Below are 51,267 nucleotides of genomic sequence, written 5' to 3'. Positions count from 1 at the left end.
AAGGTGTTGCGGTGAACGGCGGGGACCCCGATCTCTCCGACAACCCCCCCGCCGTCGCCCTCCGAGGGGGGTCCGACCACCGCCGCACCGCCGGCCGGGAAGAACCCCCCTCCACCGATGCCGCCAAACCCCAGTGGCCCCCGGGCGCCCCCCCCCCCGCCGCCCCCGGCCCCCCCGCCCCCGCGGGCCCCCGCCCCCCCCCCCCCCCCCCCGGGGGGCCCCCCCCCCCCCCCGGGGGGGGCGGGGGCCCCCCGCCTCCGTTCACCATCCGCCCGTCAGGGCGCAGAAGTTCCCCTCTTGAAAGGAGACGCGTATGTCCGGACAGGACTGGCTCGACAAGGACTTCTACGCGGTCCTCGGCGTCTCCAAGGACGCGAGCGCGCAGGAGATCAAGAAGGCCTATCGCAAGAAGGCCAAGCAGCACCACCCCGATAAGCATCCCGACGACCCGCAGGCCGAGGACCGGTTCAAGGAGATCGGCGAGGCCTACGCGGTTCTCAACGACCCCGAGCAGCGTCAGCAGTACGACGCGATCCGCGCCATGGGCGCCGGCGGCGCTCGCTTCTCCGCCGGTCAGGGCGGCCCGGGCGCCAGCGGCTTCGAGGACATCTTCTCCTCGATGTTCGGCGGCGCTGGGCGGCAGCAGCACTACACCCGAGCCCCCGGTGGGGGCGGGGCCCAGCCGGACCTCGATGACCTGCTGAAGATGTTCGGCGGCGCTGGCGGGGGAGGCTTCAGCTCCTCCGGCGGTGGTTTCGGCGGCGCGGGCGGATTCGGTGGCCCGACTGCCGGGCAGGACATCACGGCCCGCACCACGCTGAGCTTCCGCGACGCAGCGCTCGGCACCGAGGTGCGCCTGAGCGTGGACGGCAAGTCCATCACCACCCGCATCCCGGCCGGGGTGCACGATGGGCAGAAGATCCGCCTGCGTGGCAAGGGTCGCCCGGGTCACAGCGGCGGCCCCGCCGGGGACCTGCTGCTGACCCTGGACGTGACCGAGCATCCGGTGTGGAGCGCCGACGGGGCGAACCTGCGCATCACCGTGCCGGTGTCCTTCGACGAAGCGGTGCTCGGCACCACCCTGTCCGTGCCCCTGCTCGAGGGCGGCACGGTGACCCTCAAGGTTCCCGCCGGCACTCCGTCGGGGCGCACCCTGCGCGTGCGCGGCAAGGGCCTGAAGACCACTAAACGCACCGGCGACCTGCTGGTCACCATCGAGGTGGCTGTGCCCAGCCATGTGGAGGGCAAGGCCAAGCAGGCCGTCGAGGATCTGCGCGAGGCACTCGCCGGGGAGGACCCGCGGGCCGGTCTCGCTCAGGCCGCCGCACGCTGAGGAAGTGAGCTGTGAGTCCCCATCGGATCGATGAGCGCGCCCCGGTGTTCGTCATCTCCGTGGCCGCGGAGCTGTCCGGCATGCACCCCCAGACCCTGCGGCAGTATGACCGCCTGGGCCTGGTGGTGCCGGACCGCACCCGCGGTCGGGGCCGCCGCTACAGCGCCCGGGATATCGCTCGGCTGCGCGAGATCCAGGCCCTCTCGCAGGAGGACGGTGTCAACCTCGCCGGCATCAAGCGGATCCTCGAGCTGCAGGATGAGGTGGGGGCGCTGCGCGAGCAGCTGACCGCCGTCCAGCACGCCCTGGATCGCATGACCCCCGCGCAGCGCCGGGTGTTCGCCGCCGATGCTGACGGCGAGATCAGCGCCCTGCGCCGCGGTGAGCGGCCGCGGCGCCGCGAGAGCTCCAACGCCCTGGTCGTGTGGCGGCCGCGCAATCGCTCCTGGTGAACGCCCCTCCTGGTGAACCCCTCAGCGGCGCCCGATGCCCCCGGGCCGACGACGTCCGCGACGCCGCAGATGCGGCCGCACCCCGGCCGCGGCATAGATCTGCTGCAGCTGCTGGGCGACCGCCCCCAGATCCACCCCCTCCGCGGCGCTCCGCCCGGCGGCTGTGAGGTCCGGCAGCTGCCCGTCCAGCAGGGCACGCAGATGCTCTGCGGCGCGGCGCGGGAAGTCCGGATCGTCCCCGGCGACCTGGTGGGTGAGCACCCCGTCGGGCACCATCTGCTGATAGATCGGGATAGCGCGCACCAGGGTCGGGGCGCCGCACGCGAGCGCCTCCCACAGCACGATGCCCTCAGTCTCCTCCTTGGTGAGGAAGCAGAACGCATCCGCGCCGCAGTACGCCTCCCGCAGCTGCTGCGCCCCCACGTACCCGGGGAAGCGGCAATTGCTGGGCGCGGCAGCCAGAGCGCGGCGCACCTCGGCGGTCAGCAGACGCTCATCGGTGCGGCCGAACCACACGAAGGTCACCTCCGGCATCCGCCGGGCCACCTCCACCCAGTCCACGATGCCCTTGCGCACCAGCTGCATGCCGACGCTCACCACCACCGGTGCCTCCTGCGGCAGGCCGAGCGTCTCGCGCAGGCGGGCCCGCGCGCTCGGGTCGGGGCGGAAGAACGTGGTGTCCACGCCGTTGGACAGCACGGAGATCGGGGCGCGGATGCCGTAGACGGGCCGGGAGATCAGGGACTTCGCATAGGCCGACGGGGTCAGCACGTGATCGCCCAGGCGGTACAGGTGCGCGATCCAGCGACGGAACCACGGGGCTATCGCATTCGCCCCGGGGAAGGAGTCGCGGAAGTCCTCTTCCGTGGAGTGCGCCCACATGAGTACGGGACGACGGCGCAGCCGCGCCCAGTGGGCCAGCAGTGCCGTATCCGGGAACGGGGTGTTCAGGTGCACCACATCGAAGGGTGCGAAGGGGCTGGTCACGACCTCGTGGCCGAGGGACTGAACCGCCTGGCGCTGATGGCGGATCGCCGCGCCGATCCCGGATTCGCGGGCCAGGCTCGCAAGTCCCGTCGGCATCAGCACCCGCAGACGCTGCCCCCTGGGCGCCTCGTGCGGATCCGGCGCGTCGGGAGCCTCGCCCGGCTCGCGCTGCGAGGGGTTCTCCTGCGTGCGGTGATCCTGCGGCATGGAGAGCAGACCCCCGCGGCGGCGGGGGCGGCGCGCCTGTCGGCTGCGCTGGAACATCAGCGTGTCTCCTTCCCGGGGGTCACCATGGCACCAGCTGCAGCAGCACCGTGGAGATCCCTAGCCCGTAGGCGACCAGCGCCCACGGTTTGCCCAGCAGGATGATCGCCACATAGGTGCCCCAACGCATGCGGGTGGTGCCGGCGAGGTAGCACAGCAGATCATCGGGAGCCACGGGCAGCACGATCGCGATCGCGAAGGCCCGCGTGAAATGGGGGCTGCGAGTCCAGCCCAGGTACTTGTCCACCAGGCGGGCGGGGAAGATCCGTTCGATCAGCGCGAGCCCCACGTGGCGGGCGATGAGGAAGTTCAGCAGCGAGCCCGCACAGACCGCAATGTAGTTGTACACGGTGCCCTCGATCGCCCCGAACAGCACCGGGCCGGCGATCACCAGCAGCCCGCCGGGCACGATCGGGAACACCACCGCCGCGGCGGAGACGATGAGGAACACGATCGGCCCCCAGGCCCCCAGGGAATCGATGAAGGCCTGCAGGTTCGCGAGCGAGCGCAGCACCCCGCTGTCCAGCCCCCACCACACCAGGCCGATGCTCACCGCGAGCCCCAGCAGCGGGGACAGCCGGGCGGCGATCGCCAGCGGGTCGCGGCGTCGCGCGGTATGCGACTCGTCGGCGCGAGCAGCGGTTGCGGGAGTCTCGGCCCGTACATCGTCCGCATCGCGGGCCGACGGGCGTCCTGCCCGGGTGCCGTCGGATCCGAGGCGGCTGACTCGCACGCTCCCGGCACGTTCGCGGCGGGGAAGCCCCGCCGCCGGGCGCACCGGATCGCTCACGGCGCTCACGCGACCATCGCCGTTCGCGCGATGACGCGGCGGGAGCGGCGCCGCCGCACCTGCCCGTACACCTCCATCACCGAGCGCGCGAACTGCTGCGCGCCGCAGGTGGCACGGGCATGCTCGATCGCGGCGGCGCTCATCGCGGCGTGACGGTGGGGATCATCCAGGAGGTTGCCCAGCAGGGCCGCGAACTCCTCGGGGTCTTCGTACTGCCAGCCGGTGCGACCATCGAGCACCACCTGGTCGATCGACGGGTCGCGGTGGCACAGCAGCGGGGTGCCGCAGGCGAGGGCCTCGATGAACGTCAGCCCTTGGGTCTCGGAGCGGGATGCGGAGACGAACACGTCACCGGCGCGGTACCAGCGCTGCACCTGGCTGGGATCCACCACGCCCATGAACCGCACCCTCTCGGCGATGCCGAGCGCTCGGGCATGCGCCTCAAGCTCAGCGCGGTGCGGCCCATCGCCCACCAGCACGAGCACCACGTCCTCGCGTCCGCAGGCTGCAACCATCTCGAGCACCTCGTCGAGGTTCTTCTCTTTGGCCAGGCGGCACACCGACACCAGCATCCGCTGATCCGGCCTCACGCCGGCGCGTTCACGCAGCAGCTGCACATCGGCCTGTTCGAGACGGCTCTGAGCGGGGCGGAAACGCGTGAGATCCAGCCCGGTGGGCACCACGTGGATCGGCCGACGCACCCCGTAGCCGGTCAGCAGGCGCGAGACCTTCGCGGTGGGCACCACCACGGCATCGCAGCCGGCCAGGATGCGACGGGAGAAGGAGGCGACGACCTTGCGGCCGACGGTGCGGCTGGGGGAGTAGTAGTGCGTGTAGTCCTCGTAGATCGTGTGGTACGTGTGCACGAGCGGCACCGCGAGCATCCGCGAGATCTTCCGGGCCCACATGTAGGTGGAGAATTCGCACTGCGAATGCACCACGTCCGGCCCCCAGGCCAGGATGTCCTGCAGCACCCGACGATTGGCCGGCATACCGATCCGGGCGCGGTCGTACACCATGCCCGCGCTCACCGAGCCGATGCGGTACACCCCGGGCTCATGGTGGGTGCGGAATCCTTCAGCCAGAGTCAGCACGCGCACATCGCAGCCCAGTGCCAGCAGCTCCCGGCGCAGCGTCAGGACGGAGGCCACCACGCCGTTGACCACCGGCTCCCACCAGTCGGTGGTGATGAGCACCCGCAGGGGGCGCTCGGTCTCGGCGGCGGTACGGGCCGGGGTCCGCAGACGGATCATGTTCACACCCCGAGCCTCGCACCCCCCGGCGCCTCGCGCGTCCGCCGAACGGATGACCTCGGTGCTACCCAGGTCTGATCCGCGAGCGGACGCGCGGCGGCGGAAAGTCCACAGAGCCATGCTCCGAGACTACGAGCCCTGTTGAGCGGGGCCGATGGGGCGCGCCCGAGGGGTCGTGGAGTTTTTCCCTCTGGTGCGTCAGCTCTTCACCTGATAGTGGGCGGTGAAGGAGGCAGACGCGAGCGCTTGAGTGAAGATCGCGAACCGGGTCTGCACATGCGGGGCCGACGGGTCCGCCTCGAGGGACTCCACCGGCAGGGCATGCACGGTGAAGACGTACCGGTGCGAGGGCCCGGGCGGGGGCTCGGGACCGTCGTATCCGGGGTTGCCGAAGTCATTAACCGCCTGCTGGAGGGATGCCTCGTCACGGGCCACGCCGACCGGCAGGGAGGTGGTGGAGGCCGGGATATCCCAGGCGATCCAGTGCCAGAAGCCGGAGCCCGTCGGCGCATCGGGGTCATAGCAGGTGACCGCGAAGGACTTCGTGCCCTCTGGGGCGCCCTCCCACGTCAGGTCCGGGGAGAGATTCTCGCCGCCCTGGGAGGCGACCAGCTGCTGCGGGGCCACCACGGAGCCGTCAGGGGTCGCGGCGGAGGTCAGGGTGAAGGTGCTCTGCGTCATACCGGTCACCCTAGGCAGGCGCCGCGGTGATGTCGAGCGCTCGCCTGCAGCGCCATAACTCGTGCCGGGCCGTGACTCCTTGCAGCGCCGTGACCCCGTGCAGCGCCATGACGTGGCACCTGGCGGCGGTAGAGTCCTGTGCATGACACAGGCGTCACCGTCTCACTGGGCCGATGCGATCGAGGGCCCCTTTCCGCTGCATGATGCAGACGTCGGGGAGGTGTGGCGCTTGCTGCACGCCGCCGACGGTGAGTTCATCCCCCCGCTGTCCGCGCGAGAATCAAGCACCGTGCAGGAGCTCTCGGAGCCGGATCCGACCCGCCTGCGGACTGCCCCCGAGGGGCCGCGTGAATACTTCGCGAGCATGCGCGAGCAGCAGTTCCTGCTCGTCCGGGATGAGCAGGGCGCAGTCATCGCCTTCATGAGTTTTCGACCGGACTATGAGCTGCCGGTCCAGGGGTTCGATGCTCCCTGCTGGTACATCACCACCCTCGTGGTGGATCCTCCGCATCGTCGGCGCGGAATATCGCGGGCGCTGTATGCCGTGATGCTCCACGCGGCGCAGCTGGCCGATCGCCTGGTGGCCACGCGCACCTGGTCCACGAACGATGGACACCTCGCTCTGCTGGACCAGCTGGGATTCCGGGTCCTCGAGCGCCTGGTCGATGATCGGGGACCCGGCCTGGACACCCTGTACCTCGTGCGCGAGGAGGACGCGTAATGGTGCGCCGCCGACGCCGACTGGGGCGCGAACGTCTCCCTCTGCTGGAGCGCATCAGCGCCTACCACCTGCAGTCCAACGTCTACGCCCTGTTGGCGCTAAGCGTGCTCACTGCCGTGTCGGTCATCGCGTACCTGAACTCCCAGGATGATGAGGGGTTCGGGGCGAATCTGTGGCTGGCGATCGCGACATCGCTCATGGCCTCGGTCCTCGTGCTCGCCGCAGAGACCTTCGTGAAATTCCGGCAGCATGAGAATGACCTGTTCCTGGAGGGGATCGAGAAGCTCGGCATCTCCAATCTGCATTTCGACAAGTCCGCCCTGCTGCAGGATCTGCTCGCCACGTGCTCCCAGACCTTCTGGGCGGTGGGCTACCGTCACCTGCTGACCGCAGAGCTGCGACCGCACATTGAGCAGGCGGTGGAGCGTGGCGCATCAGTCCGGCTGCTCGTCGTGCCGCCCTGGGCCGAGTCCTTCCGCCTCGTCTACGGCGATCACGAGCGCGTGGTGAGCAACTACTTGAATGTGCTGCGCGCCATCGTCGATGGCAGCTCTGGCCGCGCGCGGCCGGATGCGCAGGTGCGTTTTCTAGACCGGCCCCTGTTCAACGACACGTACAAGGTCGACGACGTCATCGTCACCGGTCCGTACATGCACAACGACGACCGTCACCACGGCAAGATCACCGCGAACGACTTCTTCACCTACGAGCTGCACCGCTCTAGCCACCTGCATGAGCTGCTGCTGGACGAGTTCGATGTGCTGTGGCGCGAGGCCGAGCTGGAGCTCGACTGGGAGAGGTTCGCGCAGACGGATCAGATTCTGCGCGTCGAGGACCTCAACGAGGCCGGCCGTCTCCAGCTGCTGAAGGACTCCTGCCGCTCTCTGGAGGATCCAGCGGGCGAGACCGGTGAGGATGCCACGTCGCAGACCAGATGACTGCGCGGCTCGGCGGACCGGCTGATCTCGCCGATCCGCCGCCTCAGAACCCGTCGGTCGTCGGCCGCGGGTAGTGCTGCAGGAACTTCTTGATCTGGTTCGCCATCGCCGCTGCCACATAGAGTCGACGCTTCATGCCCTCCACCGAATAGGCCAGGGGGTGGACGGTGCGCTGCTTGCCGATCGCGCGCACCCGGGCACGCAGATCGGCATCGACGATATAGCGCCGCAGCAGGGACCACGGCACGATCGAATACAGCACCTCCTGATGCGGCATGGACCGGGGATGCTCCGTGCGCTCGATGAGGTCCGCCACCACGGGCTCGGCGACGTTCGCGCCCGCCGCGGTCATGTAGTAGTTGTTGCGGCCGATGCGCGGGTTGACCTCGAAGAACTTCGCCACCCCATCGCGCGGATCCACCTTCACGTCGAAGTTCGCGAAGCCCCGGTACCCGGTGTGCTCGAGGAACCGCACCGACTGGTCGAACACGTCCGGCAGCTCGGTGGTGAACATCGCCGCGGGGTTCCCGAGGGCCCCCGGGGTGTGCTCCTCGAGCAGCACCTGCGCACCGCCCAGCATCGTCACCTCTCCGCGGGAGTCCACGTAGGCGGTGACCGAGAGCATGCAGGTGTCGTCCCCGGGGATCATCTCCTGCAGCACGAAACGGTCGCGGTAACCGGCCGCCGTCAAGGTCTGTACCAGCTCCTCCAGCTCGGCGCGGTCATGGATCTCGAAGACCTTGCGCTTGCCGGGGAAGGAGACCGCGTTGTACGCCGAGGAGCGGGACGCCTTCGCCACCAGCGGCCAGCCCAGATCCAGCTCGGCCGGAACCTCCGGGGCGGTGCCGGGGGAGAAGTCCAGCACTTCGGTGCGCGGGGTCGGCACATCGATCTCGGTGCACAGCCGCGTGAACTCCGCCTTGTCCGCCACCGCGGCGAGCACCTCATCGCCCAGCAGCGGGAGGTGGTAGAACTCGGCGAGCTCTCGGCGGTGCCGCGCCAGCAGTGTGACCAGGAAGTCGGCGTTGGCCAGCAGGATGGGACGCGCCGCATCCGGGCGGGAGGCCTTGTTGCGGCCCTCCTCCAGCAGCGCGGCGAGCATCTGCGCCTCGCTGGCCTCCATGCCCAGCTCCACAGTGCGCAGGATCGAGGAGTCCGCGACGGGACCGGCCACCTTGCGGGTGATCACCGTGGAGGTGATGCCGTAGCGCTCATGGAAGGCGCGGGCCAGGGCGTAGATGCCGATGTCCCCGCCCAGCAGCACCAGATCCACCCCGGTCGTGGGGCGGGCGCTATGGGGGGACGTGGTGGTCGGGGTCATCGGCGGTCCTCTCGGGCGGTGGGCGCTTCGGCCGGTGTCGGCTGCGGCGGCTTCGCTCCGATGGTAGTGCCGCAGCGCGGCATGTCCGGTCCTGTCATCGGCGCCGCAGCCACAGCGTGGTGTCGGCCGGCAGCGTCCCGGGTGCCGACGGGGCGGAGGCCACCAGCAGCTCGGCCTCGCGCAGGTGCGTGGGCAGCTCCAGGTCCTCCTCGCCGGTGTTGACCAGCACTACCACGTCACCGCGGGTGAGGCCCAGCACCGGCGCAGGCAGGTCCTCGAGGAAGGCCAGCGGCGCGGTGGGGCGGCCCAGCCCCAGCTCGGAGCGCAGACGGATCGCGGTGCGGTACAGCTCGAGCGTGGAGCCCTCCACGCCCTCCTGCGCATCGGCGGCGAGCTGCCCGAACACCTCCGGCTGCGGCAGCCACGACTCTCCGGTGGGGGAGAAACCGAAGGCCGGGGCGTCCTGCTGCCATGGCAGCGGCACCCGGCAGCCGTCGCGGCCGGGCACGCCCGCGCGGTGGTGGGCGGGGTCCTCTCGCAGCTCGTCAGGGATGTCGGCCACCTCCGGCAGCCCCAGCTCCTCGCCCTGGTACAGGTAGGCGCTGCCGGGCAGAGCCAGCATGAGCAGGCTCGCGGCGCGAGCGCGCAGCAGCCCGAGCTCCGCATCCGGCACCTCCTCGCGCGAGAGGCCCTCCCCGAAGCGGTGGTCGGGGGCGAATCCGTAGCGGGTGGCGTGGCGGATCACGTCGTGGTTGGACAGCACCCAGGTGGTGGGGGAGTCCACCGCATCGGCCAGCGCGAGCGGCTTCTCGATCGCGCGGCGCATGGTCTCCACGCCCCAGCGGGCCTGGAGGAACCCGAAGTTGAAGGACTGGTGCGCGCGGTCTTGGCCGATGTACTGCGGCAGGCGGTGCTCGGGGATCCATGCCTCGAGCACCATCATCCGGTCGCCCTCATAGGAGTCCAGGATTGGGCGCCACTGGCGGTAGATGTCCACCACGCCGTCGTTGTCGAAGTAGATCGGCACCTCGCCCTCGGGGATGTCGATCAGGCCTTCGGAGTTGACCTGCGCATCGGGCAGACCCTCGGGCTTGACCATCCCGTGGGCGACGTCCACGCGGAACCCGTCGGCCCCGCGATCCAGCCAGAACCGCAGGACCCTCTCGAACAGCTCGTGGACCGCCGGGTTCTCCCAGTTCCAGTCCGGCTGGGTGGTGTCGAACAGGTGCAGGTACCACTGGCCGGGCGTGCCATCCGGCTCGGTGATACGGGTCCACGCCTCGCCGTGGAAGATCGACGTCCAGTTGTTCGGCGGCAGCTCGCCGTGCTCGCCCTTCCCCTCGGCGAAGACGTACATATCCCGTTCGGGGGAGCCAGGACCGGCAGCCAGGGCGGCCTGGAACAGCTCATGCTCGCTCGAGGAGTGGTTCGGGACGATGTCCACGATGACCTTCAGCCCCAGCTCATGGGCACGGGCGATGAGTGCATCGGCGTCGGCGAGGGACCCGAAGCGCGGGTCCACGTCCGTGTAGTCGGAGACGTCATAGCCGCCGTCGTGCTGCGGGGAGGGGTAGAAGGGGGACAGCCAGATCGCGTCCACGCCAAGGCTCGCGATGTAGGGCAGGCGCGCGGTGATGCCCGGCAGATCCCCCATGCCATCGCCGTTGCTGTCTGCGAAGGAGCGCGGATACACCTGGTAGACCACGGCATCGCGCCACCAGGCGGGGGTGGCGGAAGCCTCGTGGGCGGCGGATGCGGTGGGCTGCGGGGAGATCATGGTGTCCGGTACTTCCTCTCGTCGGTCCAAGGGGTTCATAGGGTCAGGGGTTGGTGTCGGCGGGGGAGGGGCCGACGGGGGCTGTCAGCTCAGCAGATGCACGGTGGCACCGGCTGCCTCGGCCCCCAGGGTGAGGGTGGCGCCGCGGGCGGTGGCGTGCGCGCCGCCGCGCTGATCCAGCATGCGGCTGCCGGTGATGCCGGGCAGGGCCGCGAGGTCCAGCTCGATCGCCGGGTGGGCGGAGCGCGCCAGGTGCACGAGCACGCTGCCGAGGTCATGGGTGCGCAGGTACACGATCGCCTCGGCGCTTGCATGCAGCCACTGCACGCCGCCGCGGCGCAGCGCCGGATGGGCTGCGCGCAGGGCTAGCAGCTCCCGTAGGGCGCGGAGGATCTGCGGATCCACCTGCGCTCCCACTGAGCCGGCCGGGGCGTCCACCGGCTGGCCCTGCTCGAGCTGCTCGATGGTACGCCAGGGCATCGGCTGGCGGGCATGCTCGCCGTTCAGACCGGGCAGCCCCAGCTCATCGCCCGCGAACACGGTGGGCACCCCCGGCAACGTGGCCTGCGCGACGAGCGCCACCAGGTGCTTGCCGCGCTCACCCACCACCGAGCGGGTGCGCGGGGTGTCGTGGCTGGACAGCTGGTTCTGCGAATGCTTGCGGGCGGGGAAGGAGAGCTGCGCGGTGTAGTCGCGCAGCGTGTGGGCCGCCGCCCAGCCGGGCACGTGCGGGATCGTTATCGGCAGACCCAGCCAGTTCAGCTCCTGCGCGGGGTCACTCAGCCACGCCCACAGCGGCCGTGTGAAGCCGGTGTAGTTCATGGTTCCGTGCCAGCCGTCCCCGGCCAGGTCCCCGCTCGCGTCATGGTTGTGCTCGGCCAGCAGCCAGGTGGAGCGGCCGGTTGCGGCGTCCATCTGCGCCATGGTGGCGCGGATCCGACGGGCAACGTCGTGGGCGAGGTCCTGGGTGCCGTTGCGGCCGGTCATATGGGCCACGTCGATCCGCCAGCCATCGGCTGCGAAGGGCTCGGCGAGGTACTTCCCGACCACGGAGTCCGGGCCCTCGAGCAGGCGCCGACTGAGCTCCGCGCTCGAGTGATCGAGCGAAGGCAGGGACGGCACGCCGAGCCAGCAGCGGAAGCGATCGGGGTGCTCGTGGAAGGTGTAGAACCCGGCCTCGGGGCTAGTGGCATCGGCCTGCGCGGCGATGAACCACTCATGGGTGACGCCGGTGTGGTTCGTGGTGAGGTCCAGCATGAGCCGCATGCCGCGCTCATGCAGCGCCTGGGACAGTCGCACGAGCGCCGCATCCCCGCCGAGCACCGAGTCCACCCGGTCGAAGGTTGTGGCGTCGTAGCGGTGCGCCGAGCCGGCCGGGAACACCGGGGTCAGGTACACGACGGTCGCGCCGAGGGACTGGATGTGGTCCAGGTGCTCGATCACGCCGTCGAGGTCACCGCCGTACAGCTGCTCGCCGTTGCGCAGCCCGTCCTCCTCCGCGGGGGTGTCCCATGGCATCGGGAGCGCCCAGGCGGGCAGCTCCCCGGCCGGACGCCCCTGCTCATCCACCGGCGCGGCGGCGGAGCGGGCGAAGCGGTCCGGGAAGATCTGATACACCACGGCGTCATCCACCCACTCCGGGGCAGGCGCATGGGAGACCAGGCGGAAGTCCGTCGTGTCCCCGACGTCCCAGGGGTAGATCCCCGCGGCGGTCAGCCACGCGTAGGTGGGGATGCCGCGCTCGGCATCACCGGGGCCGATGAGCGCGAAACGGTAGGGCTGCACCGGGTTCACCGTGGTCACCGTCGTGGACCACCAGCGGCCTCCGGCCACCGGCTCCTCGGCCCTCAGCTGTGCGGTGGTGATCTCCGCATCGACCAGGGTGCGCAGGGCCACGTGGGTGAGCGGCCAGGCATCCGGGACCCACACCCGCAGTTGCACCGCATCGCCGATCCCGTGCGGTGGACGGGGGACGAACAGCGGCCCCTCATCATGCAGCGGCCGCTCCAGGGCAGGGACGGCAAGGGGATCGTGCTCGATGCGGGTCATGGAGGCTCCCAACGGGTCGGAGGACGAAAGCACAGGAAACGACGGGGAGAGCGTCGGCGGCGGGACAGACGATCGCGCCGATGCCGGGCGGAACCCGGCATCGGCGCGATGCGCGGTCGATCAGCCCTTCACCGCACCGGCGGTGGAGCCGCCCACGATGTAGCGCTGCAGGAACTGGTACAGGATGATCACCGGGATCATGATCATCACGGAGCCGGCGGCGAAGACGCCCAGGTTGTTCGAGCGGTCTCCCTGCAGCAGGCCGTACAGGCCCACGGCGAGGGTCTTCTTCTCATCGGCGGTGAGGAAGATCGAGCCCAGCAGGAACTCGCTGAGCACGCCGACCAGCGCCAGCAGCACCGTGGTGGCGAGGATCGGGGTCAGCGTGGGCAGCAGGATCTTGGTGAACACCTGCCAATGGGTGCAGCCGTCGATGATCGCGGCCTCGTCCAGCTCCTTGGGCACGGTGTCGAAGAAGCCCTTGATCAGCCACACCTGGCCCAGCGAGCCGCCCAGCAGCACCACGATGTAGCCCGGCAGGGAGTTCAATCCCAGGAAGGGGAAGATCTGCCCCAGGCCGGAGATCATCGTGTACACGGCGATCATCGACAGGATCGCGGGGAACATCATGATCAGCAGCAGCGACAGCAGGCCAATGCGGCGCCCGGTGAAGCGGAAGCGGCTGAAGGCGTAGGCGGCCAGGGTGGACAGGAACACCTGCACCACGGCCACGATGCCGCAGACGACCATCGTGTTGATGTACCACCGCACGAAGGGCCCGCGCTCGCCGGCCAGCAACGACTGGTAGTGGGTGAGGCTGAAGGCGCGGGGCAGCAGACCCGAGGAGGACACGGTGCCCAGCGGATTCAGCGATGCGGAGATGACGAACAGGATCGGGAAGACGGCGAAGACCACGGCGGCGATGCCGACGAGGTGACGCCAGCCCACCTCGGCCATCCAGCGGCCGAAGGGCATCTTGCGCTGTGTAGTCACAGAGGGTGCGACGGGGGTGCTCATGGGATGCTCTCCTGACCTCTCAGTTGACGTCTTCGAGGACGTTGGTGAAGCGGAACTGGATCGCGGCGATGATGCCCGTGAGGACGAACAGCGCCACGGAGACCGCGGAGGCGAAGCCGAAGTCGGCACCGGATCCGCCGAAGGCGATGCGGTAGATCATCGAGATCAGGATGTCCGTGCCGCCGCGCGTGTACTCGCCCGGCAGGAACGGCCCGCCCTCGGTGAGCAGCTGGATCGCGTTGAAGTTGTTGAAGTTGAAGGCGAACGAGGCCACCAGCAGCGGGGCCACCGCCACCAGCAGCAGTGGGGTCACCACCTTCACGGTGGTCTGCAGGCGGCTCGCGCCGTCCATGCGCGCGGCCTCCATGACATCGCTGGGGATCGACTGCAGCGCACCGGTGGAGACGATGAACATGTACGGGAAGCCCATCCATAGATTCGTCAGCAGCACCGCGACCTTGGCGAGCGTGGGATCGCCCATCCAGTTCAGGCTCAGCCCCAGCGTCTCGTTGATCAGGCCGAAGTCGCGGTTGTAGAAGTTCGACCACACCAACAGGGAGATGAAGCCCGGGACCGCGTAGGGCATCAACAGGATCGAGCGGTACAGACGTCGCCCCTTCATCCGCTCGTCGTTGAGCACGAGCGCGAGGCCGAAGCCGACGATGAAGGTCAGCCCCACCGAGCCGATCGCGAACACGAGAGTCCACAGGAACGCGGCGCCGAACTGCTTGGCGATGTTCGCGTTGGTGAACAGCCGCTCGTAGTTGGACAGCCCCACGTTCTGCAGCCAGGACTGACTGAAGGCCCGCTTGCCGTCTGCGTCCACGAAATACTCGCTGTTGCCGACCTTCCCGACGGTGTAGGTGTCACCCGTGGAGGAGTTCGTGATGGTGTCCGTGGCCTCGTCGTAGCTGAGCACCGTGGTGCCCTCGAAGGCCTGATTGGTGCCCTGCACGCGCACCGCACTGCTGTCGTCGATCGGCACGGCGACCTGCTGGATCGCATCGTAGGCGTCGTTGATCTGGCGGGCGTCGAGGATTTCGTACCCCTCGGCCTCGGTGACGCGGTCACCGGCGACCGTGACCTCCCCGGCGGGAACCTCCTCGAGTGCGGTCTCCTCATCGCCCTTGAAGATGGTGCCGTCCTCAGGATCGACCAGGAACAGGGTGAACGGCCCCTCGACCGGATCACCCTGGGTGGCGACCGACAGGTTGTACCAGGTGGAGTCATCCGTCTGCTGCACGGAGTTGGCGATGATCGAGTTGATCGCCTGCTCCTTGGATCCGCGGGTGCCGTCACCGAAGTTCGTGAAGGAGTAGCCGATGGTCAGGATGATCGGCGTGATAAGGAAGACCACCAGGAAGAACGTGCCGGGGAACAGGTACTTCCCGGGCACGAACCGCTTGGTGGAGTAGAGCACGAAGATCGTCACCGCGGCGAGCACGGTGACGATCAGCCACATCCACTGCTGCAGCTGGAGCATCACGGGGATCGCGAACGCGGTGATGGCCAGCACGGCGCCGAGGAACAGCACACGCACCAGCAGCGACGCAGTGGTGGAACGGCGATCGCGGTGCGCAGGCGCAGAGGTCGAGGTCATGGCGACGCTGCCTTTCAGGACAAGGGCACGGAGGAGGGAGGGGTTTGCAGATGGCAGCGGGGGCGGGGCACGACGGTCACCGTCGGGCCCCGCCCCCGGCGGGATCAGCCGCCGATGGCGCCTGTGATCTCATCACCTGCGGAGGTGATGGTCTTCTCCGGGTCGGCGCCGCTCACGATGTTGGCGTAGGCGAGCCCGAGCGGGCCCCAGATCGCGGCCATCTCGGGAATGGCCGGCATCGGGTCCGCGCCCTCGGCGAACTGGGCGATCTTGATGATCTCCGGGTACTCACCGGACATCGAGTCCTGCAGCTCCAGGTTCACCGGGGGCAGCTCGTTCTTGGCGAACATCGCCTCGACGATCGAGGGGTCGGTGGCCACGGCGCTCGCGAAGCTCTGCGCGTTGCCGGGGTTCTTGCCGCCGGCGGCGACGTAGAACGCGTTGACGCCGGCGAAGGGGACTGCCTTGTCCATGCCCTCGAAGCCCGGGACCGCGGTCATGCCGAAGTCGATCTCGGCGGTGCGGATGTCCGCCAGCGCCCAGGGGCCGGAGATGAGGTAGGCGGCCTTGCCGTCGGTGAACAGCGAGATCGAGTTGTCGCCCGAGATGGAGGTCTTCAGCACGCCCTGCTCGCCCAGCTCGCCGATCTTCTCGGCCGCGGCGATGGAGCCTTCCTGGCCCACGCCCACGTCGCTGGGGTCCGAGTTGCCCTCGTCGTCCTTGCCGAACAGGTAGCCGCCGGCGGAGGTGTAGAAGGGCTCCATGTGGTAGGCGTCGCCCTGCTCGCCGACGGGGAGGGCCAGCACATGCTCGGCGCCGCCGGCCTTCGCGGCCTCGACCATTTCCTCGACGGTCTTCGGCTCCGCGACGTCGGTCAGCTCCTTGTTGGAGTAGAGCACGAGGGTCTCCACGGCGTAGGGGACGCCGTAGGTCTGGCCGTCGTAGGTCACCGCGGTCATGCCGATGGGGGCGATGCCCTCGGTGGCGTTGCCGGGCAGCTGCACGGGGGAGATCGAGCCGTTCTGGACCAGGTTGCCGATCCAGTCGTGGGCGGCCACGATCATGTCCGGGCCGTTGCCGGCCTGGTTGGCGGTGATGAAGTTGTTTTGGAGGTCCTTAGCGACGATCTGCACGGCCACGGAGAGGCCGTTCTCCTCGCCCCACTTCATGGCGGGCTCCTCGAGAGCCCCGGCCTTGACCTCATCGGTCCAGATCACGAGGTCGGCGTCCGCGCGGGCCGGGGCGCCGCCCTCACCCTCGCCGCCGCCATCGCTCGCGCCGCCGGCCTCGCCCGTGCCGTCGGTCCCGGTGGTGCTGTCATCCCCGCCGCATGCGGCCAGGAGGGCTGCCCCCGCGGCGGCACCGCTGAGGGCGAGGAAACTCTTCCGTCGAATCTGCACGTCTTCTCCTATGAATCGTGGAGCGTCCGGCCTCGGTGGCGGTGCTCGGTGTGAGGCTAAGAGTAGACCTTTCGAGCGCAACTGTGCAAGAATCAGCAAGATCTTGCAGGTATCGATTGGGCCACAGTGAGGATGCTGTGGGCTTGAGAGGCTGGACGCATGGCTCGTCTGATCGACATCGCCGCCGAGGCCGGTGTCAGCGAAGCGACCGTTTCCCGTGTGCTGAACGGGAAACCGGGTGTCAACGAGGGAACCCGCCGCACCGTGATCGATGCCGCCCGGAAGCTGGGGCGCAGTGTCGAGGCGCTCGAGGCGCCCTCGGCGCCGGTGGTCGGAGTGCTGGTGCCGGACCTCGACAACCAGGTGTTCGCCTCGTGGGTGGAGCGTCTGGAGGTCGAGCTGTTCGAGCGCGGGGCCGCGATCCTGGTCGCCTTCCGTGCAAGGACCGTGGAAAGAGAGCAAGAGATCTTGCAGCGGTTCCTGCGGGCTGGGGTGAGCGCCATCATTGTTGTCTCCGGCCACCACGCCCAGGAGCGCGCGCCGCTGGATCACTACCGCGAGGTGACCGAGGCCGGGCTGCCGCTCGTGCTCGTCAACGGCGTGCGCGAAGAGCTCGAGGCCGCATTCCTCTCCAGTGACGATGGGCACGCGATCGGCGTGGTGCTCACTCATCTGCAGGAACTCGGGCATCGTCGGGTGGGCCTTGCAGTGGGTGATGAGCACACGTTCCCCGTGCGCCAGAAGCTGCGTGCCTTCGAACAGGCCACCGCCGACTGGGGGAGCGAGCCCCAGCCGGTCGCCTTCACCGACTTCTCCTATGCCGGCGGCTACGAGGCGGCCCGTGACCTCGTGGACCGCGGGGTGAGTGCGATCATCTGCGGCTCCGATGTCATGGCCGCCGGCGCCCTCGAGGGAGTGCGCTCCCTGGGGCTCGCGGTACCGCGAGATGTCTCCGTGGTGGGGTACGACGATGTCTTCTGGGCGGCTCTGACCGACCCGCCTCTGACGACGGTGCGGCAGGCCGTGGGCACGATCGCCCGGGCCGCCGTGCGCACTGCGCTCAAGGGAGGGGAGGCATCCCGTCGGCCCTCCCGTACCGAGGTGGTGTTCCGTCCCCAGCTCGTGGTGCGCGGTTCCACCGCAGCCGCCCCCGGGGGCGCGTCCTGAGCGTCTTCGGGCCGGACGGCCACCACAGGGCGGGAAATGCTGGGGCGCCCGGTGAGAGGGGTGAGCGGCGGGCCGGTTAGCATGGCCCGGTGACCTCCTCGAACGATGCCCCCGCCGTGCCCGCTGACGACCAGACCATCGCCGGTGCCCAGACCCGCACCAGCTATGACACCGCTGCGGAGCGCAGCGATGCCCTGTGGCGGAAGATCGGCGAGGACCCCTCCGGGCTGCGCATGCTCACCGGGGACCGGCCCACCGGTGCCCTGCACATCGGCCACTACTTCGGATCCCTGCGCAACCGCGTGCGCGTCCAGGACATGGGCGTGGAGACCTGGCTGATCGTCGCGGACTACCAGGTGATCACCGACCGCGATGTCATCGGAGACATCAAGGGCTCGGTGCGCGAGCTGCTGACCGACTACCTCGCCGCCGGGATCGACCCCGAGCGCTCCACGATCTTCACCCACTCCGCCGTCCCGGCCCTGAACCAGCTCATGCTGCCGTTCCTGTCCCTGGTCACCCAGCCGGAGCTGGAGCGCAACCCCACCGTGAAGGCGGAGCTCGCCGCAGCAGGGAAGTCCGCCATGGGCGGACTGCTGCTGACCTACCCCGTCCACCAGGCCGCCGACATCCTGTTCTGCCACGGCAACCTCGTGCCCGTGGGGCGCGACCAGCTGCCCCATATCGAGCAGACCCGAGTGATCGCCCGGCGCTTCAATGAGCGCTATGCGGGCGGCGAGCAGTACTTCGCGCCGCCCTCGGCACTGCTCTCCGAGGCGCCGACGATCCTGGGCCTGGATGGGGAGCACAAGATGAGCAAGTCCCGCGGCAACACCGTCATGCTGAGGATGACGGCCGATGAGACGCTCAAGAAGATCAAGAAGGCAAAGACCGATTCCGATCGGCTCATCACCTTCGACCCCGAGGGCCGCCCGGAGGTCGCGAACCTGCTGACGATTGCGGCGGAATGCTCCGGCCGCGCCCCGCAGGAGATCGCCGAGGAGATCGGCGACAAGGGCGCGGGCACGTTGAAGATGTACACCGCCGAAGTCCTCAATGAGCACCTGCGTCCGCTGCGCGAGCGCCGGGCAGAGCTCGAGCAGGACCCGGGGTACCTGTTCGAGGTGCTCCGTCGCGGCAACGAGCGGGCCAACGCGGAGGCCGATGCGACCCTGCAGCGGGTCCGCGAGCTCATGGGGATGGTGTATTGACCTCACGGGACCCCTTGGGCCCGGACACGGCAGTGCCTTCACGAGCTCGCTGCTGTTCGGACCAGAGGGAGAGCTCTCGCTCGCGCTCACGCGAATAGGGCAGCAGCGCCAGAGGCAGCAGCCCCAGCAGCGCGAAGAGGATCGGCACCCCGGCGGTCGCCCAGCGGATCGCCTCCTGGGCAGAGGCCGTCTGCTCCGCGGCCCCGGAGATGTACCCGCCGTGGTTGAGGATCGCCATGTAGATCACCATCTGGGTGCCTGCCACCGGCGCTGTCAGCAGGGCCCTCACCGAGGCGATCGTGCCGGCCTTGCGGATCCCGGTGCGGCGTTCGTCGTCGTCGATGAGCGCAGCATCCAGGGTGGAGGTGGAGATCGTCACCATGTAGCGCCCGGCCATGATGAGCACATAGCAGGCCAGTACATGGAACCAGCGTTCGGCCAGCAGCAGTAGCGCTGTGAAGCCCGCCAGGTATGGCAGGGTCGCCAGCCACAGCGCGGTGCGCGATCCCACCCGTTTGATCATCCGCGCCACGAGGGGCAGCAGCGCAAGAACGATGAGCATCGATCCCACGTCGGCGATCGTGGCCTGCGTGCCGGTGGAGCCGATGACGTCATCCATGAAGAACAGGAAGGCGGTGAAGTAGATCCCCATGGGCGCCAGGAAGGTGAGCCCGTGTCCGAACAGCGCCCAGAACGCCCGTAGACGCAGGATCTCTAGCAGGTCCTGCCGCAGCCGGGAGCCGGTGATATGAGCGGTGCCGCCGTCGCCGTGTTCATACAGTTCCGGGGGATCCTTCAGCGCGAAGGCCGCGATGAGGTAGAAGATGCCGTTGACCAGTACGACACCCATGACCAGCACGTTCAGGATGAGGCGTTCGGTGATCGCATCGCCCACCAGCAGCTGGGTCGCCACGATCGTCGCCACCGAGGAGATCGCGTTGCCGATCCAGGAGCGCATCACCTCCACGTCGATACGGTCCTCGCGGGTGGGTGCGGCGAGGTACACGTAGCTCGTGGCCGAGATCAGGTAGAGCGTCGCGGCCACATCGAAGATGAACAGCTCCAGCAGGAACACGGCGAGGATCGCGCCCTGTGACCAGGTGGAGGGCGTCCACGCCATCGCCATCAGCCCGAACAGGAGGAAGGGGATCGTCACCCGCATCACCAGCAGGAACTTTCCCTTACCGGGGCGATAGCGCATCTTGTCCAGCAGCACCCCGAACACCGGGTCGTTCAGGACGTTCCAGATGTTGAAGGCCAGGTACACCCAGCCGACGTAGCGGGTGTCCAGTCCCACCACGTCGGTGTAGAACTTCACGTACAGGTTGTGGATGATCACCGAGGACATCCACGCGGCGGGCAGTGGGGTGGCCAGCAGCGCCCGCCGTTTCCACGGCATTGACATCTCAGCTCGTCCGCAGGTGGTGGGCGCCCTCCCGGGGGTCGATGAGCACCCGGTCGCCCCGGCGGTGCACGGAGACCTGGTCTCCGTCGACCTGGAGCGTCACGGTGAGCTCAGGCCGCACCCGGAACTCGCTCGGAGCGGTGCCGTCGGTGCCCTGCCAGCGCGCCTCCCAGGAGCCGTCCGGTGTGCCGGCGGCGATGAGGTCCGTGCCGGCCACGGCGATGGCGCGCGGCCGGTCCAGCATCTGTGCGGCCTCGCTGCCCGCGAAGCCCTCCGACCAGCACCAGTAGAACCAGGACCAGGAGCGGCGGTCGAAGAGATCCAGCTGATGGCGGGCATGCCGGGCGATGCCGGTGTGCTGCTCGAAGGCGCCCCATTCCCCGACGATCACCGGCACGGCCAGGCGCTCGGCGGTCTCGGCGGCGCGGTCGAAGATCGTGGAGATCCGCGCATCGCTCGCCAGTGGCATCGCCGGGGTGTCCACCACGAGGTCATAGCCGTGCGGGGAGTACGCCCAGGTGGCGTCCTCGAGCAGCGGAATGGCCGCGGGCACGCCGATGTTCGAGAAGTACGAGTGCTCGCGCAGGATCAGCAGCTGCTCATCGCGGGCCCGGATCTGCTTCGCCACCTGCGTGTACAGCGCGTGTACGGGGCCAGTCTCGAAGGGTGCCAGCAGCGGGGCCACGCGATCCCCGATCGCCCGGTGCACTGCGGGATCCTCGATGTCCTGCAATCGCGCGAACTTCCGCTCGGGGTCCTCGAGGTCCGCGGCGATCGTGGCGGGATCCTCGCCGAGCACGTCGGCGATCGCGAGCACGAGGGCGCCGAGGATCTGCGGTGCCGCGTTGCCGGGCGTGGGTTCGTTGAGGACATCGCAGCCGATCAGCGCGGGGTGCCCGGCGCAGCGGTCCAGCACCGCGCCCCACATCGCGGCGAAGCGGCTGCGGATCCCGACGCCCTCCGGGCCCGGGGCATCTGCCCAGAACGCGGCATAGGCCTCGTGGACGGCGGGGGAGGTGAGGTAGGCGTCGCTCCACAGCTCGGTGGCCTCGAAGGGGTGGGAGGTGAGGGTGGCCCAGGCTGGGGCGCCGTTGCCGAACTGCTGGGAGTAGAGGTCCTGGTGCGCATCGAGCACGACCGTGAGGCCCGCGCGCTCACAGGCGTCCAGCTGCGCGCAGATCCAGTCCAGATGCGCGGTGGAGTATTCGCCGGGGGAGGGTTCGGTTGCGGCCCAGTTCAGACCCAGGCGCACGCTGTCCAGCCCGAGTGCGGCGAGATGCTCGAGATCCTCCTGCTGCCACGTGCCATGGAAGGCGGCGGGGTCAGTGGCGCCGGGACGGCCCTTGGCCACCAGGTTGATGCCGTGGAGGATGCGGTGCCGGTCGTGCTCATCACGCAGCGCGGCTCCATGGGTGCTCAGTCTCAAGGCGGCCTTCCCCGACGCTCCCTCGCGTCGTCCTGACCTGACTGTAGCAAGCCTATGACGGCCCTCACCGGTGCTGATTGATGCCTGGCCACCCCCGGCGGTTCTCGTTATGATGACCCTAAGCAATTCTTGGAGCCTGCCGGAAGGCTTCCGGGACGGAGGATCACCATGACCATCTATGACGACGTCTCCCAGCTGGTGGGCCGCACGCCGCTGGTGAAGCTCAATCACCTGGGCGAGGACGTGCAGGCCACCGTGGCGGCGAAGCTCGAATTCTTCAACCCCGCCGCCTCCGTCAAGGACCGCATCGCCCTGGCCATGATCGACGCGGCCGAGCAGTCCGGACAGCTGCAGCCCGGCGGCACCATCGTCGAGGCCACCAGCGGCAACACTGGCATCGCCCTGGCCATGATCGGTAGCTCCCGTGGCTACCGGGTCATCCTGACGATGCCGGAGTCGATGTCGATGGAGCGCCGCATGCTGCTGCGCGCCTTCGGTGCCGAGCTCCAGCTCACCGAGGCCGCCGCGGGCATGAAGGGCGCTGTCGCGAAGGCCGAGCAGATCGCCGAGGAAACCGGCGCTGTCCAGGTGCGCCAGTTCGACAACCCCGCCAACGCCGAGATCCACCGCCGCACCACCGCGGAGGAGATCTGGGCGGACACCGACGGGCAGGTCGATGCGCTCGTGGCCGGCATCGGCACCGGCGGCACCATCACCGGGGTTGGCCAGGTGCTCAAGGAGCGCAAGCCCGCGCTGCGCGTGATCGCCGTCGAGCCCGCCGAATCGCCGATCCTCAGCGGCGGCGCCCCCGGCCCTCACAAGATCCAGGGGCTCGGCGCGAACTTCGTGCCCACCGTCCTGGACCAGGAGATCTACGACGAGATCCAGGACATCGACGCCGAGACCGCGATGGAGCGCGCCCGCGCCGTGGCCCGCACCGAGGGCCTGCTGGTGGGCATCTCCTCGGGCGCCGCGATCGAGGCGGCCGTGCGCGTGGGCTCCCGCCCCGAGATGGCCGGGAAGTTGATCGTCGTGGTCGTTCCCTCCTTCGGTGAGCGCTACCTGTCCACCCCGCTGTATGCCGAGTATCGGGACTGATCGGCATGGGGCTGATGGAGGCGGCGCGTGGCGCGGTGGCGAGAGTCCGGGAGGATCTTGCCGCGGCCCATCGCCGCGATCCGGCAGCGACTGATGACCTCACGATCCTGCTGACTTCCCCGGGGCTGCACGCGATCTGGACGCATCGCCTGGCGCATCGGCTCTGGCAGCGGGGAGCGCGGCGCAGCGCCATGGTGCTCGCGCAGGGAGCCCGTTCGGTGACGGGGGTGGAGATCCATCCCGCGGCGCAGATCGGCCGACGCTTCTTCATCGATCACGGCATGGGCGTGGTGATCGGGGAGACCGCCGAAGTGGGGGATGACGTGATGCTCTACCACGGCGTGACCCTGGGCGGGCGCTCCATGGAGCGCGTCAAGCGCCACCCCACCGTCGGCGATGGGGTCGTGATCGGCGCCGGCGCCCGCGTGCTCGGACCCATCGAACTGGGGGACGGCTCGCAGGTGGGCGCCAACGCGGTCGTCGTCAAGGACGTCCCCGCTCGCGCCACCGCCGTCGGCGTCCCCGCCCAGGTGCGGCGCGGTGCCGCGCAGCCCGATGACCACATGGACCCCGCGATCTGGATCTGAGGCCAGGGGGCCGTGCGCGTGGGCGCCTTCAGGAGCTGTTCTAGAACGGGTCCAGGAAACTCGTGCCGCCCACCTTGTGCAGCCGCCGCTCCCAATCCGGGAGCACGTCGTGCGCGTCCTCGGCGATGACGTGGTCGAAGATCGTCCGCGAGGCCTCGGGAGGGGCGATGTCCACGAGCACTGTGGTGGCCCCGTGCGCCCGCGCCAGCGGTGCGAGCTGCGCGGCGGGGAATACGGTCCCCGACGTTCCCACCGCGACGAACAGATCCGCTCGTTGTGCGAGGCGCAGAGCGAGGTCGAGCGCTGCTTCCGGCAGCTGCTCATCGAACAGGACCACATCGGGCCGTGTCGGCTTCCCGCACCACGGGCACGCCGAGGGCACCCCGTGATCCTCCGCGGAGAATCCAGCGCCGGGCGTCACCGGTGCGCTCCAGCGGCAGTCCGCCCCCAGGCATACCGCGCGCAGCGCGCTGCCGTGCAGTTCGGCGACGATCTCGGACCCGGCTGCCTGATGCAGCCCGTCGATGTTCTGCGTGATCACCGGTGCCTCGAGCCGTGCGATCGCCCGATGGCCCGGGGTGGGGCCGTGGTCCATGCCGATTCTGGCCATGCGTCCCCACACCTCCCACAGCCGCGGTAGGGAGCCCGGCAGCCGGTCGGCATGCATCGCCTCCTCGGTCTCCGGCTCGAGTGCCCACAGCCCGTCGGGCCCCCGAAACGTGCCCATCCCCGTGCGCGCACTGATGCCCGAGCCCGTGAGGAAGACGATCTCCCGATGCGACGGGCCCGGCGTGAAACGGGCGGGGCTCACCACTCCTCGTGCTCGCGAGAGTCCCAGGCGGCGTCCTCACCCAGATCCAGGGACGCCAGCAGCTCACGGTCCGCATCATCGAGCTGCACGCCCTCGAGGGTGGCGTTGCTGATCTGCCGATCGGGATCGGAGGACTTCGGAATCACCACGATGTTCTGGTCGATCGCCCAGCGCAGGGAGACCTGTGCGGTGCTCACGCCGTGCTTTGCCGCGACCTTGCGCAGCGCGAACTGCTCAGCCAGGCCCTCGCGTCCTCCCAGCGGCCCCCACGCCTCGGTGACGATCCCGCGCTCACGATGGAACGCCACCGCCTCACGCCGCGGCAGGGCGGGGGAGAGCTGGATCTGGTTCACCTCCGGCGCTACACCGGTCGCGTCGATCAGCTCCATAACCTGCTCGGGCCGGAAGTTCGAGACGCCGATATGCGCGGTGAGCCCCTCCTCCTTGAGGTCGATCAGGGTGCGCCACGTCTCCAGCGCCAGCCCGCGGGAGGGGTTCGGCCAATGGATCAGCACAAGCGCCGTCCGCTCCAGGCCCAGGCGCCGCAGCGACGCCAGGTACCCCTCGCGCGCAGCCTCCCGGCCCTGATCGCCGCCGGCGATCTTCGTGGTCACGAGCACCTCATCAGGATCCACCCCGGAGTCCCGGACCGCCTGCCCCACGGCGGCTTCATTGCCGTACTGCGCTGCCGTATCCAGCAGGCGGTAGCCCGAGCGCAGCGCCTGGGCGATCGCGCGGCAGCCGTCCGCGCCCTTCACGCTCGAGGTGCCGAAGCCGATCAGCGGGAAGGGCGTGCCATCGGCGAGAGCGGTGGTGGGAATGGACAGTGCGGTCACGTCGGCCTCCAATGTCGGTCGCGATACCAGCGGTGGATCGGGGTGCCTCCAGGGTAGTCATCCCGCGCCGGGACCGGGCCGACCTCTGCTAACGTGCTCACGGCGGCGACACGGACGTCGGCGCCCTCCTGGCCCGACGGACGATGAGGACCCGATGACCACCAGCACCGCCCCGCGCGCCGGGGTGCACGATGAGATCTCCCCCCTGCGCCGCGTGATCCTGCACCGGCCCGGGCCCGAGCTCGAGCGTCTCACCCCGGACAGCCGCGAGGAGCTGCTGTTCGACGAGATCCTGTGGCGCGATCGCGCCGACGCCCAGCACCGCGCCTTCTCCACCCTGCTCGAGGAGCAGGGCGTGCAGGTGCTGCACCTGACCGAGCTGCTGGTGGACCTTCTGGCCGATGCCGAGGTGCGCGAGACGCTGCTCGAGCGCAGCCTGGACCCCGCCGTGCTCGGGGACCTCGCCGTGCAGGATCTGCGCGCCGCGCTCACGGGCCTGGATGCGCAGCACCTGGTCGATGTGCTCATCGGCGGACTGACCATCGAGGAGCTCGAAAAGCTGGGCGTGAGCCCGCGGTCGATCGCCCTCCAGCACAAGGGCCCCGAGCACCTCGTGCTGGACCCGCTGCCCAACCACATGTTCACCCGCGACTCCTCCGCCTGGATCGGGGACGTCGTCTCCGTCAGCCCCATGCACCGCCCCGCGCGCCGACGCGAGAGCCTCCACCTCGAGCTCATCTACCGCCACCACCCACAGTTCGCGGGCTCGGCGGGGCCGCGCCGTGTTCTGGGCCGCGACGGCGCGGGGGCCGCGACCGTCGAAGGCGGCGACGTCATGATGCTCTCGCCGGGCGTGGTCGCCGTGGGCATGAGCGAGCGCACGAGCGCGGTGGGGGTCGAGCGTCTGGCCGCCGGGGTGCTGGGCGATGGGCAGATCGAGCGGGTGATCGCGATCGCCCTGCCGCATAAGCGCTCCATGATGCACCTGGACACCGTCACCACCGTGGTGGATGAGGAGTCGATGCTGCGCTTCGGTCCGCTCGGGATGCTCGAGACCTTCGAGATCACGCGCAGCGGGGACCGCCTGAATTCGCGCGCCCGCGCCGCCGATGAGATGGACGAGGTGCTGGCCCGGGGCCTGGGAGTGGAGCGCCTGCGGGTGCTCACCCCGCCGCTGGATCCCTATGCCGCAGCGCGTGAGCAGTGGGATGACGGCTGCAACGTGCTCGCCCTCGCGCCCGGCAAGGTCGTCGCCTACGAGCGGGCCGCCGCCACCAACGAGTACCTGCGCGACCAGGGCGTCGAGGTGCTCGAGTTCGCCGGGGATGAGCTGGGCCGCGGTCGCGGCGGGCCGCGCTGCATGAGCTGCCCGGTCGAGCGCGGCTGAGCGCCTAGCCCGTCAGTCCCGAGAGGGCGGCGGGGGATCGGAGTCGCTCTGCATCCCCGCCGTGCTCGCGGGCAGCGGCTCGGTCAGCGACCGCTCCATGAGCAGCTGCTGGGTGCCGAACTCCTCCAGGCCCTTGCGGACCGTGAAGCCCAGGCGTCGCAGCAGCGCCACCGAGCGCTTGTTGCGGGTCTGACTGACAGCGATCACGTGGTCGTCCTCGAGGTTCTCCCGCGCCCAGCCCAGCACCGCCAGGCATGATTCGGCGGCGTAGCCCTGCCCGCTCCACTCGGGCAGCAGGGCGTAGGACAGCTCGAGCTCCCCGCGGTCATAGTCCAGGGTGATCGAGCCGATCATCTGATCGGGCGCATCGTCGGCCGTCGGATCGCCGGTGCCCGCATCGTCGGTCGTCGGATCGGCGGCCCCTTCGCCGTCGGTCCCTCTGCCGATGGGCACGGCCAGCACCCAGCGTCCCCACGTGAGTCCCAGCGGGGACAGCTCGAGCGCCTGGCGAGAGGAGTAATCCACCGCGCCACCGAGGTATTCGCGGGTGACGGGATCTGTCATCAGCCGGATCATCGCCGCGCGATCAGGGTCGCCCGGCTCGCGGATCACCAGCCGTTCGCTGCGGATCCGCACCGGCCAGTCGCTCGTGCCTTCCTTCGCCACGTCCCCCACCGTACACAGGGGGCCGACGGGCCACGCGGGGCTTCGGGCCCGACACCGGTGTCGGCTCCCCCGGATAGCAGGTGCTCTGACGGTGGCCCCATCCCCTCGACACGGCGTCGCGAGCGGACCGGGGCCGGTATGGTGAGCCTGCGACACAGCGGGGTGGCGTGCCACCGGCCTCTCGGCCTGCGCCGAGACGTCGGCACCGCTGCCCGGACGTCGGAGATGACACGAAGGAGCACCATGGTCGAGCAGGACCTGCGCAGCACGCCGCTTGAGGCCGTCCACGAGTCGCTGGGAGCGACGTTCACCGACTTCGCCGGGTGGCGGATGCCCGTGCGATACGACTCCGATCTCGCCGAGCACCGGGCGGTGCGCGAGAGCGCGGGACTGTTCGATCTCAGCCACATGGGCGAGATCCACCTGATCGGCCCGGAGGCCCCGGCCGCCCTGGACCACGCCCTGGCCGGGAAGATGTCCGCCATGAGCGTAGGCCGCGCGAAATACTCGCTGCTGCTGACAGAGGACGGCGGCATCATCGACGACGTCATCACCTACCGCCTGGCCGAGGACCACTTCCTCGTGGTCGCCAACGCCTCCAACGCTGAGGCCGATGCCGCCGCGCTGCGCGAGCGAGCCGAGGGCTTCGATGTCGAGGTCGATGACCGCTCCCTGGCCACCGCCCTGGTGGCCGTGCAGGGCCCCGCAAGCGAGCAGATCCTCCTGGATACGCTGTTCGCCGCGGACTCCGGCGTGGAGGCGCTCACCCGTGAGGACATCACGGAGATGAAGTACTACCGCTTCACCACCGGCACCTACCGCGGCGGCGAGCTGCTGATCGCCCGCACCGGCTACACCGGTGAGGACGGCTTCGAGCTGTATGTGCCCACCGAGCACGCCGCAGCGCTGTGGGAGCAGCTGACCGCCGCCGGTGGCGAGCGCCTCACCCCCTGCGGCCTGGCCTGCCGCGACACCCTGCGCCTGGAAGCCGGGATGCCGCTGTACGGCAATGAGCTCTCGCGCGATCTCTACCCCGCCCAGGCGGGCATGGGCCGCGTCGTGGCCCTGAAGTCCAAGGAGGACTTCGTCGGCCGCTCCGGCGTCGAGAACGCCGACGTCAGCTCGCGCCCCGTCCTGGTCGGCATGGTCGCCGAAGGTCGACGGGCCGCCCGCGCTGGCTCGACCGTGCGCGACGCCGAAGGCCGCGAGGTCGGTGAGATCACCTCCGGCGCCCTCTCACCCACCCTCGGCTATCCCATCGCCCTGGCCTACGTGGACCCCGCCGCGGCTGAGGTCGGCACCGAGCTGATCATCGACGTGCGCGGCAAGGACCTGCCCGCGCGCGTGGTCGAGCTGCCCTTCTACTCCCGATCCTGATCCACTCCATCTCCCGCAAGGACACCTGAAGGAAGGACCCTCATGTCTGACAAGCTTCTCTACTCCAAGGACCACGAGTGGGTGCGCGTCGAGTCCGACGGCCTGGCCGTCATCGGCGTCACCGACTTCGCCGCCGAGCAGCTCGGTGACGTCGTCTACGTCGACCTGCCCGAGGTGGACGATGAGATCTCCGCCCACACCGAGATGGGTGAGATCGAGTCCACCAAGTCCGTCTCCGACCTGTTCTCTCCGCTCAGCGGCACCGTCACCGAGGTCAACCAGGCCGTCGTGGACAGCCCCGAGCTGGTCAACTCCTCGCCCTTCGAGGATGGCTGGCTGATCAAGGCTCGCTTCGAGTCTCTGCCGGAGGATCTCCTGGACGAGGCCGGCTACAAGGCCATCACCCAGTCCTGATCCCACCGGGCGGGCGGTCGCATTGCGGCCGCCCGCCCGTCATGTCGGCCCGCCCGACCCCACCGTCATCACCCATGTACGTCCGCTTCTGAGCAGGGGAACTTCGACTCTATGACCGCATCGCCCGTGTCCGACCACGACTCCTTCGTCCGCCGCCATGTCGGCACCGATTCCGCCGCCCAGCGGCACATGCTCGAGGTGCTCGGCTTCGAGTCGCTGGACGAGATGCTGCGGGCCGCGGTGCCCGGCACCATCCTGCTCGAGGAGGGGCCCGCCGGAGCTGCCTCCGCCGTGCCCGCCGGGATCACCGAGCCGGCGGCGCTCGCCGAGCTGAAGGCGCTCGCCTCCCGCAACACCGTGCGCCGCTCCCTGATGGGCATGGGGTACTTCGGCACCCACACCCCCGCGGTGATCCAGCGCAACGTGCTGGAGAACCCCGCCTGGTATACCGCCTACACCCCGTACCAGCCGGAGATCAGCCAGGGCCGTCTGGAGGCGCTGCTGACCTTCCAGACCATGGTCTGCGACCTCACCGGTATGGACATCTCCAACGCCTCAACGCTGGATGAGTCCACCTCCGCGGCGGAGGCGCTGATGCTGGCCCGCCGCACCGCCAAGCGCAACGGCAACGTGTTCCTCGTCGACGCCGACGCGCTGCCGGCCACCAAGGAGGTCCTCGCCGGTCGTGCGGAGGGCCTGGGCATCGAGCTGCGCGAGGTCGACTTCGCGACCGAGGGCGCGCCCGAGGGCGAGTACTTCGGTGCGCTCATCCAGTATCCCGGCGCCTCCGGCCGCATCTGGGATCCCCGCACGGTGATCGAGCAGGTCAAGTCCACCAAGGCCATCGCGATCGTGGCCGCGGACCTGCTGGCTCTGACCATGCTCGCCTCCCCGGGCTCACTCGGGGCCGATGTCACCGTCGGCACCACCCAGCGCTTCGGCATCCCGCTCGGCTTCGGCGGCCCCCACGCCGGCTTCGTCGCCGTGCGCAAGGGCCTCGAGCGGCAGCTGCCCGGCCGCCTGGTCGGCGTCTCCAAGGACGCCGACGGCAACCCCGGCTACCGCCTGTCCCTGCAGACCCGCGAGCAGCACATCCGCCGCGACAAGGCCACCAGCTCCATCACCACCGCACAGGTGCTGCTGGCGGTGATGGCAGCGATGTACGCCGTCTACCACGGCCCGGAGGGGCTGACCCGGATCGGCCGCACCGTCGCTGATCACACCGCCCGGCTCGCCGATGTGCTGCGCCGCAGCGGCTTCCAGCTGGCGAACGAAGCCTTCTTCGACACCCTCGAGGTGCAGGTCACAGGGCAGGCGCATGACGTCGCCGCGAGCCTCAAGGACGCCGGGTTCCTGGTGCACACCATCGGCGATGACCGCGTGCACCTATCTCTGGACGAGACCGTCACCGCGGAGGATGTGCGCTCGATCGCCGCAGCCTTCGACGCCTACGCCAGCGAGCCCGGCCAGGAGCTGGCCGAGGTCACCTCCGGCGCGGGCTGGGACTCCCTGGTGCGCGAGGATCCGTTCCTGCAGCACCCGGTGTTCTCCTCCTACCGCTCCGAGACCGCGATGATGCGCTACCTGCGCCGCCTCGCGGACCGCGACTTCGCGCTGGACCGCGGCATGATCCCGCTGGGCTCGTGCACCATGAAGCTGAACGCCGCCACCGAGATGGCCGGCATCTCCTGGCCCGAGTTCAACGCCATCCACCCCTTCGCCCCGCGCGAGGACGTGGCCGGCTACCTGGACCTCATCACCCAGCTGGAGACCTGGCTGACGGACCTCACCGGCTACGACACCGTCACGCTGCAGCCCAACGCCGGCTCGCAGGGCGAGTACGCGGGCCTGCTGGCGATCCGCGCCTACCACGCCTCCCGCGGCGAGGGATCGCGCGACGTGTGCCTGGTGCCCTCCTCCGCACATGGCACCAATGCCGCCAGCGCCGTCAACGCCGGCCTGCGCGTGGTGGTCGTGGACTCCGATGCCGGCGGCAACATCGACCTCGATGACCTCAAGCAGAAGATCAAGGACCACGGCGATCAGCTCGCCGCGATCATGATCACCTACCCGTCCACGCACGGCGTGTACGAATCCGAGGTGCGCACCGTGTGCGAGCTGGTGCACGATGCGGGCGGCCAGGTGTACGTGGACGGCGCGAACCTCAACGCGCTGCTGCAGGTCGCCAAGCCCGGTGAGTTCGGCGGAGACGTCTCCCACCTGAACCTCCACAAGACCTTCTGCATCCCACACGGCGGCGGTGGCCCGGGCGTCGGCCCGGTGGGCGCGAAGGCGCATCTGGCGCCGTTCCTGCCCGGCCACTTCGCGATGCAAAAGCCCGAACATCCGGTCGCGGGCCAGGGCGATCAGGTCCACGGCGGCAAGCCCGTCTCCCAGGCGCCCTACGGCTCCCCGTCGATCCTGCCGATCAGCTGGACGTACATCCGCCTGATGGGCCCGGAGGGTCTGCGGCATGCCACCGCCTCCGCGGTGCTCGCGGCGAACTACACCGCCAAGCGCCTCTCGGAGTCCTTCGAGATCCTCTACACCGGGGAGAACGGCCTGGTGGCCCACGAGTGCATCGTGGACCTGCGGCCCTTCACCGACCGCACCGGCATCACCGTCGATGACGTCGCCAAGCGTCTGATCGACTACGGGTTCCACGCCCCGACGATGTCCTTCCCCGTGGCGGGCACCCTCATGGTCGAGCCGACGGAGTCCGAGGACCTCGCAGAGATCGACCGCTTCGTCGACGCGATGCTCATGATCGCGAAGGAGGCCGAGCAGGTTGTGGCGGGGGAGTGGCCCAAGGACGACAACCCGCTGGTGAACGCCCCGCACACCGCAGCGTCGGTCGCAGTCGAAGAGTGGACCCACCCCTACTCCCGCGAGGTCGCCGTCTACCCGGGCATCCATGCCACCGCGGAGGACCCGGCCGTGCACGACACCCGGGCCATGCGGGTCCAGGCGAAGTACTGGCCGCCGGTGCGCCGCATCGAGCAGGCCTTCGGCGACCGCAACCTGGTGCCCACCTGGCCGCTCGAGGGCTGAGGTTCCCTCGCGCGCTCAGCCCACGCCCTGTGTGAACGACGATGACGCCCCGGCCGCCTGGCCGGGGCGTCATCGCATACGGTTCCGGCATGACCGAGATTCTCACCACCCACGCAGGCTCCCTGCCGCGCACCCCCGAGCTCATCGCCGCCAATGCGAACCGCCCCACCGATGACGACGGGCTCACCCCGCTGCCCTCGGAGGAGTTCTCCCACACCCTCCGCGAAGCCACCCGTGACGTGGTGGCGCGCCAGCAGCAGATCGGGATCTCGATCCCGAATGACGGGGAATACGGGCACGTGATGGGCACAGCCGTGAACTACGGCTCCTGGTGGTCGTACATCTTCGACCGCGTGGACGGCCTGGAGCTGACGGGCGAGGACCACCTCACCTCCCAGCCCGTGCGCTCGGAGCCCGGGAAGGTGCGGCTGACCTCGTTCCCGGACCGCCGCGACTGGGTGCGCTTCCGCGATGCCTACCAGGATCCCGAGTCCGGGATCGCCCTGGGCACGCAGCGCACCTTCCCGTCGGCCACCGGTCCGGTGTCCTACAGCGAGCGCGGCCGGGAGCTGGTGGACCAGGACATCACCAACCTCCGCGCGGCCCTGGACGCCAGCGGTTACGACAACGGCTACCTGGCGAGCCTCTCGCCCGGCTCCGGCAGCCGGATCGTGGACGCCCACTACCGGGACGAGGACGCGTTCTTGGATGCTTGGACCGAGGTCATGCGCGTGGAGTACGAGGCGATCGCGGCCGCGGGCCTGGTGGTTCAGATCGATGACCCCTCGATCGCGGAGAACTGGGACCAGATCAACCCCGAGCCCACCGTGGAGGACTACGTGGCCTTCACGCAGAAGCGCGTGGACGCGATCAACCGCGCCCTGGTGAACGTGCCCACCGAACAGACCCGTTTCCACCTGTGCTGGGGCTCGTGGCACGGCCCCCACACCACGGACATCGAGCTGAAGCACCTGGTGCCGCTGCTGCTGCAGATCGACGCGAAGTACTACTCCTTCGAGGCCGCCAACGCCCGCCACGCCCACGAGTGGACGGTGTGGCAGGACGTGGATCTTCCGGCCGACAAGGTGCTCGTGCCCGGCATCGTCTCCCACTCCACGAACGTCGTGGAGCACCCGGAGCTGGTGGCGCAGCGCATCGAGCAGTTCGCGCGGGTGGTGGGTCCGGAGCGGGTCATCGCCTCGACCGACTGCGGTCTGGGCGGACGCATCCACCCCGACATCGCCTGGACGAAGCTCGAATCCCTCGTGGAGGGTGCCGCGATCGCGTCCGCACGGCTCTGAGGAAGGTCGCGGAGGTGCGGCTCTGAGGCGGCTCCTGCCGCCTCGCCGACGGCCCGGGCGAAGAGTTCACCGGGCCGTCGGCGACATGTCACGTGGCCGTGACACGGGGGCAGGACGCGCGGCGCATCATCGGCGGCGTGAGGATCCTTGTCGTCGCCGAGTCCTTCCTTCCGCACATGAACGGGGTCACCAATTCGGTGCTCCGCGTCGTCGACCATTTCGCCGCCACCGGGGATGATCTGGGGATCATCGCCCCCAAGTGGCCGGGTGCCGATAAGCACCTGCGCACCTCCTGCGGCCGCCGCATCCGCGTGCGCCGCGTCGCCTCCGCCCCCATGCCGGGGTATGCCGAGGTGCGGATCGCCACCACCAGCGCCGGTTCCCTGCGCCGCCGCATCGAGGACTTCGAGCCCGATGTCATCCATCTGGCCTCCCCGATGATCCTCGGCGGCCGCGCGGTGGTCGCCGCCCAGAAGCTCGGGGTGCCGACGGTCGCCGTGTACCAGACGGATATTCCCGGGTATACCGCCCGCTACGGCATGCCGTTTCTGGAGAGCGCCACCTGGCAGCTGCTGCGCGATGTTCACAACCGCGCCACCGTGAACCTCGCCCCGTCGACCGCGACCCGCGATCAGCTGATCGACCACGGGATCGAGCGGGTGGACCTGTGGCGCCGCGGCGTGGACACCTCCCTGTTCTCCCCGAGTCTGCGCAGCCAGAAACTGCGCGCGAAGTACACCGAGCGCGGCGAGAAGCTCGTGGTGTACGTGGGGCGCCTCGCCCCGGAGAAGCAGGTTGCGGACCTCAAGGTCATCCACGATATGCCCGGGGTGCGGCTGCTCATCGTGGGGGAGGGGCCCGAGCGGGACGCCCTGCGCCGCGAGATGCCGCGCGCCCGCTTCGCCGGGTTCCGTTCCGGCACCGATCTGGCCACCCATATGGCCAGCGCCGACCTGTTCATCCACCCCGGGGAGCTGGAGACCTTCGGGCAGACCATCCAGGAGGCCATGGCCTCGGGTCTGCCGGTCATCGCCCCGCGCAGCGGAGGCCCCGTGGATCTGGTGACCCCGTCGTCCACCGGCTGGCTGTACACCCCCGGGATGCTCGATGAGCTGCGCGAGCACGCGGGCGACCTGCTGTTCGACGACGCCAAGCGTCTTGCCTTCGGCCGCGCCGCGCAGGACGCTGTGCGCAAACGCACCTGGCCGGTGCTTGCCGAGCAGCTCAAGGGCTACTACCACCAGGCCATCGCCGAGCACCACCAGGTGGGAGCGGGCTTGCGCTGAGCTGCCCATCGGCCGAACCGGGGCACGCGCAGCTGCCGCCAGGCGCATCGGGCAGCGCGCCCACATCGATGGTTCTGCGGGGTGCCGGGTCGGCTCCGGCGGCTTCCCCGCCCGGGCGCGCCGCCGTCACATTCCGCCACAAACCTCGCCCACCCTGACGCGCAGGGTGTCTCCTGGGTGCTGTCGCGGTCCCGCGGCACTGGATCCCACGGAGAGAGGACAGCATCATGGCGCAGCGCACCCGTCGCCCACTCATCGGCGTGACCGCGGGGACCGCCACCATGATGTCCGGGGCGTGGGTCGGCCATGACGCCGTCACCCTGAACACCGCGTACGTGCGCGCGCTGCGGGCCATCGGCGCCCGGCCCGTCGTCATCTCCCCGCAGGATGAGTGGACCGATGAGGAGATCGCCGAGCTCGACGGCCTCGTCCTCACCGGCGGCACCGATCTGGACCCCGCCACCTGGGGCGCAGATGCTCTGCCCACCGATCTCACCCCGGACCCCGCGCGCGATGCCTTCGAGACCGCGCTGTACCGGGCGGCTCGCCGTGCGGGCGTGCCGGTGCTCGGGATCTGCCGCGGACTGCAGCTGATCGTCCTGGCCGAGGGCGGTGACCTGCACCGCCACCTCCCCCTGGATGTCCCCGCGCACCCGGCGACGGGGGAGCGGCCGACGACGGTCGAGGCGCGCATCGTGCCCGACAGCGACCTGGGGCTCGTGCTCGGCACCCGTGCCCGCGTCACCGCCTTCCACCATCAGGGCGTGCGCAGCCTCCCGCCGAGCCTGCGCCCGGTCGCCTCTCACGAGAGCGGCCTGGTGCTCGCCGTCGAAGCCACCGGCAGCCCCGCGGTGCTGGGCATCCAGTGGCATCCCGAGCTCGACGGCGATGCAGGCCGGGCCGTGTTCGAGGTCCTGCTCACGGCGATCCGTCACCGTGCCGAGACCACGGAGGCGCCTGCGCTGGTCTAGGATGAGCACGGCTGTCCGCGCCCGTCCGCGGATCCGCTCAGCCAGAGCATCGACGTCAGAGCATCGACAGAGGACAAGGCAGATGAGCATCGAGCACACCACCGCCCCTGAGGAGCGCGAGGCCCGCGAGGACAACGTCACCTCGCGCGGCAACAGCACCGTGCTGTCCGTGATCCTGTTCGTGGTGCTGTTCGGTCTGTTCGCCGGCGGGCTGTACGTCATGAGCCTGATCTCCATGGACGAGCCCTCCGTCGGCCTGTTCCTGGGCGGCCTGACCATGAGCCTCGTCGCGCTCTACGCCACCTTCGACCTGGTGCCCCGCGTCCTCAACCGCTGAGCGCGTCCCGCGCGGGGTCGCGCGCCCGCGCGCGAGGCCTGCGCCCGCGCCGCACCGCGCCCCACTCACTGCACGTTTTCGGCTCCTGCGTTCCAGATCTGGAACGCAGGAGCCGAAAACGTGAAGAGGAAGGGTGTGGGCCCCGCGCTCGGCGCAGCTCCCACACTCAGCGCGTGCTGTGGTCGCGCTCCAGCCGCACGATGGTCTCGAGCGCCATGACGATCATGTCCTCGAAGGTCTCCTGGCGCTCCTGCGCGCTGGTCTCTTCCCCGGTGATCAGGTGATCGGAGACGGTGCACAGCGCGAGCGCGCGGCGCGAGAACTGCGCGGCCAGCGTGTACAGCGCCGCTGCCTCCATCTCCACGCCCAGCACGCCGTACTGCGCCAGGTTCTTGGTCACCTCGGGGGAGGGGTTGTAGAACTGGTCGGCGGAGAACAGCCCACCTGCGGTCCACGGCAGCAGTCGCTCATCGGCGACCTCGGCGGCGATCCGCGCGAGTGTGAAGTCCGCGGCCGGTGCGAAGTTCACGTGTCCGAAGCGCGGTACGTTCATCGCCGAGTCGGTCGAGGCCGCGACGCCGAGCACCACGTCCCGCACCTTCACCGCCTCGGAGAGACCGCCGCAGGAGCCCACGCGGATGATGGTCTGCACGTCGTACTCCGCGAGCAGCTCATGGGCGTAGATCGCCATCGAGGGCTGGCCCATGCCGGAGCCCTGCGCGGAGATCCGCACTCCCTGGTACGTGCCCGTGAAGCCGAGCATGCCGCGCACGTCGTTGTACTGGACGGGGTCCTCGAGGAAAGTCTCGGCGATCCACCGCGCACGGTAGGGGTCACCGGGCATCAGCACGTGAGGGGCGATCTGATCAGGGGTAGCACCGATATGTGTCGACATGGCATCACGGTACGGCCCGCAGTCCCCGACTGCGGGCAGGCGCACCTGGTGTCGCCAGCACTGGTGCGCCCAGGGCGGCCTCCGGTGTGCGCTGATCGCGCGCCCGATGCACCCGGGTCGGCCCCCGATACACCCCGATCGTCCCCCGACGTGCCTCGGTCGGCGCCCGATGTGCCCTGATCGACCCTGGTGAGGGGCCGACGGGGCTCGCATCGGCCCTCCGAAACGGGGACAATGGTGACCCGTGAACGATCACGCCACCTCGCCCGTCTCTCCTCGGCCCACTCGCCGCCGGCCCGCCCCGCCAGCGGATGCTCGCCGTGCCCGCTGGGCGGTCTCTCTGATCTTCCTGCTCAACGGCGCATCGTTCTCCGCGATCCTCCCGCGCTACCCGGAGCTCGTCGAGCGGATCGGCCTGACGAACACCGCCTTCGGTCTCGCGGTGGGCATCGGGCCCGTGGGCGGGCTGCTGGCGGGCCTGTTCGCCGCCACGCTCATGCGGCGCCTGGGCTCAGCGCGCACCGCCGTGCTGTTCCAGACCATCGCTTCCACCTCCCACCTGCTGGTGTACACCTCGGCCTCCTGGACGTGGCTGGCCGCGGCGCTGCTGCTGGCCGCCGGGGCCGATGCGATCACCGACATTGCGATGAACGCCCACGGCATGCGCGTCGAGCGCCGCTACCGCCGCTCGATCATGAACAGCTACCACGGCTGGTGGTCCCTTGGCGCGGTCGCCGGCGGCCTGCTCGGCGCCGCAGCCGCACAGCTCGGCGTGCCGCTGTGGGCCCAGGGTCTTGCCGGACTACTCCTGTTCGGAACGCTCGCCGTGGGGTCGCTGCGCTTCATGCTGACCGGGCACGACACCCTCGAGCGGGAGGAACTGCTCGCCGCCGGACCCTCCCCAGCCTCTGCAGGCGAGGTTCCCGCCGATCCCGCGCCGGGCGGCCTCCGGATCGCCGGAATGAGCCTGCGGGCCCTTGGGCTGATTCTCGCCCTCGGTGGGATTCTCGTCTTCGCCGGGGCCACCGAGGACGCCGGCAACACGTGGGGCGCCCTGTTCATGAAGGACACCTTCACCGTCACGCCCTTCATGGCCGGGATGGCCTTCGTGGCGCTGCAGGGCGCCCAGACCGGTGGGCGCTTCCTGGGGGATGTGATCGTGGACCGCTTCGGGGACCGCACCACCGCCCGCGCGGGGGCGCTGCTGTCCGCCGCCGGGATGACCCTGGCCCTCTCCGTGCCGACCCCCGCGACCGTGCTGCTGGGCTTCGCCTGCGCCGGCTGGGGCGTGGCGACCCTGTTCCCTGCCGGCTTCCGCGTGGCCGATGAGCTGCCGGGCGTCCCCCCGGGCGTGGGTATCACCGTGGTGGGCTGGCTGGCTCGCGTCGGCTTCGTGGCCACCCCGCCGCTCGTGGGCGCGCTCGCCGATGCCGTCACCCTGCGCTACGCCTTGTGGGTGATGCCGGTCTACGCGCTCGGCATCATCGCTTTCTCGGGTGTGCTCAGCCCCCGCCTGCCCGCCGCGGATCCACCGCAGGATCCGGCGGCAGGTTCACCGTCGGCCTCAGAAACGTGAGACGTCCCCGGCGCCCTCGCGCGCGATGACCAGCCCATCCCCGGACAGATCCACCACGGTGGTGGGCTCGATGCCCACCTGCCCGGAGTCGATGATCGCCTCCACCTGCTCGCCCAGCAGATCCTGCACCACCCAGCCTTCCGCGGGCGGATCCTCCTGCCCCGGCAGCAGCAGCGTCGAAGAGACGATCGGCTCCCCGAGCGCCTCGAGCAGCGCATGCGTCACCCGATGCTCCGGGATCCGCACCCCGACGGTGTGCTTCTTGGGATGCGCCATCTTGCGCGGCACCTCCCGCGTGGCCGGCAGGATGAAGGTGTACGGCCCCGGCGTCGCATTCTTCACCAGGCGGAACACCGGGTTGGAGACGATGACGAACTGCCCCAGCTGCGCGAAGTCCGCGCACACCAGCGTGAAGTGATGGTCCTTGCCCACCTGCCGGATGCGTCGGATCCGCTCGAGAGCGTCCGTATTGCCCAGCCGACACCCCAGGGCGTAGCAGGAATCGGTGGGGTAGGCGATCAGACCGCCGTCCTGCAGCACCGCCACCGCTTTGTCGATCAGGCGGGGCTGCGGATCCACTGGATGGATATCGAGATACTGCGCAGAGCGCTGTGAGCGGGCCATACTCCAGGGTACGCCCGGAACGGCCGACGGGGGTGGGCCGGGGCGCCGGTCCTCAGGCCACCACGACGAACTCGCGGCCGATCCACTTCGTGCGTCGCAGCCGCAGCACCGCACTGACCGGCAGCGGCCCCATGATGTGCGGGTAGCCGCGCCCCTTGCCATCACGGTCCGCCTCGATGTCCACCGCGACGCCCGATGCCTCCACGCGCGCCACATCGATCTCCAGGATCACCAGGTTCTCTGGCCGGTCCGGGTACACCCGCTTGGCCACCTGCGAGACCTGCTCCGGCCACGAGGCGTGCACGAAACCTTCCTCGGTGAGGGAGCGGCCCCGCGTGGACTGGGTGTACCGGCCCGACGGCACCGCGGCCTCCCAGGCGGACAGCTCGGTGATGTGCCAGATCAGGGGCGCAGGCATGGGCCGCAGTGTACCGTGACCGGCATGGATGAGACCTCTGCGACGCCGGGCGCGGTGCGCCTGGTCCATGACGCGGACCGCGACCGCTACGAAGCTCTCGACGGCGAGACGGTCATCGCCGTGCTCGCCTACGGCGATGAGGAACTGCCCCACGCCGATGACGCCCCGTCGGGTGCCCCCACCCGCCTGCGGGATCTGCGCTCCACCGTGGTCGCCCCCGACCGCGGCGGGCAGGGCATCGGCTCCGCGATCGTCCGCTTCGCCCTCGATGACATCCGTGAGCGCGGGATGGCCGCCCGGGCCACCTGCTGGTTCGTGCGCGGCTGGATCGAGCGACACCCGGAGTACGAGGATCTCGTCGCCAGCCCCCGCCGTCCCGCCCCGTCCGCGCAGGAGGAATCCCCGTGACCTACCGCATCATCACCGTGTGCACCGGCAACATCTGTCGCTCCCCGATGGCGGAGTACGCCCTGCGCGCCGCCCTGGCCGATGTCGGCCTCGATGAGCAGGTGGAGGTGGAGTCTGTCGGCGTCTCAGGGTGGGAGGTCGGCAATCCGGTGGACCCCCGCGCCGGCGCCCTGCTTGAGCGGCACGGCATCGACGCCTCCGCTCACCGCGCCCGCGCCATGGACGCCGAGGACCTGCGCGCGGCGGATCTCGTACTCGCCCTGGACCACGATCACGTCGGCCCTCTGCAGCAGGCACTGGGGGAGGAGCGCACCGCGCGCACCCTGCGCATGGTCCGCGACTTCGCTCCCGGGCACGTGGAGGACACCGGCATCCGCGACCCGTGGTACGGCACCGAAGCGGACTTCGAGCTCGCCTGGGACCAGATCGACGAGGCGATCCCCGGGATCCTCGAGCAGGTCCGCAAGGACCGTGACCGTGAGGCGTCCGCATGAGCGCTGCACCGCTCAGCGCCCTCGAGACGGCCGCCGCGCTGCGGGAGGGCGCGCTGGATGTTCACGACCTTGCCGCCCAGACCCTCGAGGCGGCGCAGGGTGTCGGTGCGCAGGTGGGTGCCTTCGCCCATGTCCTCGAGGACCTCACCCTGCGGCAGGCTGATGCGGTCGCTGAGCGTCTGCGGGCGGCCCGCAGTGCGAGCGCCCGCGAGGACCTCGCCGACGCCGCCCCGCTGCTGGGCGTCCCGTTGCCCATCAAGGACCTCACCCAGATCGCCGGAGAGCCCTTCGAGGCAGGCTCGCTCGCGCTGCAGGGAAACATTGCGCAGGTCACCGACGGGGTGGCCGAGAGCATCCTCGCCGCCGGCACCCTCACCATCGGCAAGACCAGCACGCCGGAATTCGGGATGCCCTGCTACACCGAACCGGCCACCGGCGCCCCGGCCCGCACCCCCTGGGACCTGCGCCGCACCGCCGGCGGATCCAGCGGCGGCGCCGCAGCTGCGGTCGCGGCGGGCGTGGTGCCGCTGGCCCACGGCTCCGACGGCGGCGGCTCGGTGCGAATCCCTGCCGCCTGCTGCGGCATCCTGGGGCTCAAACCCTCCCGCGGCCTGGTCTCCCCGGGGCCGCATGCGAGCGAGGGCATGGGACTGGTGACCGACGGGATCCTTGCCCGCACCGCCCGTGACCTCGCCGCCGGCCTGGACATTATCGCCGGGCCCCGCCCTGGCGACTTCGTCCCGCCCGCCGCCGCGCCCGCATCCTTCCTCACCGCACTGGAGCAGGCGGAGGCTCCCGGGCCGCTGCGCATCGCCGTGCTGCGCGAAGGCTTGGCCGCCGACCCCGAGGTGCACCCGGCCGCGATCGCGGGCCTGGAGCGCGCCGGCGAGCTGCTGCGCGGCCTCGGTCACGAGCTGACTCAGATCCCCGCCCCTTTCACCCCGCAGCAGTGGGAGGCGTTCATGCCGCTGTGGACGGTGGGCGCCGCCACGATCGACCTGCCTCCCGAGCAGGAGGCACAGCTGCTGGAGCTCACTCGCTGGCTGCGCGAGCAGGGGCGGGGCTTCAGCGGCGTGGATCTCGCGCGCGCATTCGGCGGGGTGCAGGCTCTGGCGCGTCGCACTCTCGAGGAGCTCGCCCCCTACGATCTGGTGCTCACGCCCGCGCTCGCCGGCCCTCCGGCCTTCCCGCAGGATCTGCAGCTGTCCGACGGCGGCGCGGACTTCGACGCCCAGCGTGCCTTCACCCCTTGGACCAGCAGCTGGAACATGCTCGGCACCGCGGCGATCGCGATCCCGCTGCACCGCGAGGAGATCGACGGGATCGAGCTGCCCTTCGGCATCCAGCTGGGCGCGACGGGCTGGGGTGCGGAGCCGCTCCTGCTGGCGCTCGCCGCGCAGCTGGAGGTGCTGGACCCGTGGCCGCTGGTGCGCGCACCGCAGCAGCCGTGAACGCCGCCGACTCCGGCCCGGCCGCAGCAGGAGACCGGGCGGCCACAGTCCGTCTGGACGTGTGGCTGTGGAGCGTGCGGCTGATGAAGACCCGCTCCGCGGCGACGGCCGCCTGCCGCGCCGGACATGTGCGCCGCAACGGCGAGCCGGTCAAGGCTGCGCAGCGCATCGTGGTGGGCGATGAACTGCGGATCCGCGCACCCGGCCGGGAGCGGATCATCGTGGTCACGCGGATCCTCACCACCCGCGTGGGCGCACCCATCGCACGCACCGCCTACGAGGACCACAGCCCCGAGCCGGCCCCGCAGCTGGCGGCCGCGCCACCCCGCCGTGAGCGGGGGACCGGCCGCCCCACCAAGCGCGAGCGGCGGGCACTGGACCGTCTGCGCGGCCGCGACTCCTCGCGGCGCGATGGCGGCGGGTACTGAGCGCCTGATTCTGCGGCCTCTGCTGCCCCGGCTGCCTCTGTTGCCCCGGCGTCTTCTGCCGCGTCTTCTGCCCGTGCCGCTTCTGCCGCGCGGGGACGTCCTGATCCCGCGCGGCGGCGAGAGGCCGGCCCCGGCTCAGCGAGCGTGGGCGAGCAACTGCTGGCGGTTCGACGTCAAGCGGCCCAGCAGCTGCCGTTCGGTCTCCACGACCTTCGGATTCGCGCCATCGGCCAGGAGGCGCTGCCGAATGGAGGCGAGGTCCGCGCTTTCGCGGATGAACCTCTTCATGATGGGCTTCGCCCCGATCTGCGCGGCCCAGCGGCGACCCTCGCGTCGGCCCGACCAGGTGGCGAGCATGTTCACCTCTTCGTGCGTCAGCCAGCCCTGGTTCGCGTAATCGCCCAGGCGCACGCGCGTCAGGCGGGACTCATCCCAGACCAGGAGACCGATGACGATCAGCCAGACCAACGCGATCACGGCCTTGGTGCCGTACATGAGAAGCAGGCTCACCAGTCCGCCGGGCAGGATGGTCGCACTGAGGTTCCAGGCCGCATGCATGAGCATGCCCGGGATCAGCGCGGGGATGAACGCGATGAAGGTGGGGATCGTCCCCCACTTGCGCGCCACGTACCCCATGATGATGCCGGTGGCCGAGGTGTAGATGGCATGGCCGAAGATGTTCCCCACGCCGCGCAGCATCACCAGGAAGACCAGCCCTCCCACGCCAGCGCCCTCGAAGCCGCGCGTGTAGTAGATGATGTTCTCGGTGAAGGCGAAGCCACCGCCGATCAGGGCGCCGTAGATCAGGCCGTCCAGCGGGCCGTTGAAATAGCGGCGCGCGAGAATCAGCAGCAGCAGCAGGCCCAGGCCCTTCGTGCTCTCCTCGACCAGCGGAGCGCTGATCACCGGGCCGAAGAAGTTCGTGATCGGTTCACTGCCCGTGATCGCGTAGACGATCAAGCTGTTGAAGGTGTTGATCCAGTAGCTGCCGAAGGCAGAGACCGCCGCTCCCCAGAAGATTGCGATGATCAGCAGGGGGATGGGCTGGGGATCCCACCGGTCCGCGAGCAGCATCACCAGCGAGATCACGATCAGGGACATCAGCGCCAGGAACGCGGCGACCGGCCACCAGATGGGGCTCGAGGACGCCGTCACCACGAAGTCGAGGAAGAAGTAGCCCAGCACCAGAAGCAGGGCGAAGCCCAGCATGACCAGAGCGATCCACACGAGGATGCTCGTGGTGGGGGCTTTGGTCGCCTCCTGCTCGACCTGCTGCACGCGGCGGGTCTGCGTGGCCCACGCCGACTGCGGCTGTGCTTGATCCGGCCGCTGGATCTGCGCCGGACCGAAGCGGGCGGCCGTCAGGCCCGAGGTGGGGCGCACCGAGGTGTCGTAGGCGCGCGGATTGCCGTAGTCACGGAAGCGCGGCTGTGACTGGAAGGCGGGTGCGTCGGGCACATGGGTGGGCGCGCCGGGGCGGGGACGCCCGTTGGGCATGTACTGCCCGTGGGGCTGCTGCGGGGGGTGGGACATGACGGCCTCGGTTTCGATGGCGGTTCACTGCTGGGTGGAACGGCACGGCGACGGCGTCGGTTCCCCTGGACGGGCGTGGTGCGCTCCCGCGACGATGCTACAGCGAGGAAGGTCCCTCTCGGCCGTGCCCCGGCATGATGGTGGATAACGGTCCGGAACAGCGTTACAGCCCACACTCCGCGAAGTTGAGCGGAATAGACTCAACCTGGTGTGCGTTGATCCCGATGTCACTGACCATCCGGAGAGGAGCACCGTGGAGTTCCGATTCACCACCCGCTCGCAGGAAGCCGTCACCATGGCGGCTGAACGCGCCGCTGAGCTCGGCAACCCGCAGATCAGCCCCCTGCACCTGCTGTGGGCACTGATGGGGCAGGCAGACGGGATCGCCCGCGCGGCCCTCGAGGCCACCGGCGCCGACCCCGAGGCCGTGCGTGAGCGTGCCGAGAATGCCATCACCGAGCTGCCGCGCGCCACCGGGGCCTCTGCTGCCTCGCCCACCTTCGTCGGCCCCGGCTTCGATGCCCTGGAGACCGCCCGCAAGGAGGCCGACGCCGCCTCCCGCACCTACCTGTCCACCGAGCACCTGCTGCTGGGCATCGCCCTGGGCAGGGATTCCGCCGCTCGTCTGCTCTCCTCCGTCGGAGCTGGCCCCCGCGCCCTCCGCACCGCCCTTGCCACCCTGACCCCAGGAGATGACCCCATGACCCAGATGGACTCCCAGAACCCTGAAGGAACCTTCAAGAGCCTCGAGAAGTTCGGCGTGGACCTCACCGACGCCGCCCGCGAAGGCCGCCTGGACCCCGTGATCGGCCGCGACAGCGAGATCCGCCGCGTGATCCAGGTGCTCAGCCGCCGCACCAAGAACAACCCCGTCCTCATCGGCGAGCCCGGCGTGGGCAAGACCGCCGTCGTCGAGGGCCTGGCCCAGCGCATCGTCGCTGGGGACGTGCCCGAATCCCTGCGCGGCAAGCGCCTGGTCTCCCTGGACCTCGCCTCGATGGTGGCCGGCTCGAAGTACCGCGGCGAATTCGAGGAGCGCATGAAGGCGGTCCTCGACGAGATTCGCGACTCCGGCGGGCAGATCATCACCTTCATCGACGAGCTGCACACCGTGGTCGGCGCCGGTGGGACCGGCGATGGCTCCATGGACGCTGGCAATATGCTCAAGCCCATGCTCGCCCGTGGTGAGCTGCGCATGGTCGGTGCGACCACCCTGGATGAGTACCGCGAGAACATCGAGAAGGACCCGGCGCTCGAGCGTCGTTTCCAGCAGGTGTTCGTCGGTGAGCCCAGTGTTGAGGACACCGTGACGATCCTGCGCGGTCTGAAGGACAAGTACGAGGCCCACCACAAGGTCACCATCACCGATGCCGCGCTCGTGGCCGCCGCGACGCTCTCCAGCCGGTACATCTCCGGTCGGCAGCTGCCGGACAAGGCGATCGACCTCGTGGATGAAGCGGCGTCGCGCCAGCGCATGGAGCTGGACTCCTCCCCGGAGGAGCTGGACATCCTGCGTCGTCAGGTGGACCGCCTGACGATGGAAGAGCTCGCGCTCAGCGGCAGCGAAGACCCCGGCAGCATCGCGCAGCTGGAGTCGGTGCAGGCCCAGCTGGCCGAACGTCGCGAGCAGATGGAAGAGCTGGCCGCCCGCTGGGAGCGGGAGAAGGCCGGACTGAACCTTGTGGGCGACCTCAAGGCGCAGCTCGAGCAGTTGCGCATGCAGGCCGACCGGGCTCAGCGCGAGGGTGACCTCACCGCCGCCTCGAAGATCCTCTATGGCGACATCCCTGCCCTCAAGGAGGAACTGCGCACTGCGGAGGAGCAGGAGGCCGCCGGTGAGGAGGAAGACGGCCCGATGGTGGCCGACAAGGTGGGCCCGGATGACATCGCTGATGTGGTCTCCAACTGGACCGGCATCCCCGCCGGGCGCCTGCTGCAGGGCGAGAGCGAGAAGCTGCTGCACATGGAGGAGATCATCGGGCAGCGTCTGATCGGCCAGGTGCGCGCGGTCACCGAGGTGTCCGATGCGGTGCGCCGCTCCCGCGCGGGGATCGCGGATCCCGACCGTCCCACCGGCTCCTTCCTGTTCCTCGGCCCCACCGGCGTGGGCAAGACGGAGCTTGCGAAGGCGCTCGCGGAGTTCCTCTTCGACGATGAGCGGGCGATGATCCGCATCGACATGTCGGAGTACGGCGAGAAGCACTCCGTCTCCCGCCTGGTCGGTGCCCCGCCCGGCTACGTCGGCTACGACGAGGGCGGCCAGCTCACCGAGGCTGTGCGGCGCCGCCCCTACTCGGTGGTGCTGCTCGATGAGATCGAGAAGGCCCACCCGGACGTGTTCGACATCCTGCTGCAGGTGCTCGATGACGGCCGCCTGACCGACGGTCAGGGCCGCACCGTGGACTTCCGCTCCACCATCCTCATCCTCACCTCGAACCTCGGGGCGCACGCCCTGCAGGACCCGGCGCTCGGGGAGGAGGAGAAGCACGAGCGGGTGATGACCACCGTGCGTGCCTCCTTCAAGCCGGAGTTCCTCAACCGCCTCGATGACATCGTGATCTTCGAATCCCTCAGCCGCGAGCAGCTCGCCCGCATCGTCGCCCTCCAGGTGGCGGAGGTTGCGCGACGCCTCGAGGACCGCCGGATCACGCTGGATGTCGATGAGTCCGCGACGACCTGGCTCGCCCAGGAGGGCTTCGACCCGCTGTACGGCGCCCGGCCGCTCAAGCGCCTGGTGCAGAAGCAGATCGGCGACGCCCTGGCCCGCCTCATCCTCACCGGTGGCGTCCACGACGGTGAGCGCGTGACGGTCACCGCCGGAGAGGGTGGACTGGACCTCGAAGTCCAGCACACCGCCTCGGAGGACGATGAGCAGGCTGCAGCGGATGGGGACCCCGCACAGCGCGATGCATCGGCGGGCGAAGCATCGTCGGGTGCGGCGACGCAGGGCTGATCAGCCTCACCCCCGTTCATCCCAGGGCAGCGGGACGTAGGTGCGGCGCAGCTCGTAGGCGGCCTGCGCATCGGTGATGCGGTCGCGTCCTTCCTCCAGGAAGGACGCGACCGATTCCATCTCCTCGGCCGTGCGGTGCAGCGGCGCGGCAGCTTGCGGGTTGGCGACCTCGACTACGTCCGCGGTGTGTCCGATCATCTCGCCCGCGCCGCCGATGACCGCTGGTGCCGCGAATGCGGTGAGGATCTCGGCGCCCGACCCGGCCTGGCGGTACATGCCCCGCTCGAGGGCCCGTGCGGCCGCGGCCGCATCCCGTTCGCCCACCGCCTCGGACAGCTCCTGGGTGGTCTGCAGCGCCCCCGCGAAACCGTGGTCCATGCCCTCCACCACCTGGGCGAAGGTCGAGCGCTCGCCGATGGCGATGCCGGACAGCGAGTGCATCATCTTCGGTCCGGTCAGCGCCGGGGTGAGCACCCCGAGCCCGGCGCTCTCCAGGCCCCTCTCCACGCCGTCCAGCGCCTGGCCGACGATCTCATGTCCTGGCAGCAGCCACTGCGCCGTACCTGCCAGAGGAATGGCGCCCAGCAGTTTGCGGCGGCTCTTCTGCGCCTGCTCCAGGGTCTCCGGGTCCAGGGCGTATTGGTCATCCCGGGGGACAGGTTCCCGCGGCGGTGGTTCGCCTGGCAGGGGTTCGTACTGGAACGGACCCCAGACCTCTTTCAGCGAGGGGAGCGGGAGACCCCGCAGCTTTTCGCCCAGACGGATCGGGTCGGGGTGGATCATCGGCCCGAAGATCGTCGGCAGATCCAGGGGATCGCGCTGTCCCTGGGCCTCGCGCGGCATCAACCCCGGTCGGGGTGGCCAGGTGAAGGGCTGGTTGCCGAAGTCCCGCTCGGGCGGGGGTGCGCCACGGGTGGGACTCCCGTCCCCGGAACCGTCGGCGCGAGAGCACTCCTCCTGTTCCCGGGACTCTTCGAACAGGCGGCGGGCGAGGCGTGCGATCTCGCGGCCGACCTCCCGCGCCTTCTCCATCATCCGGTCATGCAGGGTTCGCCAGTCATCGGCGTCCGGCCCGATCCACGGCACGGTATGCGCGGTATCGGTCAGGGTCGTGGTCAGGTCCCCGAGCCGCTCGGCGGCGTGCTCGAAGGTCTCGGAGACTGTGGTCAGAGCGTCGGTATCGGATCCCCAGAAGGTGTTCATGGCCCGACCGTAGGGACGCCGACGGGGCCTGCGCAGCACAGGCCCCGTCATTGTGGATACCGGCGGGTTGTGGAGGAGAGGTCCTCGGCTCCGCTCAGATCACGAGGTTCACGATCTTCGGGGCGCGGACGATGACCTTGCGCAGCGTCTGGCCCTCCAGCAGCTCCTGGACCCGCTCCTCAGCCATCACGGCCGCCTCGAGGTCCGCCTCGGCGATCTCCGGGTCCACCTCGATGCGGTGACGCACTTTGCCCTTCACCTGGATCACGCACGTGACCAGCTGCGCCTTGGCGAGCTCCGGGTCGGCCGTCGGGAACGGCGCCCGGGCCACCCGGTCGCGGTGCCCCAGGCGCTCCCACATCTCCTCAGCCAGGTGCGGGGCCAGCGGCGCCGCCATCAGCACCAGCGGCTCCACCGCCTCGCGCGGCACCGCACCGGTCGCGGTCAGCTGCCGCGTCAGGTGGTTCACCAGCTCGATGAGCTTTGCGATCGCGGTGTTGAACTGCAGGCGCCGCATATCGCGGCCCACACCCTCGATGGTGCGGTGCACCGCCCGCAGCGTCTCCTCATCGGCCGCGTCCTCGCTGATGACGCTCTGACCGGTCTCCTCATCGACCGCCAGGCGCCACAGCCGCTGCAGGAAGCGCTGTGCGCCCACCACCGCGCGGGTCTCCCAGGGTCGGGAGAGCTCGAGCGGTCCCATCGACATTTCGTAGACGCGGAAGGTATCCGCCCCGTACTGCTCGTACATGTCATCGGGCGTCACCATGTTCTTCAGCGACTTACCCATCTTCCCGTACTCCTGCGTCACGGGGCGGCCCTGATAGGAGAAGGACCCGTCCTCCTCCTCGACCACGTCGTCGGCGGGCACGTAGAAGCCGCGCTCGTCGGTGTAGGCGTAGGCCTGGATGTAGCCCTGGTTCAGCAGGCGGTGGAAGGGCTCCTGGCTCACGACATCCCCGCGGTCGAACAGCACCTTGTGCCAGAAGCGCGCGTACAGCAGGTGCAGCACCGCATGCTCCACCCCACCCACGTACAGGTCCACGCCGCCGACGTCGCCCGCCTCGCGCGGCCCCATCCAGTAGGCCTCGTTGGCGGGGTCGACGAGCTGCTCATCGTCGGTGGGGTCGATGTAGCGCAGCTCGTACCAGGAGGACCCGGCCCAGTTGGGCATCGTGTTGGTCTCGCGGCGGTACCGCTTGGGGCCGTCGCCCAGGTCCAGGGTGACGTTCACCCAGTCCTCATTGCGCGAGAGCGGGGTCTGCGGCTCGGTCTCGGCGTCCTCGGGGTCGAAAGTCTGCGGCGAGAAGTCCGAGACCTCCGGCAGATCGACCGGCAGCATCGAGGTCGGCAGCGCGATCGGCACGTCGGGGGCGTCCTCGGCGTACACGATCGGGAAGGGCTCGCCCCAGTACCGCTGGCGGGAGAACAGCCAGTCGCGCAGACGGTACGTGGTGTGGGCGCGACCGAAACCGCGCTCGAGCGCGAACTGCAGGGCCTTCGCCTTCGCCTCGTCGATGTCCAGGCCGTTGAGGTCCAGCTCGGCGCTGGCGGAGTTGATCTTCTCGCCTTCGCCGGTCCACACGCCCTCATGCCCCTCGGGCGGGCGGACGGTGCGGATGATCGGCAGCTCGAAACGCTCGGCGAAATCCCAGTCGCGGGCGTCCTCCGCCGGCACGGCCATGATCGCGCCGGTGCCGTAGCCCATCAGCACATAGTCGGCGGTGAACAGGGGCAGACGGCGCCCGTCGAGGGGATTCAGGGCCCACAGGCCGGTGAACACGCCCGTCTTCTCGCGATCATCGGCGGTGCGCTCTTCGGTGCTCTTCGCCGCGGCCTGCGCCTGATAGGCGGCCACGGCCTCGCGGGGCGTGGCATGGCCGCCGGTCCAGGCCTCCTGCGTGCCCTCCGGCCAGGCGGCGGGCAGCTCCTGCGGATCGACGATCAGGCCGTGCTCGGGGGAGAGGACCGCGAAGGTCGCCCCGAACAGGGTGTCCACCCGAGTGGTGAACACCTCGAAGGAATCGTCGTGGCGCGCGGTGCCCTCCGCCGAGATCGTGAAGCGGATGATCCCGCCGCGCGAGCGGCCGATCCAGTTGCGCTGCATGGCCTTGACCGCATCCGGCCATTCCACCCGCTCCAGGTCATCCACGAGCCGATCGGCGTACGCGGTGATGCGCATGTTCCACTGCCGCAGGCGGCGCGTGAACACCGGGAAGTTGCCGCGCTCAGAGCGGCCGTCGGGCGTGACCTCCTCATTGGACAGCACCGTGCCGAGCCCCGGAGCCCAGTTCACCGGCGTCTCCGAGACATACGCGAGACGGAAGGCTCCCAGCAGGGCCTCGCGCTGCGTCTGATCGAGGGTGTCGCCGGTGGCGAGAGCATCGGCGAGCTGCGTGGGCAGCTCCACGTTCGTGCGCTCGGCCAGGCGCAGCGGATCGATCTCGCCTGCGTCCAGCAGCTCCCGCAGCTCCGCGATGGGGCGCGCGCGACCGGTGACGCCGTCGGCATTCTCGGCATCCGGGTCAAACCAGGAGTCGAACAGGCGCAGGAAGATCCACTGCGTCCACTTCACGAACTCCGGGTCCGTGGTGGCGAAGGTGCGGCGCGGATCGTGCGAGAGACCCAGCCGGTGCAGCTGCCGGCTCATGTTCGCGATGTTCGCCTCGGTGGTCTCGCGCGGATGGGTGCCGGTCTCGATCGCGTACTGCTCGGTGGGCAGACCGAAGGCGTCGTACCCCATCGCATACAGCACGTTCTTGCCGAGCATGCGCTGGTAGCGGGCGTACACGTCGGTCGCGATATAGCCCAGGGGGTGGCCCACGTGCAGGCCCTTCCCGGAGGGGAAGGGGAACATGTCCATGATGTAGGCCTTCTCCGGCAGCGCGCCGGTGGCGGCCTCCTCCAGGGACGCGGCCGACGCCCGCAGCTCGCCCACGGGGTTGTCGGCGTGGAAGGTGCCCTCCGCATCCCAGCGCGCCTGCCAGCGACGCTCGATCTGGTCCGCGAGCTGTGCGGTGTACCGGTAGGGGGCCTCGGTCATCGATCCATCCTTCGCTGTGGGGTCTGTGCTCGCCCGCTCACGGGCCCTGACATGAAAAAGCCCTCGCATAGGCGAGGGGGCCGCACCGGTGCCGACGGGGCCTGCCGCAGTGCTGGCTGCGGCGGCGGGGTCGGCGTTCCCCGATGCGGCTACAGAAGCAGGAGCGCGCGAGCCACGGGGCCAGTGTACGCCCCGGGCTCGGGCACGGCGGGGGCCCCCCCCGCCGGGGGGGGCCCCCCCCCGGCCCCCCCCGGCGGCCCCCCCCCCCCCGGCGGGTGCGGGGGCGGCTTTGTGGGGAGAAGGCCCAGGGAGCCACGCATTCGGCGC

The 51,267-nt window shown here is 69.9% G+C and carries 43 protein-coding genes; 22 read left to right on the top strand and 21 right to left on the bottom strand.

The window, feature by feature from the left end; translation table 11 throughout:
• Nucleotides 1–313: 313 nt before the first annotated feature.
• Entirely contained in the window at nucleotides 314–1,333 is a 1,020-nt protein-coding gene (locus MU407_RS06745) for a DnaJ C-terminal domain-containing protein (protein ID WP_246956337.1), read from the top strand.
• Nucleotides 1,334–1,344: 11 nt separating this feature from the next.
• Nucleotides 1,345–1,785: a helix-turn-helix transcriptional regulator gene (locus MU407_RS06740; RefSeq protein ID WP_348648017.1), complete on the top strand. Its 441-nt coding sequence runs from the start codon at nucleotides 1,345–1,347 to the stop codon at nucleotides 1,783–1,785.
• Between the two features lie 21 nt (nucleotides 1,786–1,806).
• Here the strand turns inward: MU407_RS06740 and MU407_RS06735 are convergent, their stop codons facing one another.
• From MU407_RS06735 to MU407_RS06720, 4 genes are all read right to left on the bottom strand, one after another.
• Nucleotides 1,807–3,036 (bottom strand): glycosyltransferase, encoded by a 1,230-nt coding sequence (locus MU407_RS06735; protein ID WP_246956336.1) that lies wholly within the window; start codon nucleotides 3,034–3,036, stop codon nucleotides 1,807–1,809.
• Nucleotides 3,037–3,058: 22 nt separating this feature from the next.
• Nucleotides 3,059–3,769, bottom strand: coding sequence for a TVP38/TMEM64 family protein (locus tag MU407_RS14460; RefSeq protein WP_246956334.1), 711 nt, complete (start codon nucleotides 3,767–3,769; stop codon nucleotides 3,059–3,061).
• Nucleotides 3,770–3,831: 62 nt separating this feature from the next.
• Nucleotides 3,832–5,079, bottom strand: coding sequence for a glycosyltransferase (locus MU407_RS06725; RefSeq protein WP_102236565.1), 1,248 nt, complete (start codon nucleotides 5,077–5,079; stop codon nucleotides 3,832–3,834).
• A 198-nt stretch (nucleotides 5,080–5,277) separates the two neighbouring features.
• On the bottom strand, nucleotides 5,278–5,760 hold the full coding sequence (locus MU407_RS06720) for a YbhB/YbcL family Raf kinase inhibitor-like protein (protein WP_102236438.1): 483 nt from the start codon (nucleotides 5,758–5,760) through the stop codon (nucleotides 5,278–5,280).
• Between the two features lie 142 nt (nucleotides 5,761–5,902).
• Between MU407_RS06720 and MU407_RS06715 the strand changes: the two genes are divergently transcribed.
• Nucleotides 5,903–6,481, top strand: a complete 579-nt coding sequence (locus tag MU407_RS06715) for a GNAT family N-acetyltransferase (protein ID WP_102236437.1) — start codon at nucleotides 5,903–5,905, stop codon at nucleotides 6,479–6,481.
• The gene (locus tag MU407_RS06710) at nucleotides 6,481–7,419 is read left to right on the top strand and encodes a hypothetical protein (protein WP_102236436.1); all 939 of its coding nucleotides are present in this window, start codon (nucleotides 6,481–6,483) and stop codon (nucleotides 7,417–7,419) included. Before MU407_RS06715 ends, MU407_RS06710 begins: the two co-directional genes overlap by 1 nt.
• A 43-nt stretch (nucleotides 7,420–7,462) precedes the next feature.
• Here the strand turns inward: MU407_RS06710 and MU407_RS06705 are convergent, their stop codons facing one another.
• From MU407_RS06705 to MU407_RS06680, 6 genes are all read right to left on the bottom strand, one after another.
• On the bottom strand, nucleotides 7,463–8,740 hold the full coding sequence (locus MU407_RS06705; protein WP_102236435.1) for a carboxylate--amine ligase: 1,278 nt from the start codon (nucleotides 8,738–8,740) through the stop codon (nucleotides 7,463–7,465).
• Between the two features lie 94 nt (nucleotides 8,741–8,834).
• Complete coding sequence (locus tag MU407_RS06700; protein ID WP_246956332.1) at nucleotides 8,835–10,517, bottom strand: glycoside hydrolase family 13 protein; 1,683 nt, start codon at nucleotides 10,515–10,517, stop codon at nucleotides 8,835–8,837.
• An 84-nt stretch (nucleotides 10,518–10,601) separates the two neighbouring features.
• Nucleotides 10,602–12,566 carry a glycoside hydrolase family 13 protein gene (locus MU407_RS06695; protein WP_246956330.1) on the bottom strand — a complete coding sequence of 655 codons (1,965 nt, stop codon included), beginning with the start codon at nucleotides 12,564–12,566 and terminating at the stop codon, nucleotides 10,602–10,604.
• A gap of 120 nt (nucleotides 12,567–12,686) precedes the next feature.
• Entirely contained in the window at nucleotides 12,687–13,583 is an 897-nt protein-coding gene (locus tag MU407_RS06690) for a sugar ABC transporter permease (protein ID WP_246956328.1), read from the bottom strand.
• 19 nt (nucleotides 13,584–13,602) lie between these two features.
• Nucleotides 13,603–15,183: an ABC transporter permease subunit gene (locus MU407_RS06685; protein ID WP_246956326.1), complete on the bottom strand. Its 1,581-nt coding sequence runs from the start codon at nucleotides 15,181–15,183 to the stop codon at nucleotides 13,603–13,605.
• Nucleotides 15,184–15,287: 104 nt separating this feature from the next.
• Entirely contained in the window at nucleotides 15,288–16,583 is a 1,296-nt protein-coding gene (locus MU407_RS06680) for an extracellular solute-binding protein (protein WP_246956324.1), read from the bottom strand.
• A 159-nt stretch (nucleotides 16,584–16,742) separates the two neighbouring features.
• Here MU407_RS06680 and MU407_RS06675 point away from each other — a divergent pair, with 159 nt between their 5' ends.
• On the top strand, nucleotides 16,743–17,750 hold the full coding sequence (locus tag MU407_RS06675; protein WP_246956322.1) for a LacI family DNA-binding transcriptional regulator: 1,008 nt from the start codon (nucleotides 16,743–16,745) through the stop codon (nucleotides 17,748–17,750).
• A gap of 137 nt (nucleotides 17,751–17,887) precedes the next feature.
• Nucleotides 17,888–18,961: a tryptophan--tRNA ligase gene (trpS, locus tag MU407_RS06670; protein WP_102236564.1), complete on the top strand. Its 1,074-nt coding sequence runs from the start codon at nucleotides 17,888–17,890 to the stop codon at nucleotides 18,959–18,961.
• On the opposite strand, the gene MU407_RS06665 is transcribed toward trpS, so the two are convergent.
• Together MU407_RS06665 and MU407_RS06660 are read right to left on the bottom strand one after the other, a co-directional pair.
• Nucleotides 18,942–20,366: an MFS transporter gene (locus MU407_RS06665; protein WP_246956320.1), complete on the bottom strand. Its 1,425-nt coding sequence runs from the start codon at nucleotides 20,364–20,366 to the stop codon at nucleotides 18,942–18,944. The genes trpS and MU407_RS06665 overlap by 20 nt on opposite strands.
• 1 nt (nucleotide 20,367) lies before the next feature.
• The gene (locus MU407_RS06660; protein ID WP_246956318.1) at nucleotides 20,368–21,792 is read right to left on the bottom strand and encodes a cellulase family glycosylhydrolase; all 1,425 of its coding nucleotides are present in this window, start codon (nucleotides 21,790–21,792) and stop codon (nucleotides 20,368–20,370) included.
• Between the two features lie 168 nt (nucleotides 21,793–21,960).
• Between MU407_RS06660 and cysK the strand changes: the two genes are divergently transcribed.
• Nucleotides 21,961–22,890, top strand: a complete 930-nt coding sequence (gene cysK / locus MU407_RS06655) for a cysteine synthase A (RefSeq protein ID WP_246956316.1) — start codon at nucleotides 21,961–21,963, stop codon at nucleotides 22,888–22,890.
• Between the two features lie 5 nt (nucleotides 22,891–22,895).
• Nucleotides 22,896–23,477: a serine O-acetyltransferase gene (gene cysE, locus MU407_RS06650; RefSeq protein WP_246956313.1), complete on the top strand. Its 582-nt coding sequence runs from the start codon at nucleotides 22,896–22,898 to the stop codon at nucleotides 23,475–23,477.
• A 40-nt stretch (nucleotides 23,478–23,517) separates the two neighbouring features.
• Here the strand turns inward: cysE and MU407_RS06645 are convergent, their stop codons facing one another.
• Together MU407_RS06645 and MU407_RS06640 are read right to left on the bottom strand one after the other, a co-directional pair.
• The gene (locus MU407_RS06645) at nucleotides 23,518–24,288 is read right to left on the bottom strand and encodes a Sir2 family NAD-dependent protein deacetylase (protein WP_102237270.1); all 771 of its coding nucleotides are present in this window, start codon (nucleotides 24,286–24,288) and stop codon (nucleotides 23,518–23,520) included.
• On the bottom strand, nucleotides 24,285–25,124 hold the full coding sequence (locus tag MU407_RS06640; RefSeq protein ID WP_102237269.1) for an aldo/keto reductase: 840 nt from the start codon (nucleotides 25,122–25,124) through the stop codon (nucleotides 24,285–24,287). Before MU407_RS06640 ends, MU407_RS06645 begins: the two co-directional genes overlap by 4 nt.
• A gap of 154 nt (nucleotides 25,125–25,278) precedes the next feature.
• Here MU407_RS06640 and MU407_RS06635 point away from each other — a divergent pair, with 154 nt between their 5' ends.
• On the top strand, nucleotides 25,279–26,511 hold the full coding sequence (locus tag MU407_RS06635) for an arginine deiminase (RefSeq protein WP_102237268.1): 1,233 nt from the start codon (nucleotides 25,279–25,281) through the stop codon (nucleotides 26,509–26,511).
• A gap of 12 nt (nucleotides 26,512–26,523) precedes the next feature.
• Here MU407_RS06635 and MU407_RS06630 read toward each other — a convergent pair whose 3' ends face one another.
• Nucleotides 26,524–27,177, bottom strand: coding sequence for a GNAT family N-acetyltransferase (locus tag MU407_RS06630; protein WP_246956311.1), 654 nt, complete (start codon nucleotides 27,175–27,177; stop codon nucleotides 26,524–26,526).
• A gap of 243 nt (nucleotides 27,178–27,420) precedes the next feature.
• On the opposite strand from MU407_RS06630, the gene gcvT reads away from it, so the two are divergent.
• The 7 genes from gcvT to MU407_RS06595 all read left to right on the top strand — a co-directional run bounded on the left by gcvT (nucleotide 27,421) and on the right by MU407_RS06595 (nucleotide 35,914).
• Nucleotides 27,421–28,554, top strand: coding sequence for a glycine cleavage system aminomethyltransferase GcvT (gcvT, locus tag MU407_RS06625; protein ID WP_246956309.1), 1,134 nt, complete (start codon nucleotides 27,421–27,423; stop codon nucleotides 28,552–28,554).
• Nucleotides 28,555–28,596: 42 nt separating this feature from the next.
• Nucleotides 28,597–28,968: a glycine cleavage system protein GcvH gene (gene gcvH / locus MU407_RS06620; RefSeq protein ID WP_102237266.1), complete on the top strand. Its 372-nt coding sequence runs from the start codon at nucleotides 28,597–28,599 to the stop codon at nucleotides 28,966–28,968.
• A gap of 111 nt (nucleotides 28,969–29,079) precedes the next feature.
• Nucleotides 29,080–32,019, top strand: a complete 2,940-nt coding sequence (gene gcvP / locus MU407_RS06615) for an aminomethyl-transferring glycine dehydrogenase (RefSeq protein WP_246956307.1) — start codon at nucleotides 29,080–29,082, stop codon at nucleotides 32,017–32,019.
• A gap of 89 nt (nucleotides 32,020–32,108) precedes the next feature.
• Nucleotides 32,109–33,320, top strand: a complete 1,212-nt coding sequence (locus MU407_RS06610) for a cobalamin-independent methionine synthase II family protein (RefSeq protein WP_246956304.1) — start codon at nucleotides 32,109–32,111, stop codon at nucleotides 33,318–33,320.
• Nucleotides 33,321–33,457: 137 nt separating this feature from the next.
• A complete protein-coding gene (locus MU407_RS06605) occupies nucleotides 33,458–34,606 on the top strand; it encodes a glycosyltransferase family 1 protein (RefSeq protein ID WP_102237275.1) in 1,149 nt (382 codons plus the stop codon).
• Nucleotides 34,607–34,833: 227 nt separating this feature from the next.
• A complete protein-coding gene (locus MU407_RS06600; protein ID WP_102237263.1) occupies nucleotides 34,834–35,577 on the top strand; it encodes a gamma-glutamyl-gamma-aminobutyrate hydrolase family protein in 744 nt (247 codons plus the stop codon).
• 82 nt (nucleotides 35,578–35,659) lie between these two features.
• On the top strand, nucleotides 35,660–35,914 hold the full coding sequence (locus MU407_RS06595; protein WP_102237262.1) for a hypothetical protein: 255 nt from the start codon (nucleotides 35,660–35,662) through the stop codon (nucleotides 35,912–35,914).
• A 166-nt stretch (nucleotides 35,915–36,080) separates the two neighbouring features.
• On the opposite strand, the gene deoD is transcribed toward MU407_RS06595, so the two are convergent.
• The gene (deoD, locus tag MU407_RS06590) at nucleotides 36,081–36,809 is read right to left on the bottom strand and encodes a purine-nucleoside phosphorylase (RefSeq protein WP_102237261.1); all 729 of its coding nucleotides are present in this window, start codon (nucleotides 36,807–36,809) and stop codon (nucleotides 36,081–36,083) included.
• A gap of 244 nt (nucleotides 36,810–37,053) precedes the next feature.
• Here deoD and MU407_RS14455 point away from each other — a divergent pair, with 244 nt between their 5' ends.
• The gene (locus MU407_RS14455) at nucleotides 37,054–38,385 is read left to right on the top strand and encodes an MFS transporter (protein WP_246956302.1); all 1,332 of its coding nucleotides are present in this window, start codon (nucleotides 37,054–37,056) and stop codon (nucleotides 38,383–38,385) included.
• Here MU407_RS14455 and MU407_RS06580 read toward each other — a convergent pair.
• Nucleotides 38,374–39,009, bottom strand: coding sequence for an L-threonylcarbamoyladenylate synthase (locus MU407_RS06580; RefSeq protein WP_246956300.1), 636 nt, complete (start codon nucleotides 39,007–39,009; stop codon nucleotides 38,374–38,376). The genes MU407_RS14455 and MU407_RS06580 overlap by 12 nt on opposite strands.
• Before the next feature lie 52 nt (nucleotides 39,010–39,061).
• Nucleotides 39,062–39,427, bottom strand: a complete 366-nt coding sequence (locus MU407_RS06575) for a DUF952 domain-containing protein (protein WP_246956297.1) — start codon at nucleotides 39,425–39,427, stop codon at nucleotides 39,062–39,064.
• A gap of 24 nt (nucleotides 39,428–39,451) precedes the next feature.
• Here MU407_RS06575 and MU407_RS06570 point away from each other — a divergent pair, with 24 nt between their 5' ends.
• Genes MU407_RS06570 through MU407_RS06555 form a run of 4 tightly spaced genes read left to right on the top strand, consistent with a single transcriptional unit; the run spans nucleotide 39,452 to nucleotide 42,208 of the window.
• Complete coding sequence (locus tag MU407_RS06570; RefSeq protein WP_246956296.1) at nucleotides 39,452–39,835, top strand: GNAT family N-acetyltransferase; 384 nt, start codon at nucleotides 39,452–39,454, stop codon at nucleotides 39,833–39,835.
• Nucleotides 39,832–40,329 carry a low molecular weight protein-tyrosine-phosphatase gene (locus MU407_RS06565; protein ID WP_246956294.1) on the top strand — a complete coding sequence of 166 codons (498 nt, stop codon included), beginning with the start codon at nucleotides 39,832–39,834 and terminating at the stop codon, nucleotides 40,327–40,329. Before MU407_RS06570 ends, MU407_RS06565 begins: the two co-directional genes overlap by 4 nt.
• A complete protein-coding gene (locus MU407_RS06560) occupies nucleotides 40,326–41,780 on the top strand; it encodes an amidase (protein WP_246956292.1) in 1,455 nt (484 codons plus the stop codon). The genes MU407_RS06565 and MU407_RS06560 overlap by 4 nt, the downstream gene beginning before the upstream one ends.
• Nucleotides 41,777–42,208, top strand: a complete 432-nt coding sequence (locus tag MU407_RS06555; RefSeq protein WP_348648018.1) for an RNA-binding S4 domain-containing protein — start codon at nucleotides 41,777–41,779, stop codon at nucleotides 42,206–42,208. The genes MU407_RS06560 and MU407_RS06555 overlap by 4 nt, the downstream gene beginning before the upstream one ends.
• A gap of 135 nt (nucleotides 42,209–42,343) precedes the next feature.
• On the opposite strand, the gene MU407_RS06550 is transcribed toward MU407_RS06555, so the two are convergent.
• Nucleotides 42,344–43,741 carry a PrsW family intramembrane metalloprotease gene (locus MU407_RS06550; protein WP_246956290.1) on the bottom strand — a complete coding sequence of 466 codons (1,398 nt, stop codon included), beginning with the start codon at nucleotides 43,739–43,741 and terminating at the stop codon, nucleotides 42,344–42,346.
• Nucleotides 43,742–43,994: 253 nt separating this feature from the next.
• On the opposite strand from MU407_RS06550, the gene clpB reads away from it, so the two are divergent.
• The gene (clpB, locus tag MU407_RS06545; protein WP_246956288.1) at nucleotides 43,995–46,694 is read left to right on the top strand and encodes an ATP-dependent chaperone ClpB; all 2,700 of its coding nucleotides are present in this window, start codon (nucleotides 43,995–43,997) and stop codon (nucleotides 46,692–46,694) included.
• Between the two features lie 6 nt (nucleotides 46,695–46,700).
• Here the strand turns inward: clpB and MU407_RS06540 are convergent, their stop codons facing one another.
• Both MU407_RS06540 and leuS read right to left on the bottom strand, forming a co-directional pair.
• The gene (locus MU407_RS06540; RefSeq protein WP_246956287.1) at nucleotides 46,701–47,897 is read right to left on the bottom strand and encodes a hypothetical protein; all 1,197 of its coding nucleotides are present in this window, start codon (nucleotides 47,895–47,897) and stop codon (nucleotides 46,701–46,703) included.
• 94 nt (nucleotides 47,898–47,991) lie between these two features.
• The gene (leuS, locus tag MU407_RS06535) at nucleotides 47,992–50,940 is read right to left on the bottom strand and encodes a leucine--tRNA ligase (RefSeq protein WP_246956285.1); all 2,949 of its coding nucleotides are present in this window, start codon (nucleotides 50,938–50,940) and stop codon (nucleotides 47,992–47,994) included.
• Between the last annotated feature and the right edge of the window lie 327 nt (nucleotides 50,941–51,267).

Source organism: Brachybacterium sp. Marseille-Q7125 (genome assembly GCF_023062615.1).
Classification (GTDB): domain Bacteria; phylum Actinomycetota; class Actinomycetes; order Actinomycetales; family Dermabacteraceae; genus Brachybacterium.
This window is presented reverse-complemented; position numbering and strand designations above follow the sequence as displayed.

Coding starts and splice junctions, on each gene's coding strand:
- MU407_RS06745 (WP_246956337.1), top strand. CDS start 314: ATGTCCGGACAGGACTGGCTCGACAAGGACTTCTACGCGGTCCTCGGC.
- MU407_RS06735 (WP_246956336.1), bottom strand. CDS start 3,036: ATGTTCCAGCGCAGCCGACAGGCGCGCCGCCCCCGCCGCCGCGGGGGT.
- MU407_RS06725 (WP_102236565.1), bottom strand. CDS start 5,079: ATGATCCGTCTGCGGACCCCGGCCCGTACCGCCGCCGAGACCGAGCGC.
- MU407_RS06720 (WP_102236438.1), bottom strand. CDS start 5,760: ATGACGCAGAGCACCTTCACCCTGACCTCCGCCGCGACCCCTGACGGC.
- MU407_RS06715 (WP_102236437.1), top strand. CDS start 5,903: ATGACACAGGCGTCACCGTCTCACTGGGCCGATGCGATCGAGGGCCCC.
- MU407_RS06710 (WP_102236436.1), top strand. CDS start 6,481: ATGGTGCGCCGCCGACGCCGACTGGGGCGCGAACGTCTCCCTCTGCTG.
- MU407_RS06705 (WP_102236435.1), bottom strand. CDS start 8,740: ATGACCCCGACCACCACGTCCCCCCATAGCGCCCGCCCCACGACCGGG.
- MU407_RS06700 (WP_246956332.1), bottom strand. CDS start 10,517: ATGATCTCCCCGCAGCCCACCGCATCCGCCGCCCACGAGGCTTCCGCC.
- MU407_RS06695 (WP_246956330.1), bottom strand. CDS start 12,566: ATGACCCGCATCGAGCACGATCCCCTTGCCGTCCCTGCCCTGGAGCGG.
- MU407_RS06690 (WP_246956328.1), bottom strand. CDS start 13,583: ATGAGCACCCCCGTCGCACCCTCTGTGACTACACAGCGCAAGATGCCC.
- MU407_RS06685 (WP_246956326.1), bottom strand. CDS start 15,183: ATGACCTCGACCTCTGCGCCTGCGCACCGCGATCGCCGTTCCACCACT.
- MU407_RS06675 (WP_246956322.1), top strand. CDS start 16,743: ATGGCTCGTCTGATCGACATCGCCGCCGAGGCCGGTGTCAGCGAAGCG.
- MU407_RS06665 (WP_246956320.1), bottom strand. CDS start 20,366: ATGTCAATGCCGTGGAAACGGCGGGCGCTGCTGGCCACCCCACTGCCC.
- cysK (WP_246956316.1), top strand. CDS start 21,961: ATGACCATCTATGACGACGTCTCCCAGCTGGTGGGCCGCACGCCGCTG.
- cysE (WP_246956313.1), top strand. CDS start 22,896: ATGGGGCTGATGGAGGCGGCGCGTGGCGCGGTGGCGAGAGTCCGGGAG.
- MU407_RS06635 (WP_102237268.1), top strand. CDS start 25,279: ATGACCACCAGCACCGCCCCGCGCGCCGGGGTGCACGATGAGATCTCC.
- gcvT (WP_246956309.1), top strand. CDS start 27,421: ATGGTCGAGCAGGACCTGCGCAGCACGCCGCTTGAGGCCGTCCACGAG.
- gcvH (WP_102237266.1), top strand. CDS start 28,597: ATGTCTGACAAGCTTCTCTACTCCAAGGACCACGAGTGGGTGCGCGTC.
- gcvP (WP_246956307.1), top strand. CDS start 29,080: ATGACCGCATCGCCCGTGTCCGACCACGACTCCTTCGTCCGCCGCCAT.
- MU407_RS06610 (WP_246956304.1), top strand. CDS start 32,109: ATGACCGAGATTCTCACCACCCACGCAGGCTCCCTGCCGCGCACCCCC.
- MU407_RS06600 (WP_102237263.1), top strand. CDS start 34,834: ATGGCGCAGCGCACCCGTCGCCCACTCATCGGCGTGACCGCGGGGACC.
- MU407_RS06595 (WP_102237262.1), top strand. CDS start 35,660: ATGAGCATCGAGCACACCACCGCCCCTGAGGAGCGCGAGGCCCGCGAG.
- deoD (WP_102237261.1), bottom strand. CDS start 36,809: ATGTCGACACATATCGGTGCTACCCCTGATCAGATCGCCCCTCACGTG.
- MU407_RS06580 (WP_246956300.1), bottom strand. CDS start 39,009: ATGGCCCGCTCACAGCGCTCTGCGCAGTATCTCGATATCCATCCAGTG.
- MU407_RS06575 (WP_246956297.1), bottom strand. CDS start 39,427: ATGCCTGCGCCCCTGATCTGGCACATCACCGAGCTGTCCGCCTGGGAG.
- MU407_RS06570 (WP_246956296.1), top strand. CDS start 39,452: ATGGATGAGACCTCTGCGACGCCGGGCGCGGTGCGCCTGGTCCATGAC.
- MU407_RS06560 (WP_246956292.1), top strand. CDS start 40,326: ATGAGCGCTGCACCGCTCAGCGCCCTCGAGACGGCCGCCGCGCTGCGG.
- MU407_RS06550 (WP_246956290.1), bottom strand. CDS start 43,741: ATGTCCCACCCCCCGCAGCAGCCCCACGGGCAGTACATGCCCAACGGG.
- MU407_RS06540 (WP_246956287.1), bottom strand. CDS start 47,897: ATGAACACCTTCTGGGGATCCGATACCGACGCTCTGACCACAGTCTCC.
- leuS (WP_246956285.1), bottom strand. CDS start 50,940: ATGACCGAGGCCCCCTACCGGTACACCGCACAGCTCGCGGACCAGATC.